The organism is Vibrio harveyi (assembly GCF_030060435.1).
GTDB lineage: Bacteria > Pseudomonadota > Gammaproteobacteria > Enterobacterales > Vibrionaceae > Vibrio > Vibrio harveyi.
The window spans coordinates 288358-346028 of record NZ_CP125875.1; the positions used below are offsets into that span (position 1 = coordinate 288358).

The 57671-nt window shown below is 45.3% G+C and carries 50 protein-coding genes and 2 tRNA genes (2 of these 52 only partly in view); 40 read left to right on the top strand and 12 right to left on the bottom strand.

Translation table 11 applies throughout. From position 1 onward, the window contains the following. The 3 genes from erpA to QMY49_RS01390 all read left to right on the top strand — a co-directional run. Nucleotides 1–173, top strand: partial view of an iron-sulfur cluster insertion protein ErpA gene (gene erpA / locus QMY49_RS01380; protein ID WP_005449174.1) — the 3' portion only. The gene continues 169 nt to the left of window position 1, outside the view; only the last 173 of its 342 coding nucleotides appear in the window; its start codon lies beyond the left edge, outside the window; its stop codon occupies nt 171–173. 113 nt (nt 174–286) lie between these two features. After that, a complete protein-coding gene (locus QMY49_RS01385) occupies nt 287–1402 on the top strand; it encodes an efflux RND transporter periplasmic adaptor subunit (RefSeq protein ID WP_017189153.1) in 1116 nt (371 codons plus the stop codon). Nucleotides 1403–1411: 9 nt separating this feature from the next. Next, a complete protein-coding gene (locus QMY49_RS01390; RefSeq protein ID WP_283312530.1) occupies nt 1412–4546 on the top strand; it encodes an efflux RND transporter permease subunit in 3135 nt (1044 codons plus the stop codon). Nucleotides 4547–4582: 36 nt separating this feature from the next. On the opposite strand, the gene shyC is transcribed toward QMY49_RS01390, so the two are convergent. Continuing rightward, the gene (gene shyC, locus QMY49_RS01395; RefSeq protein ID WP_005449171.1) at nt 4583–5872 is read right to left on the bottom strand and encodes a peptidoglycan DD-endopeptidase ShyC; all 1290 of its coding nucleotides are present in this window, start codon (nt 5870–5872) and stop codon (nt 4583–4585) included. Nucleotides 5873–6002: 130 nt separating this feature from the next. Here shyC and tyrS point away from each other — a divergent pair, with 130 nt between their 5' ends. Further along, complete coding sequence (gene tyrS, locus QMY49_RS01400) at nt 6003–7190, top strand: tyrosine--tRNA ligase (protein ID WP_005449169.1); 1188 nt, start codon at nt 6003–6005, stop codon at nt 7188–7190. A gap of 424 nt (nt 7191–7614) precedes the next feature. Further along, nucleotides 7615–8460: a magnesium transporter gene (locus QMY49_RS01405; protein ID WP_005449167.1), complete on the top strand. Its 846-nt coding sequence runs from the start codon at nt 7615–7617 to the stop codon at nt 8458–8460. Here the strand turns inward: QMY49_RS01405 and dacB are convergent. Next, entirely contained in the window at nt 8439–9863 is a 1425-nt protein-coding gene (gene dacB / locus QMY49_RS01410; RefSeq protein WP_009698726.1) for a serine-type D-Ala-D-Ala carboxypeptidase, read from the bottom strand. The genes QMY49_RS01405 and dacB overlap by 22 nt on opposite strands. Nucleotides 9864–9979: 116 nt before the next feature. Beyond that, entirely contained in the window at nt 9980–10990 is a 1011-nt protein-coding gene (locus QMY49_RS01415) for a porin (protein ID WP_017817695.1), read from the bottom strand. A gap of 537 nt (nt 10991–11527) precedes the next feature. On the opposite strand from QMY49_RS01415, the gene greA reads away from it, so the two are divergent. Beyond that, complete coding sequence (greA, locus tag QMY49_RS01420) at nt 11528–12001, top strand: transcription elongation factor GreA (RefSeq protein WP_005439449.1); 474 nt, start codon at nt 11528–11530, stop codon at nt 11999–12001. A gap of 91 nt (nt 12002–12092) precedes the next feature. Here greA and yhbY read toward each other — a convergent pair whose 3' ends face one another. After that, nucleotides 12093–12389, bottom strand: coding sequence for a ribosome assembly RNA-binding protein YhbY (gene yhbY / locus QMY49_RS01425; protein ID WP_005425257.1), 297 nt, complete (start codon nt 12387–12389; stop codon nt 12093–12095). Between the two features lie 138 nt (nt 12390–12527). On the opposite strand from yhbY, the gene rlmE reads away from it, so the two are divergent. The 17 genes from rlmE to vmrA all read left to right on the top strand — a co-directional run bounded on the left by rlmE (nt 12528) and on the right by vmrA (nt 30570). After that, on the top strand, nt 12528–13157 hold the full coding sequence (rlmE, locus tag QMY49_RS01430) for a 23S rRNA (uridine(2552)-2'-O)-methyltransferase RlmE (protein ID WP_283312535.1): 630 nt from the start codon (nt 12528–12530) through the stop codon (nt 13155–13157). 108 nt (nt 13158–13265) lie between these two features. Further along, the gene (gene ftsH, locus QMY49_RS01435; RefSeq protein WP_009698724.1) at nt 13266–15245 is read left to right on the top strand and encodes an ATP-dependent zinc metalloprotease FtsH; all 1980 of its coding nucleotides are present in this window, start codon (nt 13266–13268) and stop codon (nt 15243–15245) included. A gap of 68 nt (nt 15246–15313) precedes the next feature. Then, nucleotides 15314–16144 (top strand): dihydropteroate synthase, encoded by an 831-nt coding sequence (gene folP / locus QMY49_RS01440; RefSeq protein WP_045488767.1) that lies wholly within the window; start codon nt 15314–15316, stop codon nt 16142–16144. 18 nt (nt 16145–16162) lie between these two features. Continuing rightward, the gene (gene glmM / locus QMY49_RS01445; protein ID WP_005449157.1) at nt 16163–17503 is read left to right on the top strand and encodes a phosphoglucosamine mutase; all 1341 of its coding nucleotides are present in this window, start codon (nt 16163–16165) and stop codon (nt 17501–17503) included. A 225-nt stretch (nt 17504–17728) separates the two neighbouring features. Then, nucleotides 17729–18067: a preprotein translocase subunit SecG gene (gene secG, locus QMY49_RS01450; RefSeq protein WP_005449155.1), complete on the top strand. Its 339-nt coding sequence runs from the start codon at nt 17729–17731 to the stop codon at nt 18065–18067. Nucleotides 18068–18085: 18 nt separating this feature from the next. Beyond that, nucleotides 18086–18169: transfer RNA gene (locus QMY49_RS01455), tRNA-Leu, on the top strand. Between the two features lie 56 nt (nt 18170–18225). Next, a tRNA-Met gene (locus QMY49_RS01460) sits at nt 18226–18302 on the top strand. Between the two features lie 231 nt (nt 18303–18533). After that, on the top strand, nt 18534–18989 hold the full coding sequence (rimP, locus tag QMY49_RS01465; RefSeq protein WP_005449153.1) for a ribosome maturation factor RimP: 456 nt from the start codon (nt 18534–18536) through the stop codon (nt 18987–18989). 36 nt (nt 18990–19025) lie between these two features. Beyond that, entirely contained in the window at nt 19026–20513 is a 1488-nt protein-coding gene (nusA, locus tag QMY49_RS01470; RefSeq protein WP_005449151.1) for a transcription termination factor NusA, read from the top strand. Nucleotides 20514–20534: 21 nt separating this feature from the next. Further along, entirely contained in the window at nt 20535–23222 is a 2688-nt protein-coding gene (gene infB, locus QMY49_RS01475; protein ID WP_283312543.1) for a translation initiation factor IF-2, read from the top strand. Between the two features lie 109 nt (nt 23223–23331). Next, nucleotides 23332–23739, top strand: a complete 408-nt coding sequence (gene rbfA / locus QMY49_RS01480; RefSeq protein WP_005449148.1) for a 30S ribosome-binding factor RbfA — start codon at nt 23332–23334, stop codon at nt 23737–23739. Further along, entirely contained in the window at nt 23739–24683 is a 945-nt protein-coding gene (truB, locus tag QMY49_RS01485) for a tRNA pseudouridine(55) synthase TruB (protein ID WP_038898000.1), read from the top strand. Before rbfA ends, truB begins: the two co-directional genes overlap by 1 nt. 149 nt (nt 24684–24832) lie before the next feature. Beyond that, nucleotides 24833–25102, top strand: a complete 270-nt coding sequence (gene rpsO / locus QMY49_RS01490; RefSeq protein ID WP_005449146.1) for a 30S ribosomal protein S15 — start codon at nt 24833–24835, stop codon at nt 25100–25102. Nucleotides 25103–25415: 313 nt separating this feature from the next. Then, nucleotides 25416–27548 carry a polyribonucleotide nucleotidyltransferase gene (gene pnp, locus QMY49_RS01495; protein WP_005449145.1) on the top strand — a complete coding sequence of 711 codons (2133 nt, stop codon included), beginning with the start codon at nt 25416–25418 and terminating at the stop codon, nt 27546–27548. A 183-nt stretch (nt 27549–27731) separates the two neighbouring features. Continuing rightward, on the top strand, nt 27732–28655 hold the full coding sequence (gene nlpI, locus QMY49_RS01500; protein ID WP_005449143.1) for a lipoprotein NlpI: 924 nt from the start codon (nt 27732–27734) through the stop codon (nt 28653–28655). A gap of 97 nt (nt 28656–28752) precedes the next feature. Beyond that, nucleotides 28753–29166 carry a MarR family winged helix-turn-helix transcriptional regulator gene (locus QMY49_RS01505; protein ID WP_017817698.1) on the top strand — a complete coding sequence of 138 codons (414 nt, stop codon included), beginning with the start codon at nt 28753–28755 and terminating at the stop codon, nt 29164–29166. Nucleotides 29167–29223: 57 nt separating this feature from the next. Next, on the top strand, nt 29224–30570 hold the full coding sequence (gene vmrA, locus QMY49_RS01510; protein WP_283312547.1) for a sodium-coupled multidrug efflux MATE transporter VmrA: 1347 nt from the start codon (nt 29224–29226) through the stop codon (nt 30568–30570). 70 nt (nt 30571–30640) lie between these two features. On the opposite strand, the gene QMY49_RS01515 is transcribed toward vmrA, so the two are convergent. The 3 genes from QMY49_RS01515 to QMY49_RS01525 all read right to left on the bottom strand — a co-directional run bounded on the left by QMY49_RS01515 (nt 30641) and on the right by QMY49_RS01525 (nt 34742). Beyond that, a complete protein-coding gene (locus QMY49_RS01515) occupies nt 30641–31519 on the bottom strand; it encodes a U32 family peptidase (protein WP_005449138.1) in 879 nt (292 codons plus the stop codon). A gap of 20 nt (nt 31520–31539) precedes the next feature. After that, a complete protein-coding gene (gene ubiU / locus QMY49_RS01520) occupies nt 31540–32553 on the bottom strand; it encodes a ubiquinone anaerobic biosynthesis protein UbiU (protein ID WP_005431919.1) in 1014 nt (337 codons plus the stop codon). A gap of 149 nt (nt 32554–32702) precedes the next feature. After that, complete coding sequence (locus tag QMY49_RS01525; RefSeq protein ID WP_005449136.1) at nt 32703–34742, bottom strand: sensor domain-containing protein; 2040 nt, start codon at nt 34740–34742, stop codon at nt 32703–32705. 266 nt (nt 34743–35008) lie between these two features. Between QMY49_RS01525 and ubiT the strand changes: the two genes are divergently transcribed. Both ubiT and QMY49_RS01535 read left to right on the top strand, forming a co-directional pair. Next, nucleotides 35009–35536 carry a ubiquinone anaerobic biosynthesis accessory factor UbiT gene (ubiT, locus tag QMY49_RS01530; RefSeq protein WP_005431915.1) on the top strand — a complete coding sequence of 176 codons (528 nt, stop codon included), beginning with the start codon at nt 35009–35011 and terminating at the stop codon, nt 35534–35536. After that, nucleotides 35520–36023, top strand: a complete 504-nt coding sequence (locus QMY49_RS01535; protein WP_005449134.1) for a GNAT family N-acetyltransferase — start codon at nt 35520–35522, stop codon at nt 36021–36023. The genes ubiT and QMY49_RS01535 overlap by 17 nt, the downstream gene beginning before the upstream one ends. Nucleotides 36024–36110: 87 nt before the next feature. Here the strand turns inward: QMY49_RS01535 and QMY49_RS01540 are convergent, their stop codons facing one another. Continuing rightward, the gene (locus QMY49_RS01540) at nt 36111–36563 is read right to left on the bottom strand and encodes a DUF2541 family protein (protein ID WP_005449133.1); all 453 of its coding nucleotides are present in this window, start codon (nt 36561–36563) and stop codon (nt 36111–36113) included. Between the two features lie 63 nt (nt 36564–36626). On the opposite strand from QMY49_RS01540, the gene QMY49_RS01545 reads away from it, so the two are divergent. The 11 genes from QMY49_RS01545 (at nt 36627) to deoD (ending at nt 47971) form a co-directional block, all read left to right on the top strand. Continuing rightward, complete coding sequence (locus QMY49_RS01545) at nt 36627–37025, top strand: DNA polymerase III subunit psi (RefSeq protein WP_005449132.1); 399 nt, start codon at nt 36627–36629, stop codon at nt 37023–37025. A gap of 12 nt (nt 37026–37037) precedes the next feature. Then, a complete protein-coding gene (gene rimI / locus QMY49_RS01550; RefSeq protein ID WP_017189163.1) occupies nt 37038–37496 on the top strand; it encodes a ribosomal protein S18-alanine N-acetyltransferase in 459 nt (152 codons plus the stop codon). 208 nt (nt 37497–37704) lie between these two features. Then, nucleotides 37705–38772: a GGDEF domain-containing protein gene (locus QMY49_RS01555; protein ID WP_009698716.1), complete on the top strand. Its 1068-nt coding sequence runs from the start codon at nt 37705–37707 to the stop codon at nt 38770–38772. A gap of 132 nt (nt 38773–38904) precedes the next feature. Beyond that, the gene (gene prfC / locus QMY49_RS01560; protein WP_005449129.1) at nt 38905–40494 is read left to right on the top strand and encodes a peptide chain release factor 3; all 1590 of its coding nucleotides are present in this window, start codon (nt 38905–38907) and stop codon (nt 40492–40494) included. A gap of 122 nt (nt 40495–40616) precedes the next feature. Next, entirely contained in the window at nt 40617–40784 is a 168-nt protein-coding gene (locus tag QMY49_RS01565; protein ID WP_017189164.1) for a DUF5363 family protein, read from the top strand. After that, on the top strand, nt 40771–41544 hold the full coding sequence (locus QMY49_RS01570) for a TatD family hydrolase (protein WP_283312551.1): 774 nt from the start codon (nt 40771–40773) through the stop codon (nt 41542–41544). Before QMY49_RS01565 ends, QMY49_RS01570 begins: the two co-directional genes overlap by 14 nt. Before the next feature lie 204 nt (nt 41545–41748). Then, a complete protein-coding gene (locus tag QMY49_RS01575) occupies nt 41749–43032 on the top strand; it encodes a NupC/NupG family nucleoside CNT transporter (RefSeq protein ID WP_061065362.1) in 1284 nt (427 codons plus the stop codon). Between the two features lie 580 nt (nt 43033–43612). Then, nucleotides 43613–44389 (top strand): deoxyribose-phosphate aldolase, encoded by a 777-nt coding sequence (deoC, locus tag QMY49_RS01580; RefSeq protein WP_005449122.1) that lies wholly within the window; start codon nt 43613–43615, stop codon nt 44387–44389. Nucleotides 44390–44487: 98 nt separating this feature from the next. Next, nucleotides 44488–45816 carry a thymidine phosphorylase gene (deoA, locus tag QMY49_RS01585; RefSeq protein WP_005449121.1) on the top strand — a complete coding sequence of 443 codons (1329 nt, stop codon included), beginning with the start codon at nt 44488–44490 and terminating at the stop codon, nt 45814–45816. 68 nt (nt 45817–45884) lie between these two features. Beyond that, entirely contained in the window at nt 45885–47105 is a 1221-nt protein-coding gene (locus QMY49_RS01590; protein ID WP_005449119.1) for a phosphopentomutase, read from the top strand. A 146-nt stretch (nt 47106–47251) separates the two neighbouring features. Next, nucleotides 47252–47971: a purine-nucleoside phosphorylase gene (gene deoD, locus QMY49_RS01595; RefSeq protein ID WP_005449118.1), complete on the top strand. Its 720-nt coding sequence runs from the start codon at nt 47252–47254 to the stop codon at nt 47969–47971. 89 nt (nt 47972–48060) lie between these two features. Here deoD and QMY49_RS01600 read toward each other — a convergent pair whose 3' ends face one another. Next, nucleotides 48061–48666, bottom strand: a complete 606-nt coding sequence (locus QMY49_RS01600; RefSeq protein WP_009698713.1) for a YtjB family periplasmic protein — start codon at nt 48664–48666, stop codon at nt 48061–48063. 91 nt (nt 48667–48757) lie between these two features. Between QMY49_RS01600 and serB the strand changes: the two genes are divergently transcribed. Further along, the gene (gene serB, locus QMY49_RS01605) at nt 48758–49738 is read left to right on the top strand and encodes a phosphoserine phosphatase (protein ID WP_005449114.1); all 981 of its coding nucleotides are present in this window, start codon (nt 48758–48760) and stop codon (nt 49736–49738) included. 57 nt (nt 49739–49795) lie between these two features. On the opposite strand, the gene QMY49_RS01610 is transcribed toward serB, so the two are convergent. Continuing rightward, nucleotides 49796–52144: a PilZ domain-containing protein gene (locus QMY49_RS01610; protein WP_283312556.1), complete on the bottom strand. Its 2349-nt coding sequence runs from the start codon at nt 52142–52144 to the stop codon at nt 49796–49798. A 151-nt stretch (nt 52145–52295) separates the two neighbouring features. Here QMY49_RS01610 and radA point away from each other — a divergent pair, with 151 nt between their 5' ends. Together radA and fusA are read left to right on the top strand one after the other, a co-directional pair. Next, nucleotides 52296–53675, top strand: a complete 1380-nt coding sequence (gene radA, locus QMY49_RS01615) for a DNA repair protein RadA (protein ID WP_005439523.1) — start codon at nt 52296–52298, stop codon at nt 53673–53675. A 217-nt stretch (nt 53676–53892) separates the two neighbouring features. Continuing rightward, nucleotides 53893–55983, top strand: coding sequence for an elongation factor G (gene fusA / locus QMY49_RS01620; RefSeq protein WP_005449112.1), 2091 nt, complete (start codon nt 53893–53895; stop codon nt 55981–55983). 120 nt (nt 55984–56103) lie between these two features. On the opposite strand, the gene QMY49_RS01625 is transcribed toward fusA, so the two are convergent. Continuing rightward, nucleotides 56104–57033: a LysR substrate-binding domain-containing protein gene (locus QMY49_RS01625; RefSeq protein WP_283312559.1), complete on the bottom strand. Its 930-nt coding sequence runs from the start codon at nt 57031–57033 to the stop codon at nt 56104–56106. Between the two features lie 99 nt (nt 57034–57132). Here QMY49_RS01625 and QMY49_RS01630 point away from each other — a divergent pair, with 99 nt between their 5' ends. Continuing rightward, nucleotides 57133–57342: a DUF1127 domain-containing protein gene (locus QMY49_RS01630; RefSeq protein WP_017817705.1), complete on the top strand. Its 210-nt coding sequence runs from the start codon at nt 57133–57135 to the stop codon at nt 57340–57342. Nucleotides 57343–57416: 74 nt separating this feature from the next. On the opposite strand, the gene QMY49_RS01635 is transcribed toward QMY49_RS01630, so the two are convergent. Further along, a protein-coding gene (locus tag QMY49_RS01635; protein ID WP_005449101.1) for an AMP-binding protein crosses the window boundary here: on the bottom strand, nt 57417–57671 show its 3' end. It continues 1437 nt past the right edge of the window; 255 of the gene's 1692 nt are visible here — the last part of the coding sequence; the start codon falls outside the window, past its right edge; its stop codon occupies nt 57417–57419.

Below are 57671 nucleotides of genomic sequence, written 5' to 3' on the forward strand. Positions count from 1 at the left end.
GTGATACTACGATCGAAAACAGTGGCGTAACACTGGTTGTAGACCCAATGAGCCTGCAATACTTAATCGGTGGCGTGGTTGATTACACAGAAGGTTTAGAAGGAGCTCGCTTCTTTGTTAATAACCCAAATGCGACGACAACCTGTGGTTGTGGTGCATCATTCAGTGTGTAATTAATACGACAACAGGCAGCCAATTGGCTGCCTGAGTTTTACGTAGCAGGAAGTCACGTAAACGCCCCCTCGCTTTCACGATGAAGTGGGGGTAAAAATAAAAAGGACTTTATATGTCTGGAACTTCTTTCGGACGTCGTTTTGTCGAACGTCCATGGCTAGTCTCTCTAACGCTTGTTATCGCTTTGGCTGCTTGGCTCGCAATGGGTCAACTCAATGCACAAGACGAATCGATCTCTTCTCCATCCTCTCAATCAGATGATACGCCTGTCGCAAAGGTGATGTTCAACTCTTTTGAAGCACAACCAACCAGTAAAACGATTGAACTTTATGGTCGAACTGCGCCGAATCGGCAAGCTCGTTTAGGGGCAGAAGTCGCAGGTAAGATTGTGAGCTTGAACGTGCAAAAAGGACAAAGTGTTAAACAAGGGCAGGTGATTGCCAACATTGATGAGCGCGATCTAGATATTCAACTTAAACGCGCCAAAGCAATGCTGCGTGTAAAAGAAAAAGAATTTAAAGCCGCAGAATCTTTGAAGAATAGAGGGTTGCAAGGTGAAGTTGCTTTTGCCACTGCTCAAGCGGCACTTGTCGATGCCCGAGCAAACTTAAGTAATGTTGAAACTGCACTTAAAAATACCAAAGTAAGAGCCCCTTTTGACGGCATTCTGGACCATCGATTCGTTGAACTGGGAGATTTCGTTGGCGTCGGCGACCCAATAGCCACTGTAATTGACTTAGAGAAGTTAGTCATTGAAGCGGATGTGAGTGAACGTCATATTCAGTATTTAAAACAAGGTCAGCAAGCCGATGTTAGAACCATTGATAACATCCATCATCAAGGCACCATTCGTTATATTGGGCGCGTATCTTCAACTTCGACCAATACATTCCCTATAGAAATCGAGATTGATAATCGAGAGAGTGCGATGCCTGCGGGTGTCAGTGCTGAAGTGGTACTGTCGCTAAGTGAAGTTCTGGCAGTGAAAGTGACCGCAGCCATGTTGGCGTTAGATGAAGAAGGCAATCTTGGTATCAAAACGCTTCGTGATCAGCATGTTCACTTTGTGCCTATCCAACTGGTCAAAGCTGAGAAAGACGGTGTCTGGTTGTCCGGCTTAGGAGACCAAGTTGACATCATTGTGCTTGGACAAGGCTTTGCACGTGATGGTGATTTAGTGATGGCGACAAAAGTCGACGATGCCATTGAAGCTGCGAACCAGCAATAAGGAGGCAATATGTTTGCTTTGATTGATGCTGCGTTATCGCGTGCACGTACCATGCTTACATTGTTGGTGATGATTTTGATTGCCGGAGTGATCACCTACATTACGATTCCGAAAGAGTCGAGCCCCGACATTACCATCCCTATTATCTATGTTTCGGTTAGTCACCAAGGTATTTCCCCGACCGATGCGGAGCGCTTATTGGTTCGTCCGATAGAGCAAGAGCTTCGTTCAATAGAAGGCGTTAAGGAGATGACCGCGATTGCTTCAGAGGGACATGCGTCGGTTACTCTAGAGTTCAGTGTCGGCGTTGACTTAGCTGAAGCTATGGCTGATGTTCGTGATGCGGTGGATCTTGCTAAACCTAAATTGCCTGAAGACAGTGATGAGCCAACAGTTAACGAAGTAACATTCGCATCTGAAGAGCCTGTCCTCACTCTGGTTCTGTATGGCACAGTCCCTGAGCGTACAACAGTACAAATCGCACGAGCTTTACGTGATAAGTTAGAAAGCTATCGTCAGATATTGGAAGTCGATATTGCGGGGGATCGCGAAGATATCGTTGAGATCGTGGTCGATCCGTTATTGATGGAAAGTTACGGTTTGGATCAAGCCGATATCTACAATTTGATTGCTTTAAACAACCGAGTGGTTGCTGCTGGCTTTGTCGATACTGGTTATGGTCGCTTCTCGGTTAAAGTCCCTTCCGTATTTGATTCGTTAAAAGATGTATTAGAACTACCGATCAAGGTAAATGGCAAAGAGGTGATCACTTTTGGTGATGTCGCGACAGTGCGCCGAGCCTTCCGTGACCCTGAAAGTTTTGCTCGTTTAGATGGTGAACCAGCGGTGGTGCTCAATGTGAAAAAGCGTGCCGGTGAAAACATCATAGAAACGGTTGAGCTCGTTAAACAAGTTCTGATTGAAGCGCAAAAGCAGACTGGTTGGCCGAATAACCTGCAAGTTAAATACACTTGGGATCAGTCTGATGACGTTAAGCTGATGCTTAGCGATCTGCAAAACAACATTCTGTCTGCAATTATTCTGGTCGTTATTGTCATCATTGCCATTCTGGGTGTTCGAACGGCACTGTTAGTTGGTATTTCTATTCCGGGCTCTTTCTTAACTGGCTTATTGGTGTTGTCGGTTTTTGGTTTGACCGTCAACATCGTGGTGCTATTCGCACTGATTATGGCTGTAGGCATGTTAGTCGATGGTGCCATTGTTGTTACGGAATTTGCTGATAGGCGGATGCAAGAGGGCACACCACGTAAAGAAGCATATAGGGATGCAGCAAAACGTATGGCATGGCCGATTACTGCTTCTACAGCAACCACTTTGGCAGCGTTTGCACCACTGCTATTTTGGCCGGATATTACTGGTGAGTTCATGAAATACTTACCATTAACTCTCATTGCAACCCTCAGTGCTTCGCTAATGATGGCATTACTTTTCGTCCCTGTGATTGGTGGAATCATTGGTAAGCCTCAAGTCGTCGATGCACAGCGTCAGCAAGAGATGGTTGACCTGCATAATGGTGAATTTGATAAAGCGACAGGCATTACCAAGCTTTATTACCAAACCCTGTCTATCGCGATCCGACATCCATTGAAAGTGTTACTCAGCGCAATTTTGCTCGCGGGTGGTGTTGGCTTTACTTACAACAAAGCCGGCTTAGGTGCGGAGTTCTTTCCTGAAGTGGATCCCGCCTTCTTTACGGTCAAAGTTCGTTCTTATGGTGATTTGTCGATCAATGAGAAAGACATCGTAATGAAAGAAATTGAGAAAGTAATGTTAGGGCATGATGAGTTTGAAAGCGTCTACACACGTACTGGCTCCGATTCAAATGATGGTGATGAGATTGGGCAAATTCAGATCACGCCGGTGGATTGGCAATATCGCCGTAAAGTCAAAGATATTATTGAGGAACTTAAGCAAACCACCAATCAATTCTCCGGTGTTGAGTTGGAATACAAATTCCCCGATGCAGGACCACCAGTTGAGCATGATCTCGTGATTGAAATGTCGGCGCAAAACTCAAGTATCGATCAATTGGACAGTGCCGCCAAAATGGTTCGTTACTGGGCTGATCGTAACCCTGCGTTAACTAACTTAAGTGATACAACGAATAAAGAAGGAATTGATTGGCAGATTGATATCCGCAGAGACGATGCTTCTCGCTTTGCGGCCGATGCAACGTTGGTTGGAAACACCGTTCAGTTTGTTACCAACGGTTTGAAGATTGGTGATTATCTTCCGGATGATGCCGATGAAGAAGTCGATATCTTAGTACGTTATCCGCAAGATAAGCGTGATATTGGGCGTTTTGATCAGCTGAGAGTGAAAACGGCTGCGGGCTTAGTACCGATTACTAACTTTGCTCAAATTAAACCGGATCATAAGCAGGATACGATTCGCCGAGTTGATGGGCGCCGAGTGGTAAATATCAAAGCGGATATGGTTGAGGGGTATAACCTCGCACTGGAGCTACCAAAGATAACGGCGGAAGTGGCGCAATTGGGTTTACCTGCTGGGATTGAGTTTAAAATTCGTGGGCAAAACGAAGAGCAAGAGAACTCTTCCGCTTTCTTGCAAAATGCTTTTATGGTTGCTCTTGGTGTGATGGCGCTCATTTTGATTACTCAGTTTAATAGCTTCTATCACGCCTTTTTGATCCTAAGTGCAGTGCTTTTCTCTACGGTCGGTGTGTTTGCTGGATTGCTGATTTTCCAAAAGCCATTCGGCATTATTATGTCGGGCATTGGGGTGATCGCACTGGCCGGGATTGTTGTGAACAACAATATTGTATTGATAGATACTTACAATCAGATGCGTAAACGAGGGCTAGAAAAGTCAGACGCAATTTTGCGTACCGGAGTACAGCGTCTGCGACCTGTATTGTTGACCACAGTAACGACGATACTTGGCTTGCTGCCAATGGTGCTAGAGATGAACATCGACTTAGTTAACCAGAAGATTGAATTTGGTGCACCGAGTACGCAGTGGTGGTCTCAATTAGCAACTGCAGTTGCAGGTGGGCTCGCATTTGCAACCGTGTTAACTCTAGTGCTTACTCCATGTTTATTGATGCTAGGTAGAGAGCACAATATTGACGAACCTGAACCTGAAACAAAAGAGGCAGCGTAAGCTGCCTCTTAGGTATTGTCGTGAATCACGACTTATTTATTTCATTGCGAGCAACTTACTGTAGCGTTCTAGTTTTGCCATGCTCACTTTTGCGTTCGCCATGAAGGTTTGTTTTGCTTTACCCGTTAAAGATTTTGACTGCGGAAGCTTAACTGTTCTAGCGTTCTTGTGTACGCCGTTTACCAAGAATTCGTAGTGCAAGTGAGGTCCCGTAACCCGCCCAGTGCCGCCGAGCGTACCAATGGTTTGTCCTTGTTTCACTCGCTGTCCTGTCTTAACCATGCGTTTAGTTAAATGCAGGTATTTGGTAATGTAAGTGTTGCTGTGTTTGATGAATACATAGTTGCCGTTAAACTTATTGTAGGCAGACTTTTGTACCACACCATCACCAGCAGCCCAGATCGGTGTGCCAACAGGCGCAGCGTAGTCGGTGCCTCGGTGAGGACGAACCTTACCAGTGACAGGGTGTAAACGACGAGGGTTGAAATTAGACGTTACGCGACGGAAGTCCAATGGCGCACGCAAAAAGGCTTTCTTCATGGCTCGACCATTTTCATCGTAATACTTGCCGCTCTTTTCATCCAAAATTGCAGTAAAGGTATCACCTTGGTTCTTAAACACTGCAGCAATAATTTTTCCTCGCCCAATGACTTCACCTTCGACGACTTCTTCTTGGTAAAGCACACGGAAAGTATCGTTTTTACGAATATCCAATGCAAAGTCGATGTCCCAACCAAAAATGCCTGCCAGCTCCATAATTTGGTTTGCATTCAACCCAGATGAAATACCGGCATTCCAGAAGTTAGATTTAATCGTCGCTTCAGCGTAGTTGTACTGATAATCGACTTCTTTTTTATCGATCTCTGAGACGTATTTGTTGCCTTGCAGCTTAATGCGGAAAGTTTCAAACGCATTCAGCGTGCGTTGAAGTTGAACAAAGTCGTTGTTTTCATCAAACCCAAATTTCAGCTTATCTCCTGGACGAAGACGAGAGAGCTGCTGTTTGATTTCTTTATCTGAAGTGATCAGTTCATGCAAAAGACGAGGGGATAAGCCGACGCGGTTAAAAAGTACCGCTGCACTTTCCCCATTTTTGACCTTATATGTTTCCCAACGCAAGACAGAAGGAAGATTAGAAGAAGCGCTGCGCTCTGGTGATTCGACAGATATCGACACTGGATAATGCTCGCCAACTTTAAGGCGGCTTTGCTGCGGATCGAGGTCTTGCGGATCGGGTAAGAAAAATAGCGCGACGATGATAAGTGCACTAAAAAAGCCGATCAGTACTTTGTGCAAGAGTGGGAGTCGGACAAAAATCGAATGCATGAGGTACTTGATTACTAAATTAAACGTAAAAATTGACAACTACCTAGTCTAACGTGTTTCAAAATGCATCGCTATTCAAGTAAGATGTTCAGCTATTATATTTTTGCCAAATCTGTGGGAGTGAACAAGAATGGCGAGCATTGAAGCTGCACTAGCCGAGATTAAGCGCGGTGTTGAAGAGCTGATTCCAGAAGAAGAGCTGATCGCAAAACTTAAAGAAGGTCGTCCTCTACGTATTAAATTGGGCGCCGATCCAACAGCACCTGACATTCACCTAGGCCATACGGTTATTTTCAATAAGCTTCGCTTGTTCCAAGAACTAGGTCATGAAGTGACATTCCTTATCGGTGATTTCACTGCAATGGTTGGTGACCCAACAGGCAAGAACACAACTCGTCCACCGCTAAGCCGTGAAGACGTGCTACGTAACGCAGAAACGTACAAAGAACAGGTGTTCAAAATCCTAGACCCAGCTAAGACAAAAATTCAGTTCAACTCTGAGTGGCTATCTGAGCTTGGTGCAGAAGGCATGATCCGTCTTGCTGCAAACCAAACTGTTGCTCGTATGCTAGAGCGTGATGATTTTAAAAAGCGTTACGCTGGTGGTCAGCCAATTGCTATCCATGAGTTCATGTACCCACTACTTCAAGGTTGGGACTCAGTAGCAATGGAAACTGACGTTGAACTGGGTGGTACTGACCAGAAGTTCAACCTACTGATGGGGCGCGAGTTGCAAAAATCTCACGGTCAAAAACCACAAGTTGTTCTTATGATGCCACTTCTAGTCGGTCTAGATGGTGAGAAGAAGATGTCTAAATCTTCTGGTAACTACATTGGTATCAGCGAAGCACCAAGCGAAATGTTTGGTAAGATCATGTCCATCTCTGATGATCTAATGTGGAGCTACTACGAGCTGTTGTCTTTCCGTCCTCTAGAAGAAATTGCACAATTTAAAGCGGATGTAGAAGCAGGCAAGAACCCTCGTGATATCAAAGTACTGCTAGCAAAAGAAATCATTGCACGCTTCCACAGTGAAGCAGATGCAGATGCGGCAGAGCAAGAGTTCGTTAACCGTTTCGCGAAAAATCAAATTCCTGACGAAATGCCAGAGTTTGATTTTGAGACTGGCACGCCAGTAGCAAATCTATTGAAAGAAGCGGGTCTATGTGCTTCAACTTCTGAAGCTATGCGCATGGTTAAGCAAGGCGCAGCTAAGATCGAAGGCGAGAAAGTTGCTGATGCGAAGTTTGTTCCTGAAGCAGGCACTTACGTATTCCAAGTAGGTAAACGTAAATTCGCACGTATTACTATTAAGTAATCAATAACTGTTCAAAATGAAAGCGCCTTATAGGCGCTTTTTTTGTATTAAAATTTGGTGAATACACGCGAGATTGACTGTAAAAATGGTCGAACTTTGTTACTATACGCGCGCTGCTACGTGAGCAGCTTTATCGGAGATTTACATGAACAATACCGACCATCCTCCCAGTTGTTGGGTGAGTAAGATTAAGGGAGCGAAATAACCCGCTTCGGTATTGGCGATCTCCGCCTTACCTTAGTGGTGAGGCATCTTTTCTTCTAGTTTTCCTTTTATTATTTCCTTTCATAAATTCTGAATAGACAGTGCTTTGGCATTGATGTTTTCGCGCGTCCTGCATTTGTATTTATACAAGTCGGGTGTGCAGAAAGCTTTTTGCGTGCGTTGTCGATGGTCGTTACCAATGCCAATCGGGAGATTCGCCATGACGGTAATGAACAACACTTTTATTGAAACAACACCAAACTTCTCCGAAGTGGAGATTGGTGCCGCTCGTAATGCCTTTTTGCAATACGAACAAGAGCAACAATTGCACCTACTAACGATCATGCCTATTGATGAGGCGGTTGGTATTTTGCAGCACTGCTCGGTTGGCTATGTGAATAGCCTTATCGCTCAACTTGAACAAGCTGGATATGATAAACGTGCTCGTCACTATGCTCACCAATTAGGTTTACATATGTCGGAAGTCGATACACCAGATGGCTACTTATCGACTAGTGTGTTGGAACATGTGAAGCAGCGTATTGGTTGGATCATTGCTCTTGCCCTTTTAGGGATAGTGTCGGGTTTGATCATTGCTCAGTATGAGGACACTTTAAGTCAACTTGTATTGCTTGCCGTATATATGCCCGTAATCGCTGCTGCTGGTGGTAATACCGGAACTCAGGCTGCGACCTTAGTCATTCGCGCACTCGCCACTGGAGAGTTAAAGAAACGCCAATGGTTAGAAGTTTTGTGGAAAGAAAGTCGCGTAGCGCTGTTTATTGCCTTGGCGATTGCGATCGTGATGATTGGTCGAATCATGCTATTTAGTGGTGGGCAATCAACAGGGGGCTTTGCACTGGAAGATATCGCATTAGCCATTGCGGTTGCGTTATTTATTCAGGTGACTATCTCAACCACACTTGGAGGATTACTTCCTATCATAGCGCGTGCATGTAAACTGGACCCCGCCGTATTGGTGAGCCCAGTATTAGCATCGATCGTCGATATCTCAGGTATGTGGATCTACTTTACCGTGGTGAACTACTTCTTAGGCATTGCCTGACTAAAACTCACAATGTCTTGGTAAAACAATTTCTCAAAACGAGTAATCGGGGCGACGACAGGCTTGTTATCGTCCCTTTTTTCTGGGAAATAGTCCGACACAAACTGAACAAATAGCGTGTTTGGTTTGCCGTTTTTATCAAGCCCATACCCCGCCATATTGTACGTGCCGTACAAGGACCCGCTTTTTGCAATCAACTGTCCTTTAATAGGAGCTTTACGCATACTCTGGCGGTACTGCAATGTTCCTGATTCACCGGACTTTGGCATAATTGCTATCAAGTTGAGTTCTTGTTCGTGTTGCCAAATGTAGCGCAAGATAGCAGCCATCGACTTCGCTGAAATGCGGTTATTGCGTGATAAACCTGACCCATCTTCTAATCGGGCATTGCGAATGTCGATCCCCGTATTGGAGAAAATGATTTGTTTGATTGCTTCAGTGCCGTTAGTAAAACTGCCAGGTTGCACAAAGAACTTAGCGCCAAGTGTTTTAGTAAGAGTATCGGCAATTAAGTTATCTGAGCGTTTTAACATCTCATCAAGCAACTGTGGTAATGGTTTTGATTTGTGTACTGCCAATAACTTGCGTGACTTTTCAGGTGCTTTGCCGACTCGAATTTTTCCTTTTAATGAAATGCCGACTTGCTTGAGCAATTTCTCTACTTTTTGGCTTGTGTAGCCTTCAGGATCTTGCACTGCAAACTTGAGGGGGAGTGGTTTATCGCCACGGTCTACTAAGCAGCCGGTTAGTTGATATTGGTTGTTTGGGTTAGCGATGAGCTCCAAATCACAATGACGGCTCTTCTGGACGCTTTTTGACACGGTTTGAGCGCTGGTGGCGACATTAATTGGTTGATGCTCAGGAACATAAACACGAGTTGTACCGTTTTTTTGTGTGTATATCGATGCTTGAACGCAATTTTCATTCAGTGTCACAGCAGATGCTGGTGCGCTATAGCAAACGCCTAGAATATCCCATGGCCATCCAACGGCACGGTTGTAGCCAGTAAAAGCGCTGTTATCTAACCAAAGATCCCCATTGATTCGGTTTAGACCGTTTTTCTTCGCTCGTGTCAGCATGGTTTTAAGATCTTGCGTTACAAGCGTAGGATCGCCGGAAAAAGTAAAGACGGCGTCAGAGTTGGAGCTTTCTAACGTTGTACGAAAAGTAAAGCCATTGCCCAGCTCAAGCTTTGCAGCCAAGGCTGTGACAACTTTTAATGTACTTGCTGGGGGGAAATACTGCTCAGTAGGATGAATGCCTTTTAGCTCACTTTGCCCATTAAGCTTTTCAGCAACCAGACTGATACGTGCTCCGTCTGGCAGCACCTCTTGGTGGGGATAAGCAAAAGAGAGAAGTGGAGTAAGGCTAGAGAGTAGTAACAATGACCAACGTAAGCGCATAGTAATAGTTCGTGAGGTTAGTTATGCAATTGAGTATATACCGAAAAATCGCAGAATTCTGGATATAAAAAATGCCCGCATAAGCGAGCATTTTATCTTCAAGTCGTAAGACTGAATTAGAAGTCGTAACGTAGACCTAGAGCTAGCTCGTCTTCAGAATCGATCTTCGTTGCTTTGTAGTTAGCAGAAGTCGTTGAGCCCATAGCATCGCCAGCATCAATTAGGTTGAAGTTGTACGATACGTAACCACGGAAGTTAGGCTTGAAGTAGTAAGACGCGTCAACCGCGAAGTTGTTTGCAGAAGTTTCGTTGTTAGTTTCTGCGTTGTTGTACGTCGTTGTGAACACTGTTTGACCTAGAGTGTAAGCACCTGCTAGTTCGTAACCAGTGTAATCTACTGTTTTCTTGAATGTTGCTTCTTTTTCACCGTCAGTGAATAGACCTGCAAAGTATAGGTCGTTCATTGTGTAAGAAGCAGCAAGCATGTATTCGTTAGCGTCAGATTGGTCTGCGTAACCAGCACCTAGGTCAAGACCAGTGTCGCCTAGAGTGTAGATAGCAGATAGAGAGTAGCCATCTTCGCCGTTATCAGTGTACTCAGTACCAGCTGCGTTTTCTACGCGGTCAGCGAAACGGTAGCTAGCTTTAACTGCTAGGTTTTCGAATTGACCTTTGTAAGACAGCATGTTGTCTGAACGGTCAGCTGCAGCTAGTTTGTCAGCAGCAGAGTTACCAGCGTACGCCATGATATCTGTGAAGTCAGTGATAACGCCTAGCGCACCGTCGTTTTTACCGTAAGTAACTTCACCGAATGCACCGCCTAGACCAGCGTATGCGTAACGAGTGTCAAGGTTGCTGTTGCCGTCTACGCCGCCTTCTTCAGCAGTAGTAAATTCACCTTCCCAGAAACCAACACCGTATAGGTTGTCGTTGATTGCTTGTGTGCCAAGGAAGTTTAGACGGATACGAGAGTTGTCCGCTACGTCGCCATCTTTCATAGATAGACGTGCTTCAGCACGACCGCCCATTTCTAGAGAAGTGCCGTCTTGGTTGTAAAGTTCAGCTGCGTTAACGCCAGTTGCCATAGCTGCTGCAGATACAGAAAGAGCAATTAGAGTCTTTTTCATCTTATTTGTCCTAGTTAGCTGTCCATAATCATTGTTTTATGGGGGAGAGGTTATCTCTCACAAGCTATTGTTGTTCGTATAGTTTCATTCGCGGCAAATGCCCACACTCGAAAAAGCCATAACGAAATAACTTGCCGGACATGTTTTACTGCTAAAGTTTCCTTATGAGTTAGTAAAATGATATAAATCCAACTAATGAACACTGTTCAATTAGTTGTTATTTCATCTTAAAGTGTTGTTTTTAAATGATTATATCTTGCCTAACATTGGTCTGACATTGATTTGTTTTTATCTTTTTTGATGTTTTTAGTGTAATGAACAGTGTTGTTTTTCAATAAATTGCGATGATGCGTAAATCTAAAAACGATTGATGGCGTGGTATTAACCACACAACTGAGTCGCGAAATCGAATTAAGGTGATTTCACACCCTAGTTTGTTTAAACTAACCAAAACAGAATCTTTGAACGTACTACCCAGTCCCTATGATTGGGTGGGATTTTTTTGTCCAAAGACACCTTTGGCCTTGAGGTTATATAATGGAAAAAGTTCCAATGACACTACGTGGCGAACAGTTGCTACGTACAGAACTCGATCGTCTACTAAAGCTTCGCCCGCAAATTTCAGAAGCAATCGCAGAAGCGCGTGAACTAGGCGACTTGAAGGAAAACGCAGAATACCACGCTGCTCGTGAAGAGCAGGGGATCTGTGAAGCACAAATTCGTGACATTGAATACAAGCTATCTGTTGCTCAAGTCATTGACGTAACAACGATGGACAACACTGGTAAGGTGATTTTTGGTTCAACCGTTACTCTGATTGACTGTGATACAGAAGAAGAGAAAACCTACCAAATCGTGGGTGATGACGAAGCAGATATTAAAGCGGGTCGTATTTCGATTAGCTCGCCAATTGCTCGTGGCCTGATCGGTAAAATGGAAGGTGACGAAGTTGTTATTCAAACTCCTGGCGGAGCGAAAGACTTCGAAATCGACAGCGTTGAGTACATCTAACTTCGTGTTCTAACGGTTAGTTGAAATAAACTCTAGATGCAAAAAAGGTCGCCTATGGCGACCTTTTCTTCTTCCGCTGCGCAAGTAGGTATTACTTACGTGGGATTTCGATTTTACGCTCTTCAGACTGGCGGTATAGCACAAGTACCTTACCGATTGTCTGAACTTTTTCAGCGCCCGTCTCACGTACGATAGCGTCGATGATCAGCTGTTTTGTCTCACGGTCTTCTGATGCAACTTTAATTTTGATCAGTTCGTGGTGGTCAAGAGCGATTTCAATTTCTGCTAGCACGGCTTCTGTAAGTCCATTTGCGCCCATTAGCACAACAGGTTTTAAACTGTGAGCCAGGCCTTTTAGGTGCTGCTTTTGTTTGGTGCTTAGGTTCATTACGCGGCCAATTTTCTTTAAAATAAGGGTTGAAAAAAGCTATTTTAACGCCATCTATTGCTGAAGACTATAATTTATTGAGTAATAGGTTGAGCCTATTAAAACAATAGCTCCTAATTACGCCTTGTTGGGATTAAGATGAGTAAACAAAAACATTCGGCTAGTTCTGGTCGTTGGTTGAAAGAACACTTTGACGATAAATATGCGAACGAAGCTCGTAAAAAAGGCTATCGTTCTCGTGCTTACTTCAAAATTGAAGAGATCCAAATAAAAGATAAATTGTTGAAATCTGGGATGACAGTCGTCGATTTAGGCGCCGCTCCAGGTGGATGGTCTCAATATGCTGCTAAGATAATAGGTGAAGAAGGTCAAATCATCGCATGTGACTTATTACCTATGGATCCAATCGCTGGTGTAAGCTTTTTGCAAGGTGACTTTCGTGACGAGGCGGTTTTAGACGCTCTATTGGAAAGAATCCAACCTTCGATGGTGGACGTAGTAATGTCTGATATGGCTCCAAACATCGCTGGTAACAATTCCGTAGATCAGCCACGAGCTATGTATTTAGTTGAATTGGCTTTAGATATGTGTCGACAAGTTCTAGCACCTAATGGTAGCTTTGTCGTAAAGGTTTTCCAGGGTGAAGGCTTCGATCAATTTGTGAAAGAAGTCCGAGACATGTTTAAAGTCGTAAAAATCAGAAAACCAGACTCATCGCGAGCTCGCTCACGAGAAGTCTTTGTTGTAGCCACTGGTTACAAAGGTTAACTATTTCGCTCGTTTAGAGCATGGTTAACACTATAGCTACAGCTAATAAACTGTAGTACCCTACCTTTAATTACAATTAGTTATCGAGAGGCTGACACCTTGAGTGACATGGCAAAAAATTTAATTCTGTGGCTTGTTATCGCTGTCGTGTTGATGTCGGTATTCCAGAGCTTTGGCCCTGGAGAGAGCAATGGCAGAACCGTGGATTACACCACGTTTGTACAGGAAGTTGGCCAAGGCCAGATTCAAGAAGCAACTTTTAAAGACGGTGAAATTAGTTTTGTTCGTCGTGGCGGCGGTGCCAAAATGGTCACTTACATGCCTGTGTACGATCAAAAGCTTCTAGATGACCTAATTAACCAAAACGTGAAAGTGCAAGGTACGCCTCCTGAAGAGCAAAGCTTACTTGGCACAATCTTCATTTCTTGGTTCCCTATGATCTTACTGATTGGTGTGTGGATTTTCTTCATGCGTCAAATGCAAGGCGGCGGCGGTAAAGGCGCCATGTCTTTCGGTAAGAGCAAAGCTCGTATGATGAGCGAAGAGCAGATCAAGACGACTTTTGCGGACGTCGCAGGTTGTGATGAAGCAAAAGAAGACGTTAAAGAGCTGGTTGACTACCTACGCGATCCAAGCCGATTCCAAAAATTGGGCGGTAAGATCCCGACAGGTGTACTTATGGTTGGTCCTCCAGGTACTGGTAAAACGCTTCTAGCGAAAGCCATTGCTGGTGAAGCAAAAGTGCCTTTCTTTACTATCTCTGGTTCTGACTTCGTAGAAATGTTTGTTGGTGTTGGTGCGTCTCGTGTGCGTGACATGTTCGAACAAGCGAAGAAAGCGGCACCTTGTATCATCTTTATCGATGAGATTGATGCAGTAGGTCGTCAGCGTGGTGCTGGTGTAGGTGGTGGTCACGATGAACGTGAACAAACTCTAAACCAAATGCTCGTTGAAATGGATGGTTTCGAAGGTAACGAAGGTATCATTGTTATCGCAGCGACTAACCGTCCAGACGTGTTGGACCCAGCACTACTGCGTCCTGGTCGTTTTGACCGTCAAGTTGTTGTTGGTCTTCCAGACGTACGTGGTCGTGAACAGATTCTTAAAGTACACATGCGCAAAGTACCTCTAGCAGGTGACGTAGAGCCTTCTCTAATCGCACGTGGTACACCTGGTTTCTCCGGTGCTGACTTAGCAAACCTAGTAAACGAAGCAGCCCTATTTGCTGCGCGTGGTAACAAGCGCAACGTTTCTATGGTTGAATTTGAACTAGCGAAAGACAAAATCATGATGGGTGCAGAGCGCCGTTCAATGGTGATGTCTGAAGAAGTAAAAGAGTCAACTGCTTACCACGAAGCAGGTCACGCGATTGTTGGTCGCCTAGTACCAGAACATGACCCTGTGTACAAAGTCTCTATCATTCCACGTGGTCGTGCGCTTGGTGTGACTATGTACCTACCAGAGCAAGACCGTGTGAGCATGTCTCGCCAACACCTAGAATCTATGGTTTCTAGTTTGTACGGTGGTCGTCTTGCTGAAGAGCTAATCTACGGTGCTGATAAAGTATCGACGGGTGCATCGAACGATATCGAGCGTGCAACTGATATTGCTCGTAAGATGGTGACGCAATGGGGCTTCTCTGAAAAACTTGGTCCGCTTCTATATGCGGAAGAAGAAGGTGAAGTGTTCCTAGGACGTAGCGTGACACAGACTAAACATATGTCTGATGACACAGCGAAGCTAATCGATGATGAAGTTCGTAAGATCATCGACCGCAACTACGACCGTGCGAAGCAAATTCTGGAAGACAACATGGACATCATGCATGCGATGAAAGATGCGCTAATGAAGTATGAAACCATTGATGCTGGCCAGATTGATGACCTGATGGAGCGTAAGACTGAGATTCGTGAACCTGCTGGTTGGGGTGATAAGCCTGCAAACAAACCAGAAGATAATGATAAGCCTCAGGCTAAACCTGAAGTGAAAGCGGAAGAGAAACCAGTTGAACCGACTAAACCGGTAGAGCAACCAACGTCTCAAGAAGCGACTTCAAGTGAAGCTCCAGAAAAGAAAGACTCTGAATAAAGAGTAGCGTTAATAAAAAACCCCGAGTTAGGCTCGGGGTTTTTGTTTCTGTTGTGATTATTAAAGCTATGATTATTAAAGCAAACAACAAATCTCTCGACCTTTCCCACCCGCATGTTATGGCGATCCTCAATGTCACTCCAGACTCGTTTTCTGATGGTGGTAAATTCAACTCGTTAGAGCGTGCACTTGCTCAAGTCGAAAAAATGATTGCTGCTGGCGTTAGTATTATTGATGTTGGCGGGGAGTCTACGCGTCCAGGGGCTCCAGATGTTGCATTAGAAGAAGAGTTGCAGCGTGTGGTCCCTGTTATCAAAGCGATTCGCGCAAAACATGATGTGTGGATTTCTATTGATACCAGTAAAGCAGAAGTCATGCGTCAAGCTATTGAAGCCGGGGCGGACTTGATTAACGATGTGCGTGCTCTTCAAGAGCCGGGGGCGTTAGAAGTTGCCGCGAAAGCAAACCTTCCTATTTGCTTGATGCATATGAAAGGTCAACCGCGCACTATGCAAACTAATCCTCAATACGATGATCTGATGGATGATGTCTCTGCATTTCTTCAAGAACGCATTGCTGCCTGTGAGTCCGTGGGCATCGATAAGTCTCAACTTATTCTTGATCCAGGCTTTGGCTTTGGCAAAACCATTGAACACAATTATCATATGCTGGCACACCTCGATAAGTTTCATGAATTCGGTCTGCCAATTTTGGCCGGTATGTCACGTAAATCAATGATCTTTAAATTGTTGGAGAAACCAGCAGCAGAATGCGCAAATGCTAGCGTTGTCTGCGCGACAATTGCTGCGATGAAAGGTGCGCAGATCATTCGAGTACATGACTTTGAAGAAACCATTGAGGCAATGAAAGTTGTTGAGATGACGAACAATAATATCTAAAAGAATTAAGGAAATTTTATGTCTGATAAAAGACGTTATTTTGGTACTGACGGTGTACGCGGGAAAGTAGGACAATACCCAATTACTCCGGACTTTGTACTAAAGCTTGGCTGGGCGGCTGGTCGTGTACTAGCAAAACAAGGCACTAAGAAAGTTATCATCGGTAAAGATACCCGTATTTCAGGTTACATGCTTGAGTCTGCACTTGAAGCTGGTCTAGCTGCGGCAGGTCTGAAGGCTACCTTTACTGGTCCGATGCCAACGCCAGCAGTTGCATACCTAACACAAACTTTCCGAGCGGAAGCTGGTATCGTTATTTCAGCGTCACATAACCCATACTACGATAACGGCATTAAGTTCTTCTCATCTGAGGGGACTAAACTTCCTGATGACATCGAACTGGCTATTGAAGCTGAGCTAGATAAAGATATCGAATGTGTAGAGTCTGCTGAACTTGGTAAAGCAACTCGCCTTAATGACGCCGCGGGTCGTTATATTGAATTTTGTAAGAGCACCTTCCCGTCAGAACTTAGCCTAGCAAACCTTAAGATCGTTGTTGACTGTGCACATGGTGCGACTTACCACATCGCTCCTAACGTATTCAAAGAGTTAGGTGCAGAAGTGATTGCTATGGGTGTTGAGCCAAACGGCACTAACATCAATGCAGAAGTCGGTGCGACAGACGTTCGTGCCCTACAAAAGCGTGTTGTGGAAGAGCAAGCTCACCTTGGTCTTGCATTCGATGGTGATGGCGACCGCATCATGATGGTTGACCATTTGGGCAACAAGATTGACGGCGACCAAATTGCCTACATTATCGCTCGTGATGCTCTGCGTCGTGGCGAACTAAAAGGCGGTGTTGTTGGTACGCTAATGACCAACCTAGGTATGGAAAATGGTCTAAAACAACTGGGTATCCCATTTGTTCGTGCCGCAGTTGGTGACCGTTACGTGATGGAGCAACTACTTGCTAAAGGCTGGAAGATTGGCGCTGAAAACTCAGGTCACGTTATCTTACTAGACAAAGTCACTACGGGTGATGCAATTGTTGCTGCACTGCAAGTTCTTGCTTCTGTAGTTGGCAGTGATATGACACTACACGACTTGTCACAAGGCATGACGCTTTATCCTCAGGTACTAGAAAACGTGCGTTTTGCAGGTCAAAGTAACCCACTTGAAGCGCAGGTTGTACTAGACTCAGTAGCGGAAGTGGAAGCTGAGCTTGGTGACAAAGGTCGCGTATTACTACGTAAATCTGGTACAGAGCCTCTAATCCGAGTCATGGTAGAAGGTGAAGATGCTGAACTTGTACAAAGCTCTGCGCTTAAGATTGCAGAAGCTGTAAAAGCAAGTTGTTAATCATTGCTTTAACCTGTTTTGCGAGAGAAAAGGGCATCTTTTGCCCTTTTTTTGAGCGCTTAATGCGTTAGTGGTGACTTTTTACTAATTTTCCCTTGTCAGCGTTACTGGCTTTCGCTAGTATTGCTCCGCCTCCCGTTAGGAGGTCGCTAGCCTTGTTCATAAATAAACGCAATTGTTTTTGAACGGCGCTGGCTCAACAATTTGGAACATAGGTGGAAAAAAATGTTTTCAGTTCTACTTGTGATTTACCTGTTGGCGGCGCTTGGTGTGATTGGCCTTGTGTTGATTCAACAAGGTAAAGGCGCAGATATGGGAGCCTCGTTCGGTGCAGGTGCTTCAAACACAGTGTTTGGTGCAAGCGGCTCAGGTAATTTCTTAACCCGAACAACTGCTATTTTAGCAACCGTATTTTTTATCGTTAGCTTGCTACTTGGTCGTATGTCTACGCACAAGACTGAGTCACAATGGGTAGACCCAACACTAGGTCAACCAGTTGTAGAACAAGTTAAAGATGCAGCAAGTGAAGTTCCAGCACCAGCAGGTGATGAGATTCCACAATAAGCTGTAAAGGTTTATGTAGCCGAGATGGTGAAATTGGTAGACACGCTAGCATGAGGTGCTAGTGCCTTAGGTGTGAGGGTTCGAGTCCCTCTCTCGGCACCATGAATTTACAAACTTGTAAATCACTTGTGTGAGCGTATAATGCTCATCAAGTCGGACGCGGGGTGGAGCAGCTTGGTAGCTCGTCGGGCTCATAACCCGAAGGTCGTCGGTTCAAATCCGGCCCCCGCAACCAATCTCTTCTTTCAGTTGGAAAGGATGATTCGATTGGCAAGTTTGCACAGTGCTAACCACACTGTGAGTTAAGAAAAGCATTTCTTGGCTATTCTTAACGTATCAGGGTCCAGCAGCATAAAACCCCGACTTTCGGGGTTTTTTGTTATCTGAGTTTTTGTAAATGAACTCAGATACTGCTTGGTTTTTTGATTGGGCTCTGAGCCCTTTTTTTGTTTCTGGAGTGGTTCAAATGACTGGTTTAGAAAGACAACTTACTGAAATGCTTGAAGCTCCAGTAGAGGCATCAGGCTACGAGTTGGTTGGATTAGAATTTATTCGTGCGGGTGCGCACTCAACGTTACGCATCTACATCGACCATGAAAATGGTATCAACGTAGATGCTTGTGCAGAAGTAAGCCATCAGGTTAGCGCAGTACTAGACGTTGAAGATCCAATTTCTGTTGCTTACAGCCTAGAAGTTTCTTCTCCAGGCTTAGAAAGACCACTTTTCAAAGCAGCACATTACGAGCAATTTATTGGTCACGAGGTCAGCATCGTATTGAAAATGGCTGTTGCAAACCGTCGTAAGTGGAAAGGTATTATCCACAGCGTAGATGGTGAGACAATCGCAGTTACTTGTGAAGGGCAACAAGAAGAGTTTGCTCTAAGTAACATTTCAAAAGCTAACCTGATCCCTAAATTTTAGTTCCCTAAAAAATTTGAAGCTTAGAGGCTAAATACAATGAGTAAAGAAATTTTAGCGGTAGCAGAAGCGGTATCGAACGAAAAAGCGGTACCTCGTGAGCGTATCTTTGAAGCTCTTGAGATTGCTCTAGCGACTTCTACAAAGAAAAAATACGAAATCGAAATCGATGTACGTGTAGCTATCGACCGTAAAACAGGTGAGTTTGAAACATTCCGCCGTTGGTTGGTTGTAGAAGACGTTGAAAACCCAACAAAAGAAATCTCTCTAGAAGCTGCACAATACGAAGATGCAGACATTCAACTAGGTGATTTCGTAGAAGACGATATCCCGTCAGTTACATTCGACCGTATTACGACTCAAACTGCTAAGCAAGTTATCGTACAAAAAGTACGTGAAGCAGAGCGTGCACAAATCGTAGAACAGTTCATCGACAACGAAGGTGATCTGATCACTGGTGTTGTTAAAAAAGTGAACCGCGATACAGTTGTACTTGATCTAGGTAACAACGCTGAAGCGGTAATCCTACGTGATGACCAACTTCCTCGTGAAAACTTCCGTCCAGGTGACCGTGTTCGTGGTCTTCTGTACAAAGTTGCTCCTGAAGCGCGTGGTTTCCAACTGTTCATCACTCGCTCTAAGCCAGAAATGTTGGCTGAGCTATTCCGCGTAGAAGTGCCAGAAATCGCTGAAGAAATCATCGAACTGAAAGGCGCTGCACGTGATCCAGGTTCTCGCGCTAAGATCGCTGTTAAAACAAACGACAAACGTATCGACCCTGTAGGTGCGTGTGTTGGTATGCGTGGTGCTCGTGTTCAAGCAGTATCTGGCGAACTTGGTGGTGAGCGTATTGATATCGTTCTTTGGGACGATAACCCAGCTCAATTCGTTATCAACGCAATGGCTCCTGCTGACGTTGCTTCTATCATCGTTGATGAAGATGCTCACTCAATGGACATCGCTGTTGAAGCGGACAACCTAGCGCAAGCTATCGGTCGTAACGGTCAGAACGTACGTCTAGCTTCTCAACTAACTGGTTGGGAACTGAACGTAATGACTGTGGCAGATCTTCAGAAGAAACACGCTGAAGAGTCTCAAGCGTCTATCGAAAACTTCATGAAGTACCTAGACATTGAAGAAGACTTCGCTCAATTGCTTGTTGAAGAAGGTTTCTCAACACTAGAAGAAGTTGCGTACGTTCCTGTTAACGAACTACTAGAAGTTGATGGTCTGAACGAAGAGCTTGTAGAAGAGCTTCGTAGCCGTGCGAAAGACGCACTAACGACAATCGCTCTAGCACAAGAAGAGTCATTCGAAGGTCTAGAGCCTGCTGAAGATCTGCTAGGTCTTGAAGGTCTAGAGCGCGAAATGGCGTTTAAACTGGCAGCTAAAGGCGTGGCAACACTAGAAGACCTAGCTGACCAAGGTATCGACGATTTAGAAGGTATTGAAGGCCTGACAGAAGAGCGTGCAGGCGAGCTTATCATGGCTGCACGTAACATCTGTTGGTTCGGCGAAGAAGCATAATATCAGCAAGGAGGAAGCGGCATGACACAATTAACAGTTAAAGCTCTGAGTGAAGAGATTGGTACTCCAGTCGACCGCTTAATGGAACAACTTGCTGACGCTGGCATGAACAAAGCGAGTTCTGACCATGTATCGGATGAGGAGAAGCAGAAGCTTCTCTCTCACCTGAAGAAAGAGCACGGCGATAAGTCGGGCGAATCTGAACCTACTAGACTGACGCTTCAACGTAAGACTCGTAGCACGCTAAGTGTTGCAGCAGGTGGCGGCAAAAGTAAGGATGTTCAAGTAGAAGTGCGTAAGAAGCGCACATATGTGAAGCGCAGCACTATCGAAGACGACGCAAAACGTGAGGCTGAGGAAGCAGCAAAACGTGAAGCTGAAGAGCTTGCGAAGCGTGAGGCTGAAGAACAAGCCAAACGTGAAGCTGCAGAGAAAGCACAGCGCGAAGCCGATGAGAAAGCGAAACGTGAAGCGGATGCAAAACGTGAAGCTGAAGAAAAGGCAAAACGCGCACAAGCTGATAAGGCTAAGAAAGAAATGAATGCAAAAAATGCGGATGCTAATGCGCAAGCTAAGAGAGAAGCTGATGAGCTAAAAGCACGTCAGGAACAAGAAGCTCAACGTAAAGCAGAGCAAGAAGCTGCAAAACTCGTTGAAGAAGCTCGTAAGCTTGCAGAAGAGAACGAAGCTCGTTGGTCTGAAGAAGAGACTAAGAAGAAAGAGCTAGAGAACTCTGACTACCACGTAACTACTTCTCGTTACGCACGTGAAGCTGAAGATGCAGCTGACCGTCAACAAGAAGGCGGTGCACGTCGTAAGAAGAAGAAACCAGCTGGCAAAGAAGAACAATCACGCGGTGGTCGTAACCAACGTGGTGGCAAGGGCCGTAACAAAGGCAAACTTGCTAAACCAACTTCTATGCAACACGGTTTCGACAAGTCTGCGACTGTAGCGAAACAAGATGTAGTAATTGGTGAGACAATCGTTCTTTCTGAACTTGCTAACAAGATGTCGGTTAAAGCGACAGAAGTTATCAAAGTAATGATGAAGATGGGCGCTATGGCGACTATCAACCAAGTGATCGACCAAGAAACAGCACAACTTGTTGCTGAAGAAATGGGCCACAAGGTAGTTCTTCGTAAAGAGAACGAACTGGAAGAAGCAGTACTATCTGATCGTGATACAAACGCAGAAGCAGTACCTCGTGCTCCAGTTGTAACAATCATGGGGCACGTTGACCACGGTAAAACGTCAACACTTGACTACATCCGTCGTACTCACGTTGCTTCAGGCGAAGCGGGCGGTATCACGCAGCACATCGGTGCTTACCACGTTGAAACTGATAACGGCATGATCACGTTCCTTGATACTCCTGGACACGCGGCGTTTACCGCTATGCGTGCTCGTGGTGCTCAAGCTACAGATATCGTTGTTCTTGTAGTAGCAGCAGACGATGGTGTGATGCCACAAACAGTTGAAGCGATCCAGCACGCGAAAGCGGCAGGCGTTCCTTTGATTGTTGCTGTGAACAAGATCGATAAAGAAGACGCGAACCCAGACAACGTTAAGAATGAGCTAGCTCAATACGACGTAATCCCTGAGGAATGGGGTGGTGAGAACATGTTCGTTCACATCTCTGCTAAACAGGGTACAAATATTGACGGTCTTTTAGAAGCAATCCTTCTTCAGTCTGAAGTTCTAGAGCTTACAGCTGTAGCAGAAGGCATGGCGTCTGGTGTTGTTGTTGAATCTCGTCTAGATAAAGGTCGTGGTCCAGTAGCAACAGTACTTGTTCAATCAGGTACGCTAAACAAAGGCGACATCGTCCTTTGTGGTCAAGAATACGGCCGTGTTCGTGCAATGCGTGACGAACTAGGTAAAGAAATCACAGAAGCTGGTCCATCTATCCCTGTAGAGATCCTAGGTCTTTCAGGCGTACCATCTTCAGGTGACGAAGCAACAGTAGTACGTGACGAGCGTAAAGCACGTGAAGTAGCGAACTACCGTGCTGGTAAGTTCCGTGAAGTGAAACTTGCTCGTCAGCAGAAATCTAAACTAGAGAACATGTTCTCTAACATGACTGCTGGTGAAGTTGCTGAGCTAAACGTAGTTCTTAAAGCAGACGTACAAGGTTCTGTGGAAGCGATTGCTGACTCACTACTGAAACTGTCTACTGACGAAGTGAAAGTAAACATCGTTGGTTCTGGTGTTGGTGGTATTACAGAAACTGATGCAGTTCTTGCAGAAGCTTCTAACGCAATCATCCTTGGCTTTAACGTACGTGCTGACGCATCTGCTCGTCGTGCGATTGAAGCAGCAAGCGTTGATCTACGTTACTACTCAATCATTTACCAATTGATTGACGAAGTTAAACAAGCAATGGGCGGTATGCTTGCTCCAGAATTCAAGCAAGAAATCATTGGTCTTGCTGAAGTACGTGACGTATTTAAGTCACCGAAACTGGGCGCAATCGCTGGTTGTATGGTTACTGAAGGTCTAATTAAGCGTAACAACCCAATCCGCGTTCTACGCGACAACGTTGTTATCTACGAAGGTGAGCTAGAATCACTTCGTCGCTTTAAAGATGACGTTCAAGAAGTTAAGAATGGCTACGAGTGTGGTATCGGCGTTAAGAACTACAACGACGTTCGCGTGGGCGACCAGATCGAAGTATTCGAAATCGTTGAAGTAAAACGTACTCTAGACTAATTGACTAAAATTACTAACCGTCTGAAAGACAAATAGTAATTGGTTGTTGAATACACCATGGGGGGCTGGCTTGACCATCCCCCCATTCTTTCTATCTAAGAGAATGAATATGTCAAAAGAATTTAGCCGCACGCAGCGCGTATCACAGCAGCTGCAAAAAGAACTAGCGATGATCCTTCAACGCGAAGTTCGTGACTCTCGCCTAGGCATGGTTACGATTTCAGATGTAGAAGTATCACGAGATCTTGCTTACGCAAAAGTATTCGTTACTTTCCTATGCGTGGGTGAGCAGACGCCAGAATCATGCCTAGCAGCGCTACGTGAGCACGAAGTGCACATCCGAATGATGCTAGGTAAGCGTATTCGCCTACGTCTAACGCCTGAAATCCGTTTCTACTACGATAACACGCTAGTAGAAGGTATGCGCATGTCGAACCTAGTTTCTGAAGTTGTGAGCGAAGATAAACGCAAACAACAAGATTCTGGTCGCGAAGAAGATCAGGCAGGGGAAGAGTAATGGCTCGTCGTCGTAAAGGTCGTCCAATTAATGGCGTTATCTTGTTGGATAAACCAACAGGTATTTCTTCAAATGATGCACTGCAAAAAGTAAAGCGTATCTACTTTGCTGAGAAAGCGGGTCATACGGGTGCATTGGACCCATTAGCGACGGGCATGTTGCCAATCTGCTTAGGCGAAGCAACCAAGTTTTCTCAGTTCTTGTTGGATTCAGACAAGCGCTACCGTGTAATCGCAAAACTGGGTGAGCGCACTGATACGTCTGACTCTGATGGCGAAGTGGTAGAGACACGTCCTATTGATGTGAATCTGGAGAAGCTAGAAGCGTGCATTGATACGTTCCGTGGTGAATCAGACCAAGTACCTTCAATGTTCTCAGCATTGAAATACCAAGGCAAGCCGTTGTACGAGTACGCTCGCAAAGGCATTGAAGTACCACGTGAATCTCGCAAGATCACGGTATATGAAATCGTACTTCACCGTTTTGAAGGTGATGAAGTTGAGATGGAAGTGCACTGCTCAAAAGGTACTTACATCCGTACAATTGTTGATGACCTAGGTGAGATGCTTGGTTGTGGCGCACACGTGACTATGCTTCGTCGTACTGGTGTTGCTAAATACCCGTACGAAAAAATGGTGACGCTAGAGCAACTTAATGAGCTGCTTGAGCAAGCGCATCGTGATGAAGTGGCACCAAAAGAGTTGCTTGATCCACTGCTACTGCCAATGGACACTGCCGTTGAAGATTTACCCGAGGTAAACCTAAACGCAGAGCTGACTAACCTAGTACAACACGGTATGCCCGTGCAGGTGTTTGGTGCGCCAGAGGGTACGCCAATTCGTATGACTTCTGGTGAAGAGAAGCTGTTTATCGGTGTAGCAGAAGTTAACGACGATGGAAAAGTAGCACCAAAACGTTTAGTGGTTTTCCGCGACGAAGAGTAACTTCGCAAAGCTTAAAAAATACCGGCATCATTGCCGGTATTTTTATATTGCGCGAGTGAGGAAACTTCCTTATAATTCGCGCTCCTCGTGTCGGCTGAATCAGAGATTGGCTGACACAAATATTAACCTACTCTTATTAGGAGAGAATTATGTCTCTGAATGCAGAAACTAAAGCAGCAATCGTTGCAGAATACGCACAAGGCGAAGGCGACACTGGTTCACCAGAAGTTCAAGTAGCTCTACTTACAGCTTCTATCAACCACCTACAAGGTCACTTCAAAGCACACAAAGGCGATCACCACAGCCGTCGTGGTCTTCTACGTATGGTTTCTCGTCGTCGTAAGCTTCTAGATTACCTAAAAGGTAAAGATCTAGCTCGCTACCAAGACCTAATCAAGCGTCTAGGCCTACGTCGCTAATAAGCGACTGCATAGCAGTTTGTCTAAAAGGGGCTTTATGCCCCTTTTTTGTTGCCTGTTACTTATTTTGACTGCTATAGCTTAGCCAAATCAGACTTATGCCGTTATACTACACGCGGCTTAATCTCGTTTAGAGATTTTCACTAAGCTCATTGCATTACAGTCAACCTCGTCGACCAAAAGGTCGCGACTATTAAAAGTGAACTGAATACTAAGTTAGTTTGTTTTTACTAGTCGCGATTCGTAATGCCTTGGGTATCAATCAATACTCTCTAAGCAAATCAATCGATGCGCTTGGAAACAAGGAATAACAATGTTCGAAAAACCAGTTGTTAAAACGTTCCAGTACGGTAACCACACAGTTACTCTAGAAACTGGCGTTATCGCACGTCAAGCTACGGCTGCAGTAATGGTTACTATGGACGATACAGCAGTATTCGTTTCTGTAGTTGGTAAAAAAGAAGCGGTTGAAGGTCAAGACTTCTTCCCTCTAACAGTTAACTACCAAGAGCGTACTTACGCAGCAGGTAAAATCCCTGGTGGTTTCTTCAAGCGTGAAGGTCGTCCTTCTGAAGGCGAAACGCTAACGGCTCGTCTAATCGACCGTCCAATCCGTCCTCTATTCCCAGATGCATTCAAAAACGAAGTTCAAGTTATCGCGACAGTAGTATCTGTGAACCCAGACGTTCAACCAGACATCCCAACGATGATTGGTACGTCTGCCGCGCTAGCTATCTCTGGTATCCCGTTCAACGGTCCTATCGGTGCTGCACGTGTTGGTCACATCGACGGTCAGCTAGTACTTAACCCAAGCAACACTGAGCTAGAAGCATCTAAGCTAGACCTAGTTGTTGCGGGTACTGAATCTGCAGTACTAATGGTTGAATCAGAAGCTGACAACCTAACTGAAGAAGAAATGCTATCTGCTGTTGTATTCGGTCACGATCAACAACAAGCGGTAATCAAAGCAATCAACGAATTCAAAGCTGAAGTCGCTACTCCTGCTTGGGATTGGGTTGCACCAGAAGAAAACACAGCGCTTGTAACTAAGATTGCTGAACTTGCTGAAGCTAAACTGGTTGAAGCTTACCAAATCACTGAGAAAATGGCTCGTTACGACCGCATCCACGAGATTGCTGGTGAAGTTAACGAAGTTCTTCTTGCTGAAGATCCAGAAGCAAACACAAAAGAAATCCACACTATCTTCCACGATCTAGAGAAGACTGTTGTACGTCGTAGCATCATCGCTGGTAACCCACGTATTGATGGTCGTGAAAAAGACATGGTTCGTGCGCTAGACGTACGTACTGGTGTTCTTCCACGTACACACGGTTCTTCACTATTTACTCGTGGTGAAACTCAGGCGCTAGTAACTGCGACTCTAGGCACGCAGCGTGATGCTCAAATCATCGACGAACTAACGGGTGAGCGTAAAGATCACTTCCTACTACACTACAACTTCCCTCCGTACTGTGTAGGCGAAACTGGTTTTGTAGGTTCTCCTAAGCGTCGTGAAATCGGTCACGGTAAACTGGCTAAACGCGGTATCGCAGCAGTAATGCCTTCTGTTGATGAGTTCCCATACACAGTACGTGTTGTATCGGAAATCACTGAATCTAACGGTTCATCATCAATGGCTTCTGTATGTGGTACTTCTCTTGCTCTTATGGATGCAGGTGTGCCAATCAAGTCTTCTGTTGCGGGTATCGCAATGGGTCTTGTTAAAGAAGGCGACGACTTCGTTGTTCTTTCAGACATCCTTGGTGACGAAGACCACCTAGGTGACATGGACTTTAAAGTAGCGGGTACTAACACTGGTATCACTGCACTTCAAATGGACATCAAGATCGAAGGTATCACTAAAGAGATCATGCAAATTGCGCTTAACCAAGCTCAAGGCGCACGTAAACACATCCTATCTGTAATGGATGAAGCTATCTCTGGTGCTCGTGAAGACATCTCTGAATTCGCTCCTCGCATTCACACAATGAAGATCAGCGCAGAGAAGATCAAAGACGTTATCGGTAAAGGTGGTGCAGTTATCCGTGCTCTAACTGAAGAGACTGGTACTACTATCGAAATCGAAGACGACGGTACGATCAAGATTGCTGCAACTGAAGGTGCAGCAGCGAAAGAAGCTATCCGTCGCATCGAAGAGATCACTGCTGAAGTTGAAGTAGGCCGTATCTACACTGGTAAAGTTGCACGTCTAGCTGACTTTGGTGCATTCGTAACGGTTCTTCCTGGTAAAGATGGTCTAGTACACATCTCTCAAATCGCTGAAAAACGCGTTGAGAAAGTGTCTGACTACCTAACTGAAGGTCAAGAAGTTCAAGTTAAAGTTCTTGAAATCGACCGTCAAGGTCGCGTACGTTTAAGCATGAAAGAAGCAGTAGAGAAGCCAGCAGAAGAAGCGTCTGACGCATCTGAAGCTAAAGGCGAGTAATCTAAGATTCGACTTTTGGTCTTTTATTAGCTTAAGAGCCTGAAAGCATGCTATAAAAGGGGAGCATTTTCGCTCCCCTTTTTTTTGGCCTGTTTCGTCAAGTTTAGCCTCAAGCGAAGTTAAATATCCTATAGTGCATAAAGAGAAACAGACCCAGAGCGGTCCAAACAGGAGTACCAATTAGTGAAATGGTTTCAAACCGCAAGTTTATGTGTCGCTATCGCGCTGACCGGTTGTGCTAACACCTCTCAACAATCGGCACAAAAGTGGATCTATCCTCCGATGGCGGTACCGCTACAACCAAGCGTGCAACAAGAAGTCCAGATTGCTCGTCTTTCTCAGTTATTACAACGTCCAGATTTGAGTGACGAAGTTCGCGCTAAGATGCATTACGAGCGCGGTAACTACTACGACAGCGTTGGTTTGCGTGATCTTGCCCGTTTGGATTTTAATCAGTCTTTGCAACTTAACCCTGCTCAACCAGATATCTTTAACCTACTAGGGGTGTATTTCACTCAAGTTGGTGAGTTTGATGCGGCTTACGAAGCATTTGATTCGACATTAGAGCTTGCACCAGAGAATTCATACGCAGAGCGTAACCGCGCGATTGCGCTTTACTATGGTGGTCGTATCGATCTGGCTTTAGAAGACATGACCAAGCATTACCAAGAAATGCCGAGCGACCCATTCCGCGCGTTATGGTTGTACATCATCGAAGCAGAACAAAATCCAGAGCAAGCGAAAGCGAACCTAGAAAAGCGTTACCAACGCGATCGCAGTGAAGAGTGGGGCTGGGTTCTAGTTGCCATCATGTTGCGTGATGTATCTGATGACGCAGCGTTAAAAGCCATCATGGATGGTACGCGTGAAAACTACCGTCTTGCTGAGCGTCTAACAGAAACTTACTTCTACCTTGGTAAGCGTTACCAACTAGAAGGTGATATTGCTGATGCGATTTCACTGTACAAGCTAGCAATCTCTTTCAACGTTTATGAATACGTAGAGCACCGTTACTCCTTCTTGGAACTGGCGCAAATCTACGATCAGTTGCAGCAAGAACAACTTGCTAAGCTCAAAGCTGAGCAACAGAAGCAAGAAGAAAAATAGCCATTAGCCGCTCAACTAGAGCGGCTTTTTTGTGCTTGAAGAATTTGGTGAGCTTCTCTAAAATAGTTAGCCTTGCTAACTAAATGGGCGGAACGTAATGGCATTAGAAAAAAGCCTGATCGATTTAGAACGCTTTTGTGCAAAGGCGTGGCGAGTGTATGCCAAAGAAGATCCGCTTTCGCATCTGAGCTTTAATGAGTTTGATTACTTGCGAGTGATCCAGCTTCATCCAGAAGGTATACGCATTACTGACTTGGCGGAAGAGCTTCAAGTTACCAAGCCTTCGGCTTCAAACATGGTGGTTCGTTTAGAGAGAAAGGGCTTGGTGAAGCGTATTGCTTGTAATGAAGATGCTCGTTCTAAGCGCGTGCTGCTAACAGAAGAAGTGATCGAAGAAATGTCATTGGAACAGGTGGTATATAAAGACATTTCACAGCAGCTTATGTGTAAGTTGGATGCGAAAGAAGCACAGCAATTGAAAGCGCTATTAGATAAAGCGCTCGGAAACTAAACCTATTTTTTATTCTTTTATCTATTTAGTTAGCCTTGCTAACTATTGGTGGTAGTCATGCAAAACTCTATTTATAAACAGTTTTGGAAATACACAATTCCGACCGTCGCAGCCATGCTGGTCAACGGTTTATACCAAGTCGTTGATGGTATCTTTATTGGTCGTTATGTAGGTGCTGATGGATTAGCGGGGATCAACGTTGCGTGGCCGATCATTGGCTCGATACTCGGTATCGGTATGATGGTGGGCGTGGGTACGGGCGCTCTAGCCTCTATCAAGCAGGGGGAAAAAGACCGTGAGGGCGCGAAACGCATCCTTTCTACTGGTTTATTGCTTTTAGTTGCTTTGATGCCAGTTGTTGCAACAACATTGTTCTTCTTCGCCGATGATTTTATTCGCTGGCAAGGTGCGGAAGGTCGTGTTTATGAGCTTGGTTTGCAGTATCTGCACATCTTAAGCGTCGCGTGTGTGTTCTCGCTTGGGTCAATTGCGGTGCCGTTCTTGTTGCGCAATGACGATAGCCCGAATTTAGCCACCATTTTGATGGTGATTGGTGCTGTCATCAATATCGTGCTCGATTATATCTTTATCGCTTGGCTTGGCTGGGAGCTTAAAGGAGCGGCAATCGCAACTGCGTTAGCGCAGATGGTGGTGACGATTCTTGGTGTTGGTTACTTCTTTACTGCAAGAGCGAAGATGCGCCTGTCGACTGGCGATCTGAAAATGCAGTTTGATGTCATCCCTAAGATTGTCATGATCGGCACATCGAGCTTCTTTATGTATGCCTATGGCTCAATGATGGTGGCACTGCACAATGCGCTATTTGCCCAATACGGCAGTGCATTGCTTATTGGCGCTTACGCTATCTTGGGCTACATAGTGACGGTTTACTATTTGATTGCGGAAGGCATTGCCAATGGTATGCAACCTCTAGTGAGCTACAACCATGGTGCGCGTAATCAAGACAATATTCGTAAGCTGTTGAAGGTTGCAATGGGGACTTCGGTGCTAGGTGGGGTTGCGTTTGTTATTCTGATGAACATTTTCCCATACGAGTTTGTGTCCGTGTTTAACAACGCCGACCAACATCTTATTGATGCGACGATGGTGGGGATTCGTCTCCATATGTTTGCGCTGTTCTTAGATGGCTTCTTGGTGGTTGCCGCAGCGTACTACCAATCGGTGAACAAAGGCAGCAAAGCGATGTTCGTGACCATTGGTAATATGGTGATTCAATTGCCGTTCTTATTCATTATGCCAAAGCTATTCGGTGTTACTGGTATCTGGATTGCGTTCCCATTGTCTAACATAGCTTTGAGCTTAGTGGTGATGACAATGCTGTGGCGCGATATTAAGAAGCTAATGAACGAGAGCTCTGTAGAGCCAAGTATTCAAGCGTCTTAACGACGAATAAAAATAAAAAAGCGAGGTTATAACCTCGCTTTTTTATTGCTTTGAAGCCCGTGAGAAAGAGTTAGATGTTCTTCACTTCCAGACCCGCAAGTTGATGCCAATAACCGTTACATTGGCGGTCTTGGATCTTGCCTGGGTTAGTACCTTTCTCATTGGAACGGAACTGATCCAGTTCAGAGAAGGTGCTAAGACCAAGTGGGCTCAAACGTACCACGTCAACTAGACCTTCCATGCTTGGCAGGTCGTTGATCAGGTTGTAGCAGTAACCAGACTGAGTTTGGATACCGTTTAGGTTAAATACTTCCTGACCCTCTTGGCTGCTTACTTTAATGCCCGTTGGGTACTTAATACAGCAGGTTTCGCAGTCATCTTTGGCTTTGTTTTCTGCACGAGCTGTAAAGCAGCGCGCCGAGTAAGCCAGAGGCAGATAACCATGGCTGAAGACTTCTACTTCAAACTTATTACGAATACCAAGTTCATCACATTGAACCAGCGTGTTGCTGAGCCATTCGCGCGATAGTTCTACTGGCATGCACCAGCGGATCATGCCTTGTTTTAGAAACAAGTTAAGCGTGTGAGCGTTGTAAGTATTAACCGCAGGACCAACGACGAAAGGCACTTTATGCTCAGAAGCCAGTTGAACCGCGGACACGTCATTGGCTTCAATCGCGAAGTCACCGTTGTCGATGTATTTCTTCATGATGTTCACTTCACTTGGCGCTTCTAATAGTGCCATCGTTGATAGCACGACTTGTTTGCCAGATGCAGAGAGTTCTTTCGCGATATCGAACCAATGTGCAGGCTTCATTTCACGACGTTTCGAACATACGGTTTCACCAAGGTAGATGATGTCCGCAGAGCTTGATTTTGCTTGTTCATAAAACGCTTCAACATCTTGCTTTGGCCAGAAGTACAACAGTGGACCAAGCGCGTATTTCATTGAGTTATCCATCTTAACCTCTACTGCCATTTACGGTGGTAAGCACCAAGAGTGGTTTGCGTGCCTTCAGACACGTTTGCCAACGCTGCATCCCAAGCCGCTTCTACTTGGTAAGCTTCTGGGTTTGCTTGGTAGCGATCAATCGCTGCACGCCACGTGCGCGTTACTTGTTCTACGTACGCAGGACTCCGTTGGCGACCTTCAATTTTTACTGAAGCGACATTAGCGGCAAATAGCTCTGGCAGCATCGACAGGGTGTTCAAACTGGTTGGTTCTTCCAGTGCGTGATAACGTTTTTTCTCGCCTTCAATTTCAGCTTCAAAACGACCTTTACATAAGGTTGGGTAGCCCGCGTTTTCACCTGCGCTGTAGCGATCGATCAGAATGTCGTTAAGACGAGACTCCAGACCATTCTCAGTCTCTTGCCAGCGGACGTATTTTGCTGGAGAACATGCACCAACGGTGTTTGGTGATTCACCTGTCATGTATGACGATAGGTAGCAACGACCTTCTGACATGATGCACAGGCTACCAAAAGCAAAGACTTCTAGCTCGACATCACTGGTGATATTGCGAGAAAGCTGTTTTACCTGATGGATAGACAGTACGCGAGGCAGTACTACGCGTTTTACGTTGAAGTTTTGTTTGTAGAAATCAACGGCTGCAACGTTGGTTGCTGAAGCTTGCACAGAAAGGTGCAGCTCAAGCTCTGGGTATTTGCGAGCAGCGTACTCAAGTACCGCAATGTCAGCCACGATCAGTGCATCGACACCCAGTGCCGCTGCATTGTCGACAGCGTTTGTCCAACGTTCGAAACCATTTGGATGGGCAAAGGTGTTGAGTGCAACGTGGATCTTTTTGTTGCGGTCATGAACGTATTGCACCGCTTTTTCTAGCTTCTTGCCGTTGAAGTTCAGACCAGCAAAGTGACGCGCGTTGGTATCGTCTTTAAAGCCGATGTATACGGCATCTGCACCGCAATCAATCGCAGTTTTTAACGCAGGCAGGTTACCCGCAGGACACAAGAGTTCCATATGCTCACAATCATAGAGAATAAAAAGGTGCCCGCATTTTATGAAGAATTATGAATAGCGAAATTGACCTAAGTTAGGTTTAGCTCAATAAAGTTGAGATTTACCCCTTGAGAGTAAGGGGTAACACTCAGATTTTGTTGCAGTTGAGATCAGTTCTTATGACGGCGGTTTTGCGCAAACAACTCTTCCACTTCGTGTTTAGGTTGAGGACGGTAGAAATGGAAGCCCTGAATCGAGTTACATTGTAGGTTCGATAGCAGTGTTGCTTGCTGGTGGGTTTCTACACCTTCGGCAACAACGGTCAAATCTAATGATTTACCAAGATTGATGATGTTCTCAATCACCGTCACCTGTTTCGGTAGTGTATCGATGTCGTTGATAAACGCACGGTCGATTTTTAATTCATCGATAGGGAAGCGTGCTAAGTAGGAAAGGGAAGAGTAACCAGTACCGAAATCATCGATAGACAGCGCGAAACCAAGCTTCTTGATCGCATTAAGCATTTGCAAAGTGTGTTCGCTATCGCTCATTACCGCACTTTCGGTGAGCTCAAAGGTAATGCAGCTTGGGTCAAGTTCAGTAGTGCGCAGTAACTTCTCCATATAGTCGATCAGTTGTGGATTACCGAACTGCTCTGGAGAGAGGTTGATCGCCACGCGTCCCGGTAGAATGCCTTGCAGTTTCCAGCGTTTTACTGTGTTAAACACATCGCGCATGACCACGCGACCAAGGTGTTCAATTAAGCCTGCACGCTCGGCGACAGGGATAAATGCGCCCGGACTGATGTAGCCTTCGACTGGGTGCTTCCAACGTACAAGCGCTTCGGCGCCGTTAATGCTGAAGTCGCGCGCGTTAACCTTCGGCTGGTACCAGACTTCCAACCCGTTTTGCTGCAAGGCTTTCTGCAGTTCAATTTCTAGCCATAAACGCATGCGCGCTTCTTTGTTCATCTGATCGTTGAATTTAATCAGACGGTTCCGACCGCGATCTTTCGCTTCATACATTGCAGTGTCAGCATTTTGCAGCAGAATACGTGCATCTTGCCCATCTTCTGGGTAACGCACACTACCGATAGAGCATGCAAGGCGTTTACTGAAGTGATGAAGATCGAAAGGTTGGTTAATCAGAGAAATAATGCGCTCAGAGAGAATCTCCGCCATGCGAGTGTTTTCTGGCTCAGGCAGAATGATGCCAAACTCATCGCCGCCCAAGTGCCCAATGATGGCTTGATTAGGTAAAGATCGTTTTAAGCGGGCGGAGACTTCTTGAATCACTTTGTCACCGATGTGGTGACCAAGTGAGTCGTTAATGTTCTTAAAGTTATCGATGTCGAGGTAGAAAACCAGCAACGGTGTCTGGCTCTTAATAAGTTGCTCTAATCGTTTCGTAAAGCCAAAGCGGTTATACAGCTTGGTCAGTGAATCGATGTGTGCGTCTTCATTGGAATTAGAAGAGAGCAGCTTGGGCGCGTCATCGGCATCTTGGATCAAAATGATTTGAGATTCACTCCCAAGAATTGCTGTGGTATCAGCATGCAACTGAACTTTCCGTTCGAAGCCACAGCGGGCGCTGGTCAGACACACAAAAGGTTTTTCAGAAAGTAATGTGCTGATGCGATGGGTGAAGACTTTTTTGCTGTTTTCATCGATAAACAAGCGAGTCAGCTCTTCACCAAGTAGCTCATGAGGCGAGTTCAACCCGAGTAAACGTGCGGAGGCTGGGTTGGCAGAGATGATGATGTCATCTTCTACCAATAACAACCCGTCAGGCAGTAATTGGGTTAACTTGGCGAACTTACTTTCTGACTCTTCTAAAGAACGAACCAGAATTTGTTTCTCAGACGTATCGATGGCGTGGAAGACCACGAAGCGGATTTCATTTTCTTCATGAACTGGAGAAAGGCTAAAGTGGAGGCTGGTTTCAAGGTCCGTTTCGTCAAGCGTGATTTCCGCTTCAACATGATCGCCTTTGAACGCGCGTTGGTAGTAGGGCGCGAGCTTCTTATAGAACTGCTCTCCCAGTACTTGGCTATCGTTCAGACCAACGATGTCGTCGTGTCCTAAGCCTGCAATGTCACAATAGCGATCACTTACCATTCGATAATTGTGTTTCTTATCAAGAATGGCAAAAAAGAATGGGCTATTTGAGGTAAGCGTTGCAAACCAATGTTGTAATTGCTGGGAAGGCATTAAGGTGTTACCGATCTCCAATGAGCCTGATTATTCGTCCGTGTAATAAAAACGCTATTTTGATAACTATAACTTTGAACATACCGTTATTAAAGCGTTTATCCACGTCTTCGCGTCAATAATACACGTAAGGTCAAAAAAACGACGCTTGGGTGAGTAAAACTGCCTATTTCTAAAACAAACAGATTTATTGATACATAACAGGTACTGGTATTACTCTATTGCGTAAGATAGACAACCTTATGACAAAGTAACGGATAATTAGCGTGTTAAACAAGATTCGCAGTCAACTAGTAAAGAACGCAGCATCAATTTTGCGATCTCCAGTCCAGTTATTGCCACAAACTGTTCAGAAAAAAGCCTTATTGGAAGGTTTGAAAATGGTGTTCAAAGAAGCCCTAGAAGATGGCGATTTTGAGTTCCTTGAAGACAAGTGGTTAAAAGTTGCGATTAAAGACTTGAACTTAGCATGGTACATCAGCTACCAAGATGAAAAATTAGTGGTAGCAGAGAAACCGGTTCAGGAAGATGTAAGCTTTAGTGGTAACCTTAACGACCTAGTACTTATTGCTGGTCGCAAAGAAGACCCTGATACGCTGTTCTTCCAACGTCGTCTTTCTATCGAGGGCGACACTGAGCTTGGCTTAGAAGTGAAAAACCTGATGGACAGTGTCGACTTAGAGCAGTTACCAAAAGCGATGCAAGTAGCACTGAACCAATTGGCTGACTTTGTTCAGAAAGGGGTTCAAGCACCTGCACAAGAAACCGGAGTAGCGAATGCTTATTCGAACTGAAGCCCCTGCGGACATTCTCACCATTGACCGCTTATTAAAACACGCTTTCCCAACGGATGCGGAAGCCAACCTAGTGATGCGTTTACGTGAAAACGGTAAGCTCACTCTGTCTTTGGTGGCATGTACCGATGAAGGTGAAGTGGTTGGTCACGCGTTGTTTAGCCCTGTGACGTTGAATGGTGAAGATTTGTCATGGCAAGGTCTTGCGCCTTTGGCTGTACATGAAGATTACCGCCGCCAAGGCATTGCCGCTGAGTTAATCAAAGAAGGCTTTGATTCACTGCGTGATTTTGGTTACCCAGTGTGTGTGGTATTGGGTGAGCCGGATTACTATGCGCGCCAAGGCTTTACAGCCAGCGAAGAGATGGGCTTCGACTGTTCGTGGGAAGTACCGCAAGGTGCGTTCCGTGTAGCAGAATTGGTCGAAGGTCAGTGTGACGGACGCTCTGGTCGTATCGATTATTCGCCAGAGTTTTCTGAGCTATAATCGCCAATATTGAATGACAAAGCCCGCTGAAAAAAGCGGGCTTTGTTTTTGAGCCGATTTTTTGACTGGCAAAAGAGGAAAGGTGGATTAATCCTGTTCTTGGACGCGTTTTTTACCCCAAACTTCGATTTTTGCCTTTTTACTCATGCCAGCAGCATTCAATGTCATGTTACCCCAGCTTTTGTATTCCATCTCTAAACGTTTGAATTTCGCATCTTCAGAACCCGGCAGTGTCCAAGCGCGCGTCGACATGCCTTTGGTCAGAGTGCCAACCATGGTTTTGAGTTTTTTCTCGCTGCCATCGGTCATGGTCACTTTCATGTTCTTAATACTCATGGTGCCTTGAGTGCACTTAATTTTGATCTTGCTGAATTTACGGTTTTGAAACAGACCGTTTGGCTCTACTGTGTCGGTTTCTGTTTGGAAGTTCACGGTTTTCTCTGCGATCAGCTCCCAACCATCGTTGCTATCCTTAGCGAATGCGGTAAAGCTGGTGGTGGCGATAAGTAACGTAATAGCGATTGATTGGAAAAGCTTCATAACACCTCTGACTTTAAATGCGAAATTTTGATAGGATTGCCTCGTTCAAATAGGTGACAAAAGATGTCAATTAACGAGAAACAATATTTACATGAAATGGGGATCAGCACTTGGGAACTGAGTCACCCAGAAAGGCTGGAAGGCTATCAATCGCCATTATTGGATTTGCAAAGTTCTTGTAAACTCCTATTGGTATCGCCAACGTGTCCAGAAAACGAGACAGCTTTGATGTTTGAGCGTGTTTTAAAAAGCATTAAGCTCACGCTTGACGACGCGCTGCACCTAGAGCCTGAACGCTTATCCATGCTGGGGGAGCATCAACTAGAGTGGGTGTGGTTCGCAGGCTGTGAGGCAGATGCCAGCATCAATGCCAAGCAACTGACTTCACCGCTATTACAAGATATTGATGGCAACAACGAACAACGCCGTGCATTGTGGCAACAAATCTGTTCGTACTCTTAACGGAGCTAACGCGTGACAATTGAAATTACGCCGATGGGTGCGGAGCACCTTGACCAAGTTTGGCAAATCGAACAGCAAGCGCATTCTCACCCTTGGGCAGAATCTTTGGTTCGTGATTTATCCAGTCGCGGTGCTTGTCATCATGTGATGCTGGAAGGTACTCAGGTGGTGGGTTACTTCTATGGGCAGAATATTGTTGGGGAAGTGACGTTATTGAATATTGCCGTAGCGCCATCTCATCAAGGCAAAGGGCTTGGGCAAAAATTACTGGATGCGTTTATCGAATACTGCGAGCAAGCCAAAGCAGAAAGCGCTTGGTTGGAGGTACGTGAAAGCAACCACCCGGCAATCCATATTTATGAGCAAGCGGGTTTTAATGAAGTGGATCGTCGTTATAACTATTACCCAGCTAAAACGGGTAATGGGAAAGAAGATGCCATCATCATGAGCTACCTGTTTTTTAATGAGTAAGGTCTGTGGATAGCAAATAAATTGCACACACCTTAAGTTCATCGTCACATTAATAAGCCTCGGAATTCCCGAGGCTTTTTACTTTCTGGCATTTTACTTCATCCTTTTGACCGATTTGCCAAGCTTATTTTTGTTCGCTTTATTACCATGTAGGTTATAAGTTTATAAATTATATGAAACAAGATCTTGTCGGGAGGAAGAATTTACGATGCCGTATCCGCAAAAATTCGATACTCCTGTTGCTCAGTTGTTTGATGAGCAGAGTAGGGGAACTGTTCTAACAGTCTTAATGTTGGTGACCTTGGCGACATTTGTGCCACTTGGTATTAAAAATCTCCTGATTGGGGAGACATTCCTTGGGTGTGTTTTACTGGCTTTCCAACTGAGTTTCATTATTGAGTTTGCTGCATTGTTTATCCTTGGTGAAAGTAAAATTGGATATCGTATTCCACTGTTTTTGCTTTGGTTATCAGTGGTTTTAAGTGTGCATATCTTTGGCATCATCGCGACGTATTGGGTATTTCCGGTCATTGTGGCTTTGGTATTTATCATCCCGAGTAAAGATGCGTTGGTTACCAATGGGTGGATCATAGCTGGCTGTACATTCTCTGCTTGGTATCAACTTGAATGGAGCATCACTTTACGTTTTGTTGTTGCGGTAATTTGCTGCGCCATAGTTGCGCATGTGGCAGTGCATAAAATTGTTGAGTTGCAGGATAGGTTGAAGTTTCTTTCTACTAGAGACTCGATGACAGGTGCTCTTAATCGAGGGCAGTTAGAAGCTTTTCTTCTACGAGCCTTAGATGAAAAAAGAAGCGGTACCACCTCTTCAATAGCAGTCATTGATATTGACCATTTTAAACAGGTAAATGATTTGTACGGTCATGATGTTGGGGATGAGGTGATCAGTCAGATCGTTACAACGCTCAATGACTATTCAAGAGAGTACGATTTGCTGTTTCGATTGGGGGGAGATGAGTTCTTGATCTTGTTTGAAGGACTTTCCGATCAAACCGCGCAATTTATGATGAGTAGCATCAGCGATAAGGTGCGCGCCAAACATTATCCTCGCCATGCAAAAGTGTCTTTGAGTGTGGGCATTTCTGAGTGCTTGCTTGATGATGACACACCAGATCTTTGGCTAAAGCGTGCTGACATTGCTTTGTACGATGCAAAGCAAAATGGGCGGGACCAAATTGTAGTGGCTTCTACCATTGCTGCTGAAGTCGAATTGCTGGACTGGCAGGACGAAGCTCAGCAACGTAGTTATCTATAAACTCGCGAGGACAAACTCACGAGGAAAGTTGCCCCTAAAGCAATAATAAGCGAGAATACCGCGCAATATTGAATCGAATAAAGCTTGTTTGAATTTCGAGCAAGTCATCAGACATCAAAGAAGACCAGTTTCATGTCAAATACACCTTTTCTAGGCGAAGTTTCTAAGCGTAGAACGTTCGCTATTATTTCTCACCCGGATGCGGGTAAAACCACCATTACTGAAAAAGTACTGTTATTCGGAAACGCGATCCAAAAAGCAGGTACGGTTAAAGGTCGTGGTAACGCACAGCACGCAAAATCAGACTGGATGGAAATGGAAAAGGAACGTGGTATCTCGGTTACTACTTCTGTAATGCAGTTCCCTTACAACGATTGTCTGGTAAACCTACTTGATACTCCTGGACACGAAGACTTCTCGGAAGATACTTACCGTACTCTAACGGCAGTTGACTCATGTCTGATGGTTATCGATGCAGCGAAAGGTGTTGAGGACCGTACTCGTAAACTAATGGAAGTTACACGTCTACGTGACACGCCAATCGTAACCTTCATGAACAAACTTGACCGCGACGTTCGTGATCCAATGGAAGTATTGGATGAAGTAGAAAACGAATTGGGCATGATGTGTGCGCCAATCACATGGCCAATCGGCTGTGGTAAAGAGTTTAAAGGTGTTTACCACATTCACCGTGACGAAACGATTCTGTACGAATCAGGTCATGGTCATGAGATCCAAGAAGTTCGCATCATCAAAGGTCTAGACAACCCAGAGCTAGACGAAAAAGTAGGTGAAAGCCTAGCAGAAAGCGTTCGTGAAGAGCTTGAACTTGTCATGGGCGCATGCCCTGAGTTTGACTTAGAGTTATTCCTAACGGGTGAACTAACGCCAGTTTACTTTGGTACGGCACTGGGTAACTTTGGTGTTGACCACATGCTAGATGGTCTGACGGAGTGGGCTCCTGCACCGAAAACGCGTCAAGCAGTTGAGCGTGATGTTGAAGCAACAGAAGACAAGTTCTCTGGTTTCGTATTTAAGATCCAAGCAAACATGGATCCAAAACACCGTGACCGTATTGCCTTCATGCGTATCGTATCGGGTACTTACACGCAAGGCATGAAGATGAACCACGTTCGTCTTGGCAAGCAAGTGAGTATTTCAGATGCGGTAACCTTTATGGCGGGTGACCGTTCTCGTGCAGAGCACGCTTACGCGGGTGACATCATTGGTCTACACAACCACGGCACTATCCAAATTGGTGACACTTTCACTCAAGGTGAAGCGCTGAAGTTCTCTGGTATTCCAAACTTTGCTCCGGAATTGTTCCGTCGTATTCGTCTAAAAGATCCATTGAAGCAGAAGCAGCTACTAAAAGGTCTGGTTCAGCTGTCTGAAGAAGGTGCGGTACAGGTATTCCGTCCATTGCAAAACAACGACCTTATCGTAGGTGCGGTTGGTGTACTTCAGTTTGACGTGGTTGTAGCTCGTTTGAAGTCAGAATACAACGTTGAAGCGATCTATGAAGGCGTGAACGTGGCAACTGCTCGTTGGGTTGAGTGTGGCGATGCGAAGAAACTGGATGAGTTCCAGCGTAAGAACCAAACGAACCTAGCATTGGACGGTGGCGATAACCTAACTTACATTGCACCGACCATGGTTAACCTAAACCTAGCGCAAGAGCGTTTCCCTGATATCGATTTCCGTGCGACACGTGAGCACTAATCGAATCTAACTCGCTTTACATCGCGTACTAGATTATAAGCCGCCGTTAGCTATACACTTAGTTAACGGCGGTTTTTTTATTTGGTTTGGAAAGAACTCTATGAGCTAAAAAAGGGTGGGCAATGAACTGGTTTAAAAAAGGACTTAAACGCTACGATGATTGGTGCAAAGAGATGGGACTAACACCCGATCAAAAGCGCAGTTGCGTGCCTTACAAACAAGACCCAGCTAATGAGCCATCTTCAACAAAGAAAGAAGAGCAAGAGAAGCCAAGTAATGAAACTGTTTGACACTCATTGCCACTTTGACTTCGATGTCTTCCAAGATGACTTTGCATATCAAGTTGAGCTTGCGCGTGAGCAAGGAGTAGAGCGCATCCTTATTCCGTCTGTCGGGCCAAGTAATTGGACTCGCATTCAAGACCTCGCCAATCAATATTCTCATCTCTATTATGCGCTGGGTTTTCATCCCTATTTTCTCCAACAAGAGTTTGAGCAATTTGCTCCAGAGTTGGAATCATTGCTTTCTTCTTCCAACCGGCAATGCGTTGCAATAGGAGAGTGCGGTTTGGATTTCGCCATCGAAGTGCCAGTTGAGCGACAAGAGCGCGCGCTTGAGTTGCAATTTGAGCTAGCAAAGCGGTTTGATTTACCGGTGATCCTGCACAGCCGCAAAGCGCACAATCGACTTATTCAGATGGTTAAAGCGGCACATTTACCAAAAGGTGGGGTGTTGCATGCGTTCTCAGGCAGCTACCAACAGGCGATGGAATGGGTTCGATTAGGCTTTTCGATTGGCGTCGGAGGCACCATTACGTATCCGAGAGCTAACAAAACTCGCGACGCAATTCAAAGATTACCCCTTGAACATCTCGTCTTAGAAACGGATGCCCCAGATATGCCTATACTTGGCTATCAGGGTGAGCCGAATCATCCCTTACAACTCATTCATGTTCTCAATGAATTGACTTCTTTACATAGCAAAAGCAAGCAATCGATTGCTTCTCAGCTGTGGGAAAATAGCAATTCTGCTTTCTTTATATGTGAATAAAATCTAAAGAAGCTGTTTAAAAGCGAAAACGTTTTCCTGCTTATTGTGAGTTGACTCACAAACGAGAGTGAATCAATGATGAATCTTATAAGAAAGTGTGAGGGTGGCATTACTTTAATTGATTCTGCATGAGTATAATTGCCCCCGCTTTATAGCTCCATTTTGTAACACGCCAACAAATAACTTATAAGGAAGTCATAAACTATGAGCCTGTTTATGAGCCTAGTCGGTATGGTAGTGCTTCTTGCTATCGCATTTGCATTTTCCAATAACCGTAAAGCTATCAATCTAAGAACTGTGGGTGGCGCATTTGCTATCCAATTCATCCTAGGTGCATTCGTTCTTTACGTACCTTGGGGCCGTGATCTACTAAACGGTTTCTCTACTGGTGTTTCTAACGTTATCAACTACGGTAACAACGGTTCATCATTCCTATTCGGTGGTCTTGTTTCTGACAAGATGTTCGAAGTATTCGGCGGCGGCGGCTTCATCTTCGCATTCCGCGTTCTTCCTACACTGATCTTCTTCTCAGCACTGATTTCAGTTCTTTACTACATTGGCGTAATGCAGTGGGTTATCAAGATTCTTGGTGGTGCACTACAAAAAGCGCTTGGCACTTCTCGTGCGGAATCAATGTCTGCAGCAGCTAACATTTTCGTAGGTCAAACTGAAGCACCTCTTGTTGTTCGTCCTTTCGTTCCAAAAATGACTCAATCTGAGCTATTTGCGGTAATGTGTGGTGGTCTAGCATCTGTAGCTGGTGGTGTACTAGCAGGTTACGCTTCAATGGGTGTACCTCTAGAGTACCTAGTAGCAGCATCATTCATGGCAGCACCAGGTGGTCTACTATTCGCTAAGATTCTTCACCCAGAGACTGAACAGCCTCACGAAGACATCGAAGAAGCAATGGACGGTGGCGACGACAAACCAGCTAACGTAATCGACGCAGCAGCGGGCGGTGCGGCTTCTGGTCTACAACTAGCACTAAACGTTGGTGCAATGCTAATCGCGTTCGTAGGTCTGATTGCGCTTGTTAACGGTATGCTAGGTGGCATCGGCGGTTGGTTCGGTATGCCTGAACTGACTCTAGAACTAATCCTAGGTTACGCGTTCTCTCCACTAGCATTCCTAATCGGTGTTCCTTGGGACGAAGCAGTTGTTGCTGGTTCATTCATCGGTCAGAAACTAGTTATTAACGAATTCGTTGCTTACTTGAACTTCACACCTTACCTAGGTGACAGCGCTCAAGTAGTTGCGGCAACTGGTGAAGTAATGTCTGAGAAGACTACAGCTATCATCTCATTCGCACTATGTGGCTTCGCGAACCTTTCTTCTATCGCGATCCTACTTGGTGGTCTAGGTAGCCTTGCACCAAACCGTCGTTCAGATATCGCTCGCATGGGTATTAAAGCAGTTCTTGCTGGTACGTTGTCTAACCTAATGGCAGCGACTATCGCAGGCTTCTGCCTTAGCCTTGCAGCATTTTAATTAGAATCGGTTCTTAATATATAGACGCCGTTTTAAACCATGCCCTGTAGCAAGAGATTGCTGCGGGGCATTTTTCGTTTTTTGGACCTGAAAACTTAACCGCACGTAGGTCTACGTGAGTGGCTTACGCAGTCGGTGGAATAGGGGCTGGAAAATTTTGAGATACAAACCGTTTGCGCTCTATTTGGTGCTACAGTTTTGCGGTGAATATCTATAATGTAGTAATCACGAGATCGTGGTTATGATAACCACTTAATCATAGAGTGAATATTACATACTCGATGGGCAAATGAATTGCCCTCAATATCAAATCAAACAAGCGTTTTATTGTTTGATGTGATATTAAAGACACCGCAATCATAGATTGTTGTGCCATAGGCCAAACTGGTACTGTGCGGTGACAAGGATAGCAATTGGCATATGACTTTTTCGCAGTATATGCCGAGTCTTCAGGGAACCAAGTCCGTTCATAAATAGACTGTTTAGCCAATTTCTCACACTGTCTCGACTTGTTGATTATAGTTAGAGAAGTGATGTGAGGCTGAGTAGTGAATTTTTTGAATATTGATCGGAGATAGAAATGAGCGATTTAAAAGCAGCAGCGCTACGTGCACTGAAACTTATGGACCTTACTACGCTAAATGATGATGACACTGATGCAAAAGTGATCTCACTATGTCATGACGCGAAATCTGCAGTAGGCAACACAGCTGCAATTTGTATTTACCCTCGCTTTATTCCTATTGCTAAGAAGACACTTCGTGAGCAAGGCACGCCAGAAGTTCGTATCGCAACAGTAACGAACTTCCCACACGGTAACGACGATATTGAAATCGCTGTTGCTGAAACAAAAGCGGCTGTCGCTTACGGTGCAGACGAAGTTGACGTAGTTTTCCCATACCGCGCTCTAATGGCGGGTGATGAGAAAGTGGGCTTCGAGCTAGTTAAGCAATGTAAAGAAGCTTGTGGTGACATCCTTCTTAAAGTGATCATCGAAACTGGTGAACTTAAAGAAGAAGCGCTAATCAAGAAAGCATCTCAAATCTGTATTGAAGCAGGTGCTGACTTCATTAAAACTTCAACTGGTAAAGTGCCAGTAAACGCAACGCCTGAATACGCTCGTATGATGCTTGAAGTTATTCGTGACATGGGTGTTGCAGAAACTGTTGGTTTCAAACCAGCAGGTGGTGTGCGTACTGCTGAAGATGCAGCGGCATACCTAGCAATGGCTGACGAAATCCTAGGTGATAACTGGGTTGATGCTCGTCATTACCGTTTCGGTGCGTCTAGCCTGCTTACAAACCTACTAAATACATTAGAAGTATCGGACGAAGTCGCTGATCCAACAGCGTACTAATTCCAACAATACGTCTGAACGGTAGCACCAACTTTGGTGCTACCAAACCTCTTCTATCCTACTTATACCATGGCTCAAAATGAGCTTGGGAGGCACTAATGTATTTACCACAAGAAATTATCCGTAAAAAACGTGACGGCGAAGTTCTAACAGCCGACGAAATCAACTTCTTCATTCAAGGCGTAGCGAACAACAGTGTATCTGAAGGTCAGATCGCTGCATTTGCTATGACAATCTTCTTCAATGAAATGACGATGCCAGAACGTATCGCACTAACGTGTGCAATGCGTGATTCAGGTATGGTTATCGATTGGAGCCACATGAACTTTGGTGGTCCAATTGTCGATAAGCACTCTACCGGTGGTGTGGGTGACGTAACTTCTCTAATGCTTGGTCCAATGGTGGCTGCATGTGGTGGTTTCGTACCAATGATCTCTGGTCGTGGTCTTGGCCATACTGGCGGTACGCTGGATAAGCTTGAGTCTATCCCTGGCTACAACATCACGCCAACAAACGATGTATTCGGCCAAGTGACCAAAGATGCTGGTGTGGCTATCATCGGTCAAACGGGTGATCTTGCTCCTGCGGATAAGCGTGTTTACGCGACTCGCGATATCACGGCTACTGTAGACAACATTTCACTAATCACGGCGTCGATTTTATCGAAGAAGCTTGCTGCTGGTCTTGAATCTCTAGTGATGGACGTAAAAGTTGGCTCTGGTGCATTCATGCCAACTTATGAAGCGTCTGAAGAGCTAGCAAAATCAATCGTTGCGGTGGCAAACGGTGCAGGCACTAAGACAACCGCTATCCTAACGGACATGAACCAAGTCTTGGCGTCTTCTGCGGGTAACGCAGTGGAAGTACGTGAAGCGGTTCGCTTCCTAACAGGTGAATACCGTAACCCACGTCTACTTGAAGTAACAATGGCGTCATGTGCAGAAATGCTGGTACTTGGCAAACTTGCTGAGAACACAGAAGACGCACGTGCAAAACTGATGGAAGCGCTAGACAACGGCAAAGCTGCTGAGTGCTTCGGTAAGATGGTTGCTGGTCTAGGTGGTCCTGCGGACTTCGTAGAAAACTACGATAACTACCTAGAAAAAGCAGAAATTATTAAACCTGTATACGCAACAGAAACTGGCGTTGTATCTGCGATGGACACTCGTGCTATCGGCATGGCTGTTGTTTCAATGGGCGGCGGTCGTCGCGTTGCGACAGATGAAATCGACTACGCAGTTGGTTTCGATAACTTCATCCGTCTAGGTGAAGTAGCAGATAGCGATAAACCTCTTGCGGTTATTCATGCTCGCACTGAAGAGCAATGGGAAGAAGCCGCTAAAGCACTTCGCAGTGCAATCACTGTAGGTGGTGAGTACACACCAACTCCAGAGGTTTACCGTCAAATCCGTGCAGAAGATCTTTAATCGAATAAGTAATTACACAAGGCCTACTCAACCATAATAAGAAGCCGAGTGGGCCTAAGGAACGAGCAATGAAAAGAGCATTTATTTTAGTACTAGACTCATTCGGCATCGGCGCAGCTGCAGATGCAGAACAATTTGGTGATGTAGGTTCAGACACATTAGGTCATATTGCAGACCAGTGTGAGCAAGGCTTAGCAGATAACGATCAACGTAAAGGTGCACTTCGTCTTCCAAACCTATCTAAGTTAGGTTTGGCAATGGCACATAAAGAGTCAACAGGTCGCTTCGCACCTGGCCTAGACGCAGATGCAGAAATCATTGGTGCGTACGGTCACGCAGCAGAGCTTTCTTCAGGTAAAGATACTCCATCTGGTCACTGGGAAATCGCTGGTGTGCCTGTTCTGTTTGATTGGGGCTACTTCACTGATAAAGCGAACAGCTTCCCGAAAGAGCTGACTGACCGCATCCTTGAGCGTGCGGGTTTAGACGGCTTCCTAGGTAACTGCCATGCATCAGGTACTCAAGTATTGGATGACCTTGGTGAAGAGCACATGAAGACAGGTCAGCCAATTTTTTACACGTCTGCTGACTCTGTATTCCAAATTGCATGTCACGAAGAGACTTTCGGTCTAGACCGTCTACTAGAGCTTTGCCAAATTGCACGTGAAGAGCTAGAAGATTACAACATCGGTCGTGTTATTGCGCGTCCTTTCATTGGTCCTGGTAAAGGTCAATTTGAACGTACGGGTAACCGTCGTGACCTTTCTGTTGAGCCACCATCAGCAACTGTTCTTCAGAAGCTAGTTGATGAGAAGCAAGGTGATGTGGTTTCTATCGGTAAGATTGCTGATATTTACGCGAACTGCGGCATCACTAAGAAAGTGAAAGCGACAGGTATCCCTGCATTGTTCGAAGCAACACTAGAGCAAATCAAAGAAGCGGGTGACAACACTATCGTATTCACTAACTTTGTAGACTTCGACTCAGCGTACGGTCACCGTCGTGACGTAGCGGGTTATGCTGCGGCACTTGAGTATTTCGATGGTCGCATCAACGAAGTGCTAGAGCTAATGGAAGAAGACGATGTTCTTATCCTAACGGCAGACCACGGTTGTGATCCAACATGGCCTGGTACTGACCATACTCGTGAGCACATTCCAGTAATTGTTTATGGTAAGAAAGTACCAGCGGGCTCACTAGGTCGTCGTGATAGCTTTGCAGATATCGGTCAAACATTGGCAAGTTACTTCGGTACATCACCAATGGATTACGGTAAGAACTTCCTATAATTATGTAGGTTTTGAAAACTAGGAGCTTGATTGCTCCTAGTTTCATGTTGGCAGCATGAAAATGTTGCTTGTCGGAAATGAGAATATTCTAGCCAAAACCGCCAGTAGCAGTGCGGATCGCTAGAGACAGGTTAAGGAAAAGAAACATGGCAACTCCACATATCAACGCAGAAATGGGTGCATTCGCAGACGTCGTTCTAATGCCGGGTGACCCGCTACGTGCTAAATACATTGCAGAGACTTTCCTTGAAGATGTAGTTCAAGTATGTGACGTTCGTAATATGTTCGGGTACACCGGCACTTACAAAGGTCGTAAGATCTCAGTAATGGGTCACGGTATGGGTATTCCATCATGTTCAATCTACGTGACTGAGCTAATCAAAGACTTCGGTGTCAAGAAAGTGATTCGTGTAGGTAGCTGTGGCGCAGTGAACGAAGATATCAAAGTACGTGATGTTGTTATCGGCATGGGCGCTTGTACTGATTCTAAAGTTAACCGCATCCGCTTTAAAGGTCATGACTTTGCCGCTATTGCTGACTACAAAATGGTTCGCGCAGCAGAAGAAGCAGCGAAAGCTCGTGGCGTAGACGTAAAAGTAGGTAACCTGTTCTCAGCAGAACTGTTCTACACGCCAGATCCAGAAATGTTCGACGTAATGGACAAGTACGGTATCGTAGGTGTTGAAATGGAAGCGGCTGGTATCTACGGCGTTGCTGCTGAGTACGGCGCGAAAGCTCTGACTATCTGTACTGTTTCTGACCACATCAAAACTGGCGAGCAAACCACATCTGACGAACGTCAAACTACGTTCAACGACATGATGCTAATCGCACTTGATTCAGTATTGCTAGGTGATGAAGAGTAAGGGCGAACAGCCTTCTATTCTTTTGCTTATCAGCATAAAAACAGCCCGCATCATGCGGGCTGTTTTATTTTGATAAATTGGTTTTTGAATTACTTGGTTAGCAATAGGTTTTCACCTTTTTTACGGCGGATCGGCTGTCTGCGTAAAATCATGATGAACAGCATGCCACATGCAAAGCTCATCAGTACCATCATGTACATGTAACGATCACTTTTACGGTAGTGATGATCAGAGATTGCCGTTACACGACCGGTTTCAAAAGTCACTCGTACAAAGCCAATCACTGCGCCATCTGCCAGTACCGGTTCAACGAGCTGCTGACGTCCAATCGACGCTGTCGCAAGTGGCGTATCTAATCCAAGTACCTCTCGTACAGACAGCGCTTCTTTGCTGGATGCAAGACGCACACCTTGCGCGTCATAGATGGTCGCATCGAATACCAGACGGTCTTGTGCTAACTGATTCGTCAGTTTAAGCAGACGTTCTTGGTCTTTATTTATGATCATTTCACTGGCAGATAACGACGCCTGTGAAATCAAAACTTTGGTCAGGGTTTCAAGCTGCTGCGCTTGTATCTTCTCATTGCCCTTACTGATCACGACACTGTTTTTGATGGTGACAAATAGCATCACACACAGCAGTATCAGCGCCAGAATTCGTAGGGCATTCCTTACTGAGAATAAGGATTCACTCATGCTCTTTACTCGTCCATTCAAAACAAAACAAAGACTTGCCTTTTTAGCTTGTTGAGGTAACGTTTTAACAAAGTCACAAGGGATTATATACATGGACGCGTCAAAAAGCTTGCCTATCAGAAGGCATACGACTCTTTTAAAACGACTACCCGAAACTCGCTTTGCTACTCAGCTCGATAAAGCCAAGGCTAACTGGATTGTATTTGGTGAGCACCTTGAGCCTCGCAATTTTGAAGACATCGATTTTTTTACCGGCTTCTACAACCCAATTTTAGATACTTGGAAGGTAGGTCAGTATGAAGTGGCATTGATGGCGGGCAACCTTACGCCAGAGCATGAAACCATTCTGAAAAGCTTAAATCTGGATTACGCTTCTTTAAACGAAGTACCGGATCTTTCTGCGCCGGGTTTGGTTGTGTTTGATATGGATTCAACTGCGATTCAAATCGAGTGTATCGACGAGATTGCTAAACTTGCCGGTGTAGGCGAAGAAGTCGCCGAAGTCACCGAACGAGCCATGCAAGGTGAGCTGGACTTTGAACAAAGTTTACGTCAGCGCGTTGGTAAGCTGAAAGGGGCTGATGAAGCCATTCTTGAGCAGGTACGAAGCCAACTGCCATTCATGCCAGACTTCGAAGCGTTGATTACAACCTTCAATGCATTGGGGTGGAAGACTGCGATTGCCTCTGGTGGATTCACTTACTTCTCCGACTTTATTAAAGACAAAGTGGGATTGGATTTTGCGCAATCCAACCAACTAGAAATTGTTGATGGCAAATTGACGGGTGAAGTGCTTGGCGATGTTGTATCTGCCCAAACCAAAGCTGACATTTTGGTAGAGCTTGCAGAAGAGTACGAGATTGAGCAACACAATACCGTCGCAGTCGGTGACGGTGCAAATGATCTGGTGATGATGTCTGCTGCAGGGCTGGGTGTGGCTTATCACGCTAAACCTAAAGTTGAAGAGCAAGCGCAAACTGCCGTTCGATTCGCAGGTCTAGGTGGTGTGCTGTGTATTCTTTCTGGCGCTTTAGTTAAGCAGCAGAAAATCAGTTGGAAAGCGAAACCATAATCTGGGTTTTCACGACGAAACACGATAGAAAAACACCGCCAGTTTGGCGGTGTTTTGTTATTCAGTCAGTTCTAATCGCACGATCACTTCTTCAGTAATGTCTTCAAATTCGCTGTAGCCAACTAGTGCGGTCAGCTCTTTTTCTAGTTTACTGGCTTGATGAACCCCAAATTGGGTTAAATCACTCAAGTCTTGGCGCAGCAAAGAAGTCATCGGATCAAAGATTGGCGCGGTAGAAATACGGGTTGCGTAAAACTCACCCATCATGCGGGCTTTCTTTATGAACTGAATACGTTCTTTGACACTGGTAAAATCTTGTTGCAGCTTCGACTCTAGCCCAGTGATTTTGCTACCAACTTTCGCCACGCTGATGTAAATATCTTGATGTCTCGCCTGAGCGCCATCAATACGTTTAATTGGTTCCGCGATCAGAGTGCTAGATCGTCCCTTAAACAATGGTTCGAGAGAGAACTGCTGATTGTGACCAAGGCGTGCATATAACTCGATGTGCTTCGCTAATGGGAAGTTGACACCAATAACGGGAGTTTTCACCGAAGAGGCTGCGCTTTTACTAATAAAGATTGGCGTACTCAAAATACGTGAGAGTAGGACACTGTGCAGCCTTTCCAACAATGCGTTACTTGGCAGCATCTCTTTTTGTGGGATGAGTTTGTCTTGGTTGTGCTCGATAATGCTATTGAAGAAAGCAATAACACGCATGGTTTTGCTGTCTTCATCTATGACCAGTTGCACGCTACGACCATCGGGACTCACCCGAATAATCCGATAAGGGACTTCTGAAAGAGGCAATTTCTTATCGTATAACTGTAGCTCTCGGAAGTTGATGCGTACTTCTTGCCCTGAGCGTAATTCCGTCGGCTCATCCAAGCGTAAGCCCAAGCCTCGCTTAGAGATATCCATGGTAAAGCCTGCAGCTTTCGCACTTCCGGTATTAAGCACTAAAGGGGTTTTGAAGCGATAACGGGGCTCTTTTCGACGAGATTGGGCGTCAAAGTAAATACCTTTTGGATTGCCGATGATCTTACGTGGATGGCGAAAAGCATTAAGTGTATTCGCAGGCACGCGAGGTTTTTCAGTAAGCAAATAATCCTGTCCAGACTTCTCATCGGCAATTTCTTGCAAAATGCCTACGTGGGTCAGTTTTTGCGAACTTTCGGCTAACTCAGAAGAAAACGCAGCAAGGTCTTCTTTTTCTTGTTGAGACAGTTCAAAAATCGAAATGCGGAAAGCACGCCAACTGGCGCGTTTGGCTCCCAGGTGCCAGAACAATTGACGCTGCTCTCTGGTCGCTTCTGGGCGCAGCATTGAATAGAAGTACGTTTTGTTGTCATGCTCATGAGTAAAGGAATAGAGCACGTTGGTAGCCCCTTTGACCCCTGGCGCAATTAACGAAGCCATCCTTTTCGGATTGAACAACGAACCAAATACTTGCTGGTTACGCTCATCATGCCAGTATTGCCACATCTTTTGGTTATTTGGTGTCAGCATTGCGAGCTTGAGTTCGCTGCCTTCAAAAAACAGAGGGAGGTTGCTGGTGTGCTTCAGGGCGATATGTTCGTAACCACGCGTGCGAGCGCGAATGATTTTATCTTGGTTATCATGGCGAGCGCGTTTTGCAGCGCTGTTGAGAGCTTCATCAATCAAGCGAGCAACGACATTGGTCTCGGTCAAGCGAATGGTTCTTAGATAACGAACAGCATCGTTCTCGTAGCAATCATCCACTGCGAGCACACGATAAGTGATTGGTTTTTCAACGCCGGCAACCTGAGATTTGCTGGCAAACTCGGTAAAGGTAACTTGAATGACTTCGCCCAAGCTGTATTTGAATGCACTTGGGACTTTGAATTTTGCTCCAGAGCTAGAAAGGTCAATACTCAGGCCGTGGATTACTTGACTTTTTGAGCGAATGATTTCTACCTGAGACTGTACTTTTAAGCGCTTTTCTTGGCGCTTTAAGTCGTAACCGAGATGAACCGGTTCGGCAAGGAATGGACTTTTAGGGTCGGTCAGCGATTGTTCTTCATTCTTACCGTTGTTTTTACTCATTACACGAAAGTTGTTACGTGTATTGACCAAGGCTTCCCACATGCCTTCAGTGTAAGTACCGAATTTTTTTAAGTTTTTGTGGTAAGCGTTGAAAGCGACGTCATCCAACCAATGAGGGATGCCATCTAATAAGTATTCACGACATTCACCTTTCACTCGACCTCGCAAATCAATGCTTTTCTTGCAAGGTGCCATGACACGGTTGAGTTCCATCTTTACAAGAATTTTGGCCGATGGCGGTTCCCCCTCGGTCAATTGACCAAGGACGAAGTCAAAGTCATCAGAGCCATAAACTGGGATGAGTCGTTCTGCGAGCGAGAGAATTTCAGATTGCTGCATTATTTCTGTTAAAGTATGTCGTTATTCGAATTATATCGGCTAAGCAAAGCAAAACTTGAGTATATCAAGAGTTCATGTCCAATAAGGTCAGACATGGCAGTGCTTGGTCACATTTGTTGAAAAAACCGAGTGTTGAAAAGATCGAGGCATCATGGCGAAAGCAAAACGAGCGTATGTTTGTAATGATTGTGGCGCAGATTTCCCACGTTGGCAGGGGCAGTGTAATGCGTGTGGTGCATGGAACACGATTACTGAAGTTCGTATTGCTGCATCGCCAACGGTAGCGCGCAATGAACGCTTATCTGGTTATGCAGGCTCAGCGACGGAATCAAAAGTTCAGACGCTTTCCGAGATCGATCTGCAAGAAGTGCCGCGTTTCACCAGTGGGTTTAAAGAACTCGATCGTGTACTTGGCGGTGGTGTGGTTCCTGGTGCGGCGATTTTGATTGGTGGTAACCCAGGGGCAGGTAAGTCAACGTTACTTCTACAAACCATGTGTTTGTTGTCGGCGCAAATGCCTACGCTGTACGTAACGGGTGAGGAATCACTTCAGCAAGTTGCGATGCGTGCTTCCCGTCTTGGTTTGCCAAAAGAGCATTTAAAGATGCTGTCAGAAACGAATGTCGATAAGATCTGTCAAATTGCAGAGAAAGAGCAACCACGCATTATGGTTATCGACTCGATACAGGTTATGCACGTTTCTGATGTTCAATCCTCACCGGGGAGTGTCGCTCAAGTACGTGAATCGGCAACCGCCTTGACGCGTTACGCAAAGCAAAACAATGTTGCTGTCTTTATTGTTGGTCACGTAACAAAAGATGGTACCCTTGCGGGACCTAAAGTACTTGAGCACATTATTGACTGCTCCGTCTTGCTAGATGGTGGGACTGATAGCCGTTTCCGTACGCTTCGTAGTCACAAAAACCGTTTTGGTGCAGTGAACGAGCTCGGTGTTTTTGCCATGACAGGGCAAGGGTTAAAAGAAGTGAACAACCCATCAGCGATCTTCCTTTCTCGTGGTGAAGAGGAGACGTCGGGTTCCTCCGTGATGGTTGTTTGGGAAGGTACGCGCCCTCTACTAGTAGAGATTCAAGCGCTAGTAGACTATTCACAACTGGCAAACCCACGTCGTGTCGCGGTTGGCTTAGAACAAAACCGTCTCTCTTTATTACTAGCGGTACTGCATAAGCATGGTGGTCTACAAATGGCAGACCAAGATGTATTTGTGAATGTCGTTGGTGGCGTCAAAGTCACAGAGACCAGTGCTGACCTTGCGTTAGTTATGGCGCTTTTATCGAGTTTCCGCGACCGTCCACTACCAAAAGATGTGGTGGTGTTTGGGGAAGTGGGCTTGGCGGGTGAGATTCGACCTGTGCCAAGTGGGCAAGAGCGTTTGAATGAAGCGTTTAAGCACGGCTTTAAGAAAGCAATCGTTCCTGCAGCGAATATGCCCAAGGGCGGTATTCCTGGTATGCAAATCCACGGCGTGAAAAAACTATCGGAAGCTATCGAAGCATTTGATGAGTTGTAAACGCTATCTTGTGCCCCAATTCTAGGGGTAACAATAATGTTGAATCTGTCCTCATTATTGTCGAATTAAGCACACATATTGCGAAGTTTGACTATTATTTGAGGACGGAAAATCGACGTTAAAATTTTTTTTCTTCCATCCGCACGCAAGGGTATCAGTATTGACAGAATGTGATATACTCTGCGCGCACTTTATACCTTATTAACAGAGTAAGACAATGACTGATTTATCAAAATACAGAAACATTGGTATTTTTGCTCACGTAGACGCGGGTAAAACTACCTCTACAGAGCGTATCCTAAAGCTAACTGGTAAGATCCATAAGATCGGTGACACTCACGACGGTTCAACTACTACTGACTTCATGGAGCAGGAAGCTGAGCGTGGTATCACAATCCAGTCTGCAGCAACAACTTGTTTCTGGAACGATCACCGTCTAAACATCATCGATACTCCTGGACACGTTGACTTCACTATCGAAGTTTACCGTTCTCTAAAAGTACTTGACGGTGGTATCGGTGTATTCTGTGGTTCTGGTGGTGTTGAGCCTCAGTCAGAAACTAACTGGCGTTACGCTGACGAATCACACGTATCTCGTCTGATCTTCGTTAACAAACTAGACCGTATGGGCGCAGACTTCTACAAAGTTGTTGACCAAGTACAAAACGTTCTAGGTGCTACTCCACTAGTAATGACTCTACCTATCGGTATCGAAGAAGATTTCGTAGGTGTTGTTGACGTACTAAGCCAACAAGCTTACGTATGGGACGAGTCTGGCCAGCCAGAGAACTACGAAGTTCAAGACATCCCTGCTGATCTAGTTGAGAAAGCGGCTGAATACCGTGAAATGCTAATCGAAACTGCTCTAGAGCAAGACGAAGATCTAATGATGGCTTACCTAGAAGAAGGCGAAGAGCCATCTCTAGAAGACATCAAACGTTGTATCCGTAAAGGTACACGTGACCTAGCATTCTTCCCAACTTACTGTGGTTCAGCGTACAAGAACAAAGGTATCCAACTTATTCTTGACGCGGTAGTAGATTACCTACCATCACCAACAGAAGTTGATCCACAGCCTCTAACAGATTCAGAAACTGGTGAGCCAACTGGCGAAGTAGCAAAAGTATCTGCAGACGAGCCACTAAAAGCGCTTGCGTTCAAGATCATGGACGACCGCTTCGGTGCTCTAACGTTTATCCGCGTTTACTCAGGCCGCATGAAGAAGGGTGACACAATCCTTAACTCTGCAACTGGTAAAACTGAGCGTATCGGCCGTATGGTTGAGATGCACGCAGACGAGCGTAACGAAATCGATTCAGCTCAAGCTGGTGACATCATCGCTGTAGTTGGTATGAAGAACGTTCAAACTGGTCACACTCTATGTGATCCTAAGCACGAATGTACTCTAGAACCAATGATCTTCCCAGATCCAGTAATCTCTATCGCAGTTAAGCCTAAAGATAAAGGCGGCAGCGAGAAGATGGGTATCGCGATCGGTAAGATGGTTGCAGAAGATCCATCATTCCAAGTAGAGACTGATGAAGAATCTGGCGAAACTATCCTACGTGGTATGGGTGAACTTCACCTAGATATCAAAGTAGATATCCTAAAACGTACTTACGGCGTTGAGCTAGAAGTAGGTGCTCCTCAAGTTGCTTACCGTGAAACAATCACTCAAGCAATCGAAGACAGCTACACGCACAAGAAGCAGTCTGGTGGTTCTGGTCAGTTCGGTAAGATCGACTACCGTATCAAACCAGGCGAAACTGGTTCAGGCTTCACGTTCAAATCAACAGTTGTTGGTGGTAACGTACCTAAAGAATTCTGGCCTGCAGTAGAGAAAGGCTTCGCTAGCATGATGGAACACGGTGTTCTAGCTGGCTTCCCAACTCTAGACGTAGAAGTTGAACTATTCGACGGTGGCTTCCACGCAGTTGACTCTTCAGCTATCGCTTACGAAATCGCTGCTAAAGGCGCATTCCGTCAGTCTATGCCTAAAGCTGGCGCGCAACTTCTTGAGCCAATCATGAAAGTTGACGTGTTCACTCCAGAAGATCACGTTGGTGACGTAATCGGTGACCTTAACCGTCGTCGTGGTATGATCAAAGACCAACAAGCTGGTACTACTGGCGTACGTATCAAGGGTGATGTACCTCTATCAGAAATGTTCGGTTACATCGGTACTCTACGTACTATGACTTCTGGTCGTGGTCAGTTCTCTATGGAGTTCTCACACTACTCGCCATGTCCAAACAACGTTGCTGAGCAAGTAATTGCTGACGTTAAAGAGCGTAACGCTAAGAAGTAATTCTTAAGTTAACTCTGTAAGACATCAAAGCCCCGCCTAGTGCGGGGCTTTTTACTATCTAACATCTGTTTACTTGTCTATCTGAACGGAGCTGGTGTTGTCCAAAATTTATTGCTTACTTCATTCTTCTTTTAATTGAATCGTTTCAAAGTCTCGAACGGTACTGCTTTCAAATTCAGCAATCTCTTCTTTTATCCATTGACTAAATAACTGTGTTTTTTGACGCTTTAAATACCCTGTCGGCGCACAAAGGTAATAGGCATACTTAGGCTGAATGCCTATGTCACCGATTCTTACCAGTTTTCCTTCTTGGATGTATCGATAAGCCAAGCTGTGCTTGACCAACGCTACGCCTTGTAACGACAGAGCACCTTCTAAAACCAAATGCGAGCCACTGTACTTGAGCGTTGGTTTTGCCGCTTTATGACCTAGCGTGTTGAGCCACATGTTCCAGTCTAGGTCCGGCCATAAATCTTCGATCAACTCTGCTTTATTTAAATCTTGGACGCTGTAGATACCATGTTCTTTTTGGTAGATGGGATGGCAGGCAGGGTAGAAGACTTCATCCATCAGCCATTGTGATTCCAGATTCGGGTAGTATCCATGACCATAACGGACACAGAGATCTATCTGGCTATCTTGAAATGAAACCAGTTCATTCGTTGGCTCCATGAGTAGCGAGATATCTGGATGTCGTTGTCGAAATGCAGCAATCCTTGGTACTAACCAATGATGAGCAAAAGAAGGCAGTGTTGAGATGGAGAGATGATTTGGGTTGGGATCTTGGTTAATTAATCGCACACCCTGTTGGAGGTGATTGAAACCTCGTTCGGCTTGGGCAAACAGCAAGTCGCCTTCTGCGGTGAGCAGTATCTTTCGATGTTGGCGCACAAACAAGTCGGTACCCAGAAATTCTTCCAATTGACGTATCTGTTGGCTAATCGCTGCTGGTGTGACAAATAAGTATTTGGCAGCCGCTTTAAAACTGCCTTCCTTTGCCGCGATGTAGAAATAATACAGCCCTTGTAGCGGAGGCATGCGTTCTTTCACATTAGTTTTCCTTAACTCAATGTCAGATTCTATCGTTTGAGAATAACAGGGTAGTCACTGATTATTAAGTGGTCAATGTGAATGAATCAAGGAGGGTATATGAACAATGCAACGCAAACCTGTGGTCACTTAGCATCGAAGCCACGCAAGGGTTTAGTTCAGTATATCTTTTCTAAATTAGCCGTATGGAGAAAAAACTACCGTACACGCCGTCATTTGTCTGAGTTACCTCCCCACCTTTTGGATGATATCGGCTACAACGAAACTGAAGTCCAAAAGGAAATTCATAAACCATTTTGGCGTGATTGATCATCGTCCAAAATGAAAAACGCTCCCTTTATGGGAGCGTTTGAATTGTTGGTTCTCGGAGTGTGAGTAAGAGATTATAAATCTTCTTCCCATACAACCAGTTCGCCTTTTGGCCAGTTGTGTCCGATTTCATGATATTTTTGCTCAAGAACGTGGCGTTTGATCTTCAAGGTCGGCGTTAGAATGCCGTTTTCAATACTCCACGGGTCTTGGATCATCAATACCCCTTTGATTTGCTCGTGCGATTCAAGTTCTTGGTTCATGCGAGCGACAACCTTGCGTGTGGTGCGGGCGTAACGTTCTTTATCAAAGTTCGGGAAGTCATGTGG

What these genes read in the sequence shown, in the direction of transcription:
- QMY49_RS01385 (WP_017189153.1), top strand. Translation starts at nt 287, where the DNA reads ATGTCTGGAACTTCTTTCGGACGTCGTTTTGTCGAACGTCCATGGCTA.
- QMY49_RS01390 (WP_283312530.1), top strand. Translation starts at nt 1,412, where the DNA reads ATGTTTGCTTTGATTGATGCTGCGTTATCGCGTGCACGTACCATGCTT.
- shyC (WP_005449171.1), bottom strand. Translation starts at nt 5,872, where the DNA reads ATGCATTCGATTTTTGTCCGACTCCCACTCTTGCACAAAGTACTGATC.
- tyrS (WP_005449169.1), top strand. Translation starts at nt 6,003, where the DNA reads ATGGCGAGCATTGAAGCTGCACTAGCCGAGATTAAGCGCGGTGTTGAA.
- QMY49_RS01405 (WP_005449167.1), top strand. Translation starts at nt 7,615, where the DNA reads ATGACGGTAATGAACAACACTTTTATTGAAACAACACCAAACTTCTCC.
- dacB (WP_009698726.1), bottom strand. Translation starts at nt 9,863, where the DNA reads ATGCGCTTACGTTGGTCATTGTTACTACTCTCTAGCCTTACTCCACTT.
- QMY49_RS01415 (WP_017817695.1), bottom strand. Translation starts at nt 10,990, where the DNA reads ATGAAAAAGACTCTAATTGCTCTTTCTGTATCTGCAGCAGCTATGGCA.
- greA (WP_005439449.1), top strand. Translation starts at nt 11,528, where the DNA reads ATGGAAAAAGTTCCAATGACACTACGTGGCGAACAGTTGCTACGTACA.
- yhbY (WP_005425257.1), bottom strand. Translation starts at nt 12,389, where the DNA reads ATGAACCTAAGCACCAAACAAAAGCAGCACCTAAAAGGCCTGGCTCAC.
- rlmE (WP_283312535.1), top strand. Translation starts at nt 12,528, where the DNA reads ATGAGTAAACAAAAACATTCGGCTAGTTCTGGTCGTTGGTTGAAAGAA.
- ftsH (WP_009698724.1), top strand. Translation starts at nt 13,266, where the DNA reads ATGGCAAAAAATTTAATTCTGTGGCTTGTTATCGCTGTCGTGTTGATG.
- folP (WP_045488767.1), top strand. Translation starts at nt 15,314, where the DNA reads ATGATTATTAAAGCAAACAACAAATCTCTCGACCTTTCCCACCCGCAT.
- glmM (WP_005449157.1), top strand. Translation starts at nt 16,163, where the DNA reads ATGTCTGATAAAAGACGTTATTTTGGTACTGACGGTGTACGCGGGAAA.
- secG (WP_005449155.1), top strand. Translation starts at nt 17,729, where the DNA reads ATGTTTTCAGTTCTACTTGTGATTTACCTGTTGGCGGCGCTTGGTGTG.
- rimP (WP_005449153.1), top strand. Translation starts at nt 18,534, where the DNA reads ATGACTGGTTTAGAAAGACAACTTACTGAAATGCTTGAAGCTCCAGTA.
- nusA (WP_005449151.1), top strand. Translation starts at nt 19,026, where the DNA reads ATGAGTAAAGAAATTTTAGCGGTAGCAGAAGCGGTATCGAACGAAAAA.
- infB (WP_283312543.1), top strand. Translation starts at nt 20,535, where the DNA reads ATGACACAATTAACAGTTAAAGCTCTGAGTGAAGAGATTGGTACTCCA.
- rbfA (WP_005449148.1), top strand. Translation starts at nt 23,332, where the DNA reads ATGTCAAAAGAATTTAGCCGCACGCAGCGCGTATCACAGCAGCTGCAA.
- truB (WP_038898000.1), top strand. Translation starts at nt 23,739, where the DNA reads ATGGCTCGTCGTCGTAAAGGTCGTCCAATTAATGGCGTTATCTTGTTG.
- rpsO (WP_005449146.1), top strand. Translation starts at nt 24,833, where the DNA reads ATGTCTCTGAATGCAGAAACTAAAGCAGCAATCGTTGCAGAATACGCA.
- pnp (WP_005449145.1), top strand. Translation starts at nt 25,416, where the DNA reads ATGTTCGAAAAACCAGTTGTTAAAACGTTCCAGTACGGTAACCACACA.
- QMY49_RS01505 (WP_017817698.1), top strand. Translation starts at nt 28,753, where the DNA reads ATGGCATTAGAAAAAAGCCTGATCGATTTAGAACGCTTTTGTGCAAAG.
- vmrA (WP_283312547.1), top strand. Translation starts at nt 29,224, where the DNA reads ATGCAAAACTCTATTTATAAACAGTTTTGGAAATACACAATTCCGACC.
- QMY49_RS01515 (WP_005449138.1), bottom strand. Translation starts at nt 31,519, where the DNA reads ATGAAATACGCGCTTGGTCCACTGTTGTACTTCTGGCCAAAGCAAGAT.
- ubiU (WP_005431919.1), bottom strand. Translation starts at nt 32,553, where the DNA reads ATGGAACTCTTGTGTCCTGCGGGTAACCTGCCTGCGTTAAAAACTGCG.
- QMY49_RS01525 (WP_005449136.1), bottom strand. Translation starts at nt 34,742, where the DNA reads ATGCCTTCCCAGCAATTACAACATTGGTTTGCAACGCTTACCTCAAAT.
- QMY49_RS01535 (WP_005449134.1), top strand. Translation starts at nt 35,520, where the DNA reads ATGCTTATTCGAACTGAAGCCCCTGCGGACATTCTCACCATTGACCGC.
- QMY49_RS01540 (WP_005449133.1), bottom strand. Translation starts at nt 36,563, where the DNA reads ATGAAGCTTTTCCAATCAATCGCTATTACGTTACTTATCGCCACCACC.
- QMY49_RS01545 (WP_005449132.1), top strand. Translation starts at nt 36,627, where the DNA reads ATGTCAATTAACGAGAAACAATATTTACATGAAATGGGGATCAGCACT.
- QMY49_RS01555 (WP_009698716.1), top strand. Translation starts at nt 37,705, where the DNA reads ATGCCGTATCCGCAAAAATTCGATACTCCTGTTGCTCAGTTGTTTGAT.
- prfC (WP_005449129.1), top strand. Translation starts at nt 38,905, where the DNA reads ATGTCAAATACACCTTTTCTAGGCGAAGTTTCTAAGCGTAGAACGTTC.
- QMY49_RS01565 (WP_017189164.1), top strand. Translation starts at nt 40,617, where the DNA reads ATGAACTGGTTTAAAAAAGGACTTAAACGCTACGATGATTGGTGCAAA.
- QMY49_RS01570 (WP_283312551.1), top strand. Translation starts at nt 40,771, where the DNA reads ATGAAACTGTTTGACACTCATTGCCACTTTGACTTCGATGTCTTCCAA.
- QMY49_RS01575 (WP_061065362.1), top strand. Translation starts at nt 41,749, where the DNA reads ATGAGCCTGTTTATGAGCCTAGTCGGTATGGTAGTGCTTCTTGCTATC.
- deoC (WP_005449122.1), top strand. Translation starts at nt 43,613, where the DNA reads ATGAGCGATTTAAAAGCAGCAGCGCTACGTGCACTGAAACTTATGGAC.
- deoA (WP_005449121.1), top strand. Translation starts at nt 44,488, where the DNA reads ATGTATTTACCACAAGAAATTATCCGTAAAAAACGTGACGGCGAAGTT.
- QMY49_RS01590 (WP_005449119.1), top strand. Translation starts at nt 45,885, where the DNA reads ATGAAAAGAGCATTTATTTTAGTACTAGACTCATTCGGCATCGGCGCA.
- deoD (WP_005449118.1), top strand. Translation starts at nt 47,252, where the DNA reads ATGGCAACTCCACATATCAACGCAGAAATGGGTGCATTCGCAGACGTC.
- QMY49_RS01600 (WP_009698713.1), bottom strand. Translation starts at nt 48,666, where the DNA reads ATGAGTGAATCCTTATTCTCAGTAAGGAATGCCCTACGAATTCTGGCG.
- serB (WP_005449114.1), top strand. Translation starts at nt 48,758, where the DNA reads ATGGACGCGTCAAAAAGCTTGCCTATCAGAAGGCATACGACTCTTTTA.
- QMY49_RS01610 (WP_283312556.1), bottom strand. Translation starts at nt 52,144, where the DNA reads ATGCAGCAATCTGAAATTCTCTCGCTCGCAGAACGACTCATCCCAGTT.
- radA (WP_005439523.1), top strand. Translation starts at nt 52,296, where the DNA reads ATGGCGAAAGCAAAACGAGCGTATGTTTGTAATGATTGTGGCGCAGAT.
- fusA (WP_005449112.1), top strand. Translation starts at nt 53,893, where the DNA reads ATGACTGATTTATCAAAATACAGAAACATTGGTATTTTTGCTCACGTA.
- QMY49_RS01630 (WP_017817705.1), top strand. Translation starts at nt 57,133, where the DNA reads ATGAACAATGCAACGCAAACCTGTGGTCACTTAGCATCGAAGCCACGC.